The organism is Luteimonas sp. A611, from assembly GCF_054072715.1.
Genome location: NZ_JBSVRP010000003.1, coordinates 1 through 57671 on the forward strand (window position 1 = coordinate 1; position 57671 = coordinate 57671).

The 57671-nt window shown below is 67.8% G+C and carries 42 protein-coding genes and 1 riboswitch (1 of these 43 running past the window's edge); of the genes, 17 read left to right on the forward strand and 25 right to left on the reverse strand.

The features are described 5' to 3' along the window. The coding region (locus tag ACW5EG_RS13305) for an IS30 family transposase (RefSeq protein ID WP_457021832.1) at positions 1 to 293 on the forward strand (293 nt) is incomplete at its 5' end. 1 nt (position 294) lies between these two features. Here the strand turns inward: ACW5EG_RS13305 and ACW5EG_RS13310 are convergent. From ACW5EG_RS13310 to ACW5EG_RS13330, 5 genes are all read right to left on the reverse strand, one after another. Further along, on the reverse strand, positions 295 to 807 hold the full coding sequence (locus ACW5EG_RS13310; protein WP_457021834.1) for a hypothetical protein: 513 nt from the start codon (positions 805 to 807) through the stop codon (positions 295 to 297). A 91-nt stretch (positions 808 to 898) separates the two neighbouring features. After that, positions 899 to 1240, reverse strand: coding sequence for a hypothetical protein (locus ACW5EG_RS13315; protein WP_457021836.1), 342 nt, complete (start codon positions 1238 to 1240; stop codon positions 899 to 901). 539 nt (positions 1241 to 1779) lie between these two features. After that, positions 1780 to 4938, reverse strand: a complete 3159-nt coding sequence (locus tag ACW5EG_RS13320) for a TonB-dependent receptor (protein WP_457021838.1) — start codon at positions 4936 to 4938, stop codon at positions 1780 to 1782. A 484-nt stretch (positions 4939 to 5422) separates the two neighbouring features. Then, positions 5423 to 8413, reverse strand: coding sequence for a TonB-dependent receptor (locus ACW5EG_RS13325; RefSeq protein WP_457021840.1), 2991 nt, complete (start codon positions 8411 to 8413; stop codon positions 5423 to 5425). Positions 8414 to 8701: 288 nt separating this feature from the next. Further along, positions 8702 to 9673 carry a LysR family transcriptional regulator gene (locus ACW5EG_RS13330; protein WP_457018875.1) on the reverse strand — a complete coding sequence of 324 codons (972 nt, stop codon included), beginning with the start codon at positions 9671 to 9673 and terminating at the stop codon, positions 8702 to 8704. A gap of 195 nt (positions 9674 to 9868) precedes the next feature. On the opposite strand from ACW5EG_RS13330, the gene ACW5EG_RS13335 reads away from it, so the two are divergent. The 5 genes from ACW5EG_RS13335 to ACW5EG_RS13355 are packed head-to-tail and all read left to right on the forward strand — an operon-like array spanning position 9869 to position 15192. Continuing rightward, positions 9869 to 10492 (forward strand): 2-dehydro-3-deoxy-6-phosphogalactonate aldolase, encoded by a 624-nt coding sequence (locus ACW5EG_RS13335; protein WP_457021842.1) that lies wholly within the window; start codon positions 9869 to 9871, stop codon positions 10490 to 10492. Further along, positions 10489 to 11640: a galactonate dehydratase gene (dgoD, locus tag ACW5EG_RS13340; protein WP_457018877.1), complete on the forward strand. Its 1152-nt coding sequence runs from the start codon at positions 10489 to 10491 to the stop codon at positions 11638 to 11640. Before ACW5EG_RS13335 ends, dgoD begins: the two co-directional genes overlap by 4 nt. A 4-nt stretch (positions 11641 to 11644) precedes the next feature. After that, complete coding sequence (locus ACW5EG_RS13345) at positions 11645 to 12562, forward strand: SMP-30/gluconolactonase/LRE family protein (RefSeq protein ID WP_457021843.1); 918 nt, start codon at positions 11645 to 11647, stop codon at positions 12560 to 12562. Beyond that, a complete protein-coding gene (locus tag ACW5EG_RS13350; protein ID WP_457021845.1) occupies positions 12559 to 13461 on the forward strand; it encodes a 2-dehydro-3-deoxygalactonokinase in 903 nt (300 codons plus the stop codon). The genes ACW5EG_RS13345 and ACW5EG_RS13350 overlap by 4 nt, the downstream gene beginning before the upstream one ends. A 27-nt stretch (positions 13462 to 13488) precedes the next feature. Next, positions 13489 to 15192 (forward strand): glycoside hydrolase family 43 protein, encoded by a 1704-nt coding sequence (locus ACW5EG_RS13355; protein WP_457021847.1) that lies wholly within the window; start codon positions 13489 to 13491, stop codon positions 15190 to 15192. A gap of 210 nt (positions 15193 to 15402) precedes the next feature. Here the strand turns inward: ACW5EG_RS13355 and ACW5EG_RS13360 are convergent, their stop codons facing one another. Beyond that, a complete protein-coding gene (locus tag ACW5EG_RS13360) occupies positions 15403 to 17085 on the reverse strand; it encodes a 4Fe-4S dicluster domain-containing protein (RefSeq protein WP_457021849.1) in 1683 nt (560 codons plus the stop codon). 162 nt (positions 17086 to 17247) lie between these two features. Between ACW5EG_RS13360 and queD the strand changes: the two genes are divergently transcribed. Together queD and ACW5EG_RS13370 are read left to right on the forward strand one after the other, a co-directional pair. Continuing rightward, positions 17248 to 17601, forward strand: a complete 354-nt coding sequence (gene queD / locus ACW5EG_RS13365; protein WP_457021851.1) for a 6-carboxytetrahydropterin synthase QueD — start codon at positions 17248 to 17250, stop codon at positions 17599 to 17601. A 144-nt stretch (positions 17602 to 17745) separates the two neighbouring features. Next, positions 17746 to 18150, forward strand: coding sequence for a phasin family protein (locus ACW5EG_RS13370; protein WP_457018883.1), 405 nt, complete (start codon positions 17746 to 17748; stop codon positions 18148 to 18150). Positions 18151 to 18727: 577 nt separating this feature from the next. Here the strand turns inward: ACW5EG_RS13370 and ACW5EG_RS13375 are convergent. Both ACW5EG_RS13375 and ACW5EG_RS13380 read right to left on the reverse strand, forming a co-directional pair. Next, positions 18728 to 21883: a multidrug efflux RND transporter permease subunit gene (locus ACW5EG_RS13375; RefSeq protein ID WP_457021853.1), complete on the reverse strand. Its 3156-nt coding sequence runs from the start codon at positions 21881 to 21883 to the stop codon at positions 18728 to 18730. A 6-nt stretch (positions 21884 to 21889) separates the two neighbouring features. Beyond that, the gene (locus tag ACW5EG_RS13380; protein WP_457021855.1) at positions 21890 to 23137 is read right to left on the reverse strand and encodes an efflux RND transporter periplasmic adaptor subunit; all 1248 of its coding nucleotides are present in this window, start codon (positions 23135 to 23137) and stop codon (positions 21890 to 21892) included. Positions 23138 to 23602: 465 nt separating this feature from the next. Here ACW5EG_RS13380 and ACW5EG_RS13385 point away from each other — a divergent pair, with 465 nt between their 5' ends. Both ACW5EG_RS13385 and ACW5EG_RS13390 read left to right on the forward strand, forming a co-directional pair. Beyond that, a complete protein-coding gene (locus ACW5EG_RS13385; protein WP_457021857.1) occupies positions 23603 to 24793 on the forward strand; it encodes an efflux RND transporter periplasmic adaptor subunit in 1191 nt (396 codons plus the stop codon). A 79-nt stretch (positions 24794 to 24872) separates the two neighbouring features. Further along, a complete protein-coding gene (locus ACW5EG_RS13390) occupies positions 24873 to 28046 on the forward strand; it encodes an efflux RND transporter permease subunit (protein WP_457021859.1) in 3174 nt (1057 codons plus the stop codon). 154 nt (positions 28047 to 28200) lie between these two features. Here ACW5EG_RS13390 and bioD read toward each other — a convergent pair whose 3' ends face one another. Continuing rightward, positions 28201 to 28872: a dethiobiotin synthase gene (gene bioD / locus ACW5EG_RS13395; RefSeq protein WP_457018888.1), complete on the reverse strand. Its 672-nt coding sequence runs from the start codon at positions 28870 to 28872 to the stop codon at positions 28201 to 28203. A gap of 126 nt (positions 28873 to 28998) precedes the next feature. On the opposite strand from bioD, the gene ACW5EG_RS13400 reads away from it, so the two are divergent. The 3 genes from ACW5EG_RS13400 to ACW5EG_RS13410 all read left to right on the forward strand — a co-directional run bounded on the left by ACW5EG_RS13400 (position 28999) and on the right by ACW5EG_RS13410 (position 32117). Continuing rightward, positions 28999 to 29481, forward strand: coding sequence for a GAF domain-containing protein (locus ACW5EG_RS13400; protein WP_457018889.1), 483 nt, complete (start codon positions 28999 to 29001; stop codon positions 29479 to 29481). After that, positions 29478 to 29858: a TfoX/Sxy family protein gene (locus tag ACW5EG_RS13405; protein ID WP_457018890.1), complete on the forward strand. Its 381-nt coding sequence runs from the start codon at positions 29478 to 29480 to the stop codon at positions 29856 to 29858. The genes ACW5EG_RS13400 and ACW5EG_RS13405 overlap by 4 nt, the downstream gene beginning before the upstream one ends. 49 nt (positions 29859 to 29907) lie before the next feature. Beyond that, positions 29908 to 30138, forward strand: a riboswitch (cobalamin riboswitch). Between the two features lie 113 nt (positions 30139 to 30251). Beyond that, positions 30252 to 32117: a TonB-dependent receptor domain-containing protein gene (locus ACW5EG_RS13410; protein WP_457021861.1), complete on the forward strand. Its 1866-nt coding sequence runs from the start codon at positions 30252 to 30254 to the stop codon at positions 32115 to 32117. Between the two features lie 52 nt (positions 32118 to 32169). Here the strand turns inward: ACW5EG_RS13410 and ACW5EG_RS13415 are convergent, their stop codons facing one another. From ACW5EG_RS13415 to polA, 4 genes are all read right to left on the reverse strand, one after another. Then, on the reverse strand, positions 32170 to 32649 hold the full coding sequence (locus ACW5EG_RS13415; RefSeq protein ID WP_457018892.1) for a hypothetical protein: 480 nt from the start codon (positions 32647 to 32649) through the stop codon (positions 32170 to 32172). Positions 32650 to 32704: 55 nt separating this feature from the next. Then, positions 32705 to 33406 carry a phosphoglycolate phosphatase gene (gene gph, locus ACW5EG_RS13420; protein WP_457021863.1) on the reverse strand — a complete coding sequence of 234 codons (702 nt, stop codon included), beginning with the start codon at positions 33404 to 33406 and terminating at the stop codon, positions 32705 to 32707. Between the two features lie 52 nt (positions 33407 to 33458). After that, positions 33459 to 34535: a DNA polymerase IV gene (gene dinB, locus ACW5EG_RS13425; RefSeq protein WP_457018894.1), complete on the reverse strand. Its 1077-nt coding sequence runs from the start codon at positions 34533 to 34535 to the stop codon at positions 33459 to 33461. A 781-nt stretch (positions 34536 to 35316) separates the two neighbouring features. Further along, entirely contained in the window at positions 35317 to 38094 is a 2778-nt protein-coding gene (polA, locus tag ACW5EG_RS13430) for a DNA polymerase I (RefSeq protein WP_457018895.1), read from the reverse strand. A gap of 141 nt (positions 38095 to 38235) precedes the next feature. Here polA and ACW5EG_RS13435 point away from each other — a divergent pair, with 141 nt between their 5' ends. Next, complete coding sequence (locus ACW5EG_RS13435; protein WP_457018896.1) at positions 38236 to 38532, forward strand: DUF2782 domain-containing protein; 297 nt, start codon at positions 38236 to 38238, stop codon at positions 38530 to 38532. A 40-nt stretch (positions 38533 to 38572) separates the two neighbouring features. Continuing rightward, positions 38573 to 39616, forward strand: a complete 1044-nt coding sequence (locus ACW5EG_RS13440) for an oxidoreductase (RefSeq protein WP_457018897.1) — start codon at positions 38573 to 38575, stop codon at positions 39614 to 39616. Between the two features lie 9 nt (positions 39617 to 39625). Here ACW5EG_RS13440 and ACW5EG_RS13445 read toward each other — a convergent pair whose 3' ends face one another. Both ACW5EG_RS13445 and gnd read right to left on the reverse strand, forming a co-directional pair. After that, on the reverse strand, positions 39626 to 40075 hold the full coding sequence (locus tag ACW5EG_RS13445) for a universal stress protein (RefSeq protein ID WP_457018898.1): 450 nt from the start codon (positions 40073 to 40075) through the stop codon (positions 39626 to 39628). Between the two features lie 93 nt (positions 40076 to 40168). Continuing rightward, positions 40169 to 41074 carry a phosphogluconate dehydrogenase (NAD(+)-dependent, decarboxylating) gene (gene gnd / locus ACW5EG_RS13450; protein WP_457018899.1) on the reverse strand — a complete coding sequence of 302 codons (906 nt, stop codon included), beginning with the start codon at positions 41072 to 41074 and terminating at the stop codon, positions 40169 to 40171. Between the two features lie 144 nt (positions 41075 to 41218). On the opposite strand from gnd, the gene ACW5EG_RS13455 reads away from it, so the two are divergent. Then, positions 41219 to 41461: a hypothetical protein gene (locus ACW5EG_RS13455; protein ID WP_457018900.1), complete on the forward strand. Its 243-nt coding sequence runs from the start codon at positions 41219 to 41221 to the stop codon at positions 41459 to 41461. Positions 41462 to 41480: 19 nt separating this feature from the next. Here ACW5EG_RS13455 and uvrD read toward each other — a convergent pair whose 3' ends face one another. The 8 genes from uvrD to ACW5EG_RS13495 all read right to left on the reverse strand — a co-directional run bounded on the left by uvrD (position 41481) and on the right by ACW5EG_RS13495 (position 53910). After that, the gene (gene uvrD, locus ACW5EG_RS13460) at positions 41481 to 43661 is read right to left on the reverse strand and encodes a DNA helicase II (protein WP_457021865.1); all 2181 of its coding nucleotides are present in this window, start codon (positions 43659 to 43661) and stop codon (positions 41481 to 41483) included. A 59-nt stretch (positions 43662 to 43720) separates the two neighbouring features. Further along, positions 43721 to 44977 carry a cation:proton antiporter gene (locus ACW5EG_RS13465; protein ID WP_457021867.1) on the reverse strand — a complete coding sequence of 419 codons (1257 nt, stop codon included), beginning with the start codon at positions 44975 to 44977 and terminating at the stop codon, positions 43721 to 43723. 70 nt (positions 44978 to 45047) lie between these two features. Further along, positions 45048 to 45758: a DUF6445 family protein gene (locus ACW5EG_RS13470; protein ID WP_457021869.1), complete on the reverse strand. Its 711-nt coding sequence runs from the start codon at positions 45756 to 45758 to the stop codon at positions 45048 to 45050. Positions 45759 to 45765: 7 nt separating this feature from the next. After that, complete coding sequence (locus ACW5EG_RS13475) at positions 45766 to 47394, reverse strand: tryptophan halogenase family protein (protein ID WP_457021871.1); 1629 nt, start codon at positions 47392 to 47394, stop codon at positions 45766 to 45768. A gap of 94 nt (positions 47395 to 47488) precedes the next feature. Continuing rightward, positions 47489 to 48511 carry a cupin-like domain-containing protein gene (locus ACW5EG_RS13480; protein WP_457018905.1) on the reverse strand — a complete coding sequence of 341 codons (1023 nt, stop codon included), beginning with the start codon at positions 48509 to 48511 and terminating at the stop codon, positions 47489 to 47491. Between the two features lie 2 nt (positions 48512 to 48513). Next, a complete protein-coding gene (locus tag ACW5EG_RS13485; RefSeq protein WP_457018906.1) occupies positions 48514 to 49260 on the reverse strand; it encodes a SapC family protein in 747 nt (248 codons plus the stop codon). Positions 49261 to 49451: 191 nt separating this feature from the next. Continuing rightward, positions 49452 to 52670, reverse strand: coding sequence for a TonB-dependent receptor (locus ACW5EG_RS13490; RefSeq protein WP_457018907.1), 3219 nt, complete (start codon positions 52668 to 52670; stop codon positions 49452 to 49454). Between the two features lie 586 nt (positions 52671 to 53256). Further along, positions 53257 to 53910 carry a TIGR00645 family protein gene (locus tag ACW5EG_RS13495; protein WP_457018908.1) on the reverse strand — a complete coding sequence of 218 codons (654 nt, stop codon included), beginning with the start codon at positions 53908 to 53910 and terminating at the stop codon, positions 53257 to 53259. 354 nt (positions 53911 to 54264) lie between these two features. On the opposite strand from ACW5EG_RS13495, the gene ACW5EG_RS13500 reads away from it, so the two are divergent. Then, positions 54265 to 55713 carry an MFS transporter gene (locus ACW5EG_RS13500; protein WP_457018909.1) on the forward strand — a complete coding sequence of 483 codons (1449 nt, stop codon included), beginning with the start codon at positions 54265 to 54267 and terminating at the stop codon, positions 55711 to 55713. Between the two features lie 60 nt (positions 55714 to 55773). Here ACW5EG_RS13500 and ACW5EG_RS13505 read toward each other — a convergent pair whose 3' ends face one another. Then, positions 55774 to 56790, reverse strand: a complete 1017-nt coding sequence (locus ACW5EG_RS13505) for a cupin-like domain-containing protein (protein WP_457018910.1) — start codon at positions 56788 to 56790, stop codon at positions 55774 to 55776. A gap of 114 nt (positions 56791 to 56904) precedes the next feature. Then, a protein-coding gene (locus ACW5EG_RS13510; RefSeq protein ID WP_457018911.1) for a TonB-dependent receptor crosses the window boundary here: on the reverse strand, positions 56905 to 57671 show its 3' end. It continues 2299 nt past the right edge of the window; the window shows 767 of its 3066 coding nt (coding positions 2300-3066); its start codon lies beyond the right edge, outside the window; it ends in the stop codon at positions 56905 to 56907.

Below are 57671 nucleotides of genomic sequence, written 5' to 3' on the forward strand. Positions count from 1 at the left end.
TCACCTGGGACAACGGCACAGAGTTCCATGGCTATCGCGCCTTGGAAAACGCCGCAGGCATCCGCTGCTACTTCGCCTACCCGCATCACCCATGGGAGCGTGGCAGCAATGAGAACTTCAACGGCCTATTGCGGCAGTACTTCCCGAAAGGAAAAAGCTTGGCCAGGATCCGCCAAGCCGACTGCAACACCGTTGTCGCTAAACTCAACCAACGACCGAGGAAACGCTATGGCTTCCAGACCCCGGAACAACGACTACAACAAACTTCAGGGGTGTTGCACTTGGAGTGTTAATTCACCCCCCGCCCGTTTCTTTGCATTTATCTGCAACGACGGGCTCCAAATATGCCTCCAATGTTCCCGCTTTGTCTTTATTGATTAGGTCATCAAAGTGAGGAACTCTTGCCTCCGGATGACTGGTAAGAATAGAAGTGTATGCCTGCAGCGAGCTCCGCGCCCCAGCCAACTGAGTGGCTAAAAGATCGTTCCTCTTGTCAGGATGAGAAATTTGATATGCAGCGTTTCCGAACATCATCTGAGTTACATAGATGCCGTTGTAAGGAATGTCATCTCGCGAAACGTTCCCCAATACGTCGCAAGCGATCACTGTAATATCTTTGCTGTCAATTGCCCATTTAAGCAACCAACCGCGAACGCTCTTATCACTATCGCTGAGCGGATCCTGCTCAATCTGATGATTCAGGCGAATGAACTTGGCCTCGCTTGTTTCCGGAGCACTCGGGACGCTTTCTGCGAACGCGATTGCTGAAAAGCACAGCACAATTGGGGCTAGGAGCATTATTTTCACAAGTTGTCCTGATATTTAAGTGGGGCCTAACGCTTGAATTAAGCCGTGCCGCGAAGCGGCATCGGCTTGAATGAATTGTTAGCACCCATTGCTAGCTAAAGTTGATTGCGAACTGGATGCCGGACACATGCGGTGATGTTGCAAGACCTGTCTTGTAGTCTGGGAGCTGTAGCGCGGAAGAACTAAAGCGGTCAAAAAACTCCTCCGTCTCCGCCCGCGGTACACCGTAGCAGTCAACACGGAGAGTGATGAGCTGTCCGCTCGACTCAGGAAACTGCTCGACAAGTTGCCCGTCAATGGCCGCATCTAGGCACGAGTAAAGTCGTTCTTGCAGCTTTGTGAGGCTTGCCGGAACGTCCTTCCAAGGACCTTCCTCGACTAGCACCATTTGCCACGGATCCTTGGCTATGAAGTCAACGGTGATCTCGCCCATGGGTGCTAACTACGGTTAGACCGACAGTATCGGCATAATCCCGATTCTCCGCTTCAGATCTCTGCCACGTCAACGGGAGCTTTCCGTTCCCAGTCAATCGCTTGGGACCCCGGATGGACATGGGCGCCGTCCGATGCGGCAATGTTTATCCGGTGTGCCCGCGGTCATATCGCATATGACGGCCATGTCACCGCATATCGGGGCGCAGGGGACGTACGGTTGCGGGAGTGCCCACCGCTTGATTCGCATGGAGGCGGGCCGTCTCTCGCCGAGCGCGGGACCGTCTATCCAGTCGTCCGTTGCCACCAGATGGGCGGGATATGCGGCGAGAATCCTTCGGAAGCTGCGTGCATTGGCTGGCCCGCTGCGGCGCAATTCTCGTAGGCGTGTGCACGCACACGCCATGCATGGCTCGCGCCAGGGCCTGAGGGGCCGCGATCCCTTAGCGCGCTTTCCGGCGTTAGCGGTACCGGGCCACATCCGGCTCTAACGCAATGCCACCGCGCGGCTGGGCCGCGCGGTGGCATTTGCTCGTCGACTTACCAGCTTGCGCGCAGCACCGCCGAGTAGCGGCGGTCATTCTCGAACCAGGCGCGGTTGTAGAGCGTCTCGTCGACGAAGCCGTCGCGGCGGTAGCCACGCGGGCCCATCAGCAGCTTGGTGGTGCTGTTGGTGATGTTGTTCACCTGCAGGCCCAGCTGGATGTTGTCGGTGAGGTTGTAGAAGAACGAGCCGTCGAGCTGGCCGTAATCGTCATTCCACACCGGCTGGCGCATCGCCGGCATCACGTCGCTGCTGGTCAGCAGGTATTGCGAACGCCAGTTGTACGCCAGGCGGAACGACACCGGACCGCGTTCGAAGATGCCGATCACGTTGTAGCTGCGGCGGGACAGTCCTTCCAGCGGCAACTCGAGGGCGACCTCAGGGACCACGGGCGCGCCGGTGGGAATGCCCACGTCGACGTTGGTGCCGCCGGAGCTGTCCACGAAGGTGTAGTTCGCCTGCACACCCAGGCCGGGCAGGAAATCGAAGAACTGCGAATAGCCGAGCTCGAAGCCCTTGATCTTGCCTTCGTCCAGATTACGCGTGCGGTTCATCTGGTAACTGCGCCCATCGATGATGTCGGTGCCCAGGGACGTGGCGAAGTAATCCTTCACGTCCTTCTTGAACACCGTGATGTACGCGCTGTTGGCAGGACCGAAGTACCACTCGAGTGCGGTGTCGAACTGGTTGGCGCGCATCGGCTTCAGCTCGGGATTGCCGCCGCTGCCGCTGTAGGCCAGGTCATCGGGCCCGCACAACTCGGTGCGCAGTCCATCGCGCCGGGCCTGGGAACAGCCTGCCGCATTGGCCGACAGGGTGATCCAGTTTTGCATCAACCGAAATTCCGGCCGGGCAATGGCCTTGGACGCCGCAAAACGCCACTGCAACCCATGGTCGAAGCGCACGCGCAGGTTCAGGCTGGGCAGGACGTCGGTGTAGGAGGTGCTCACCTGGCTGGTGAACGCCTGTCCATAGAACATATCTGCCAGTTCCGGCACCACGTCTTCCACGTAGGAGCCGACCATGTTCGGCATCAGGCCACCACCCAGGCTCTTGACGCTGGTCTTGACCACGCGCACGCCGACGTTGCCGTCGACCGGATTGGCCAGCTCGTCGTTGCCGAAGTACAGGATGCCGTAGCCGGCCTGGGTGCGCTCGCGCTGCTGGTTGATGGCGTCAGGCGTGAAGCTGATCGGGCTCCACTGGGCACCCGTGATCGTCCCCAGGGTCCCGTCGACCCTGTCAATGTCCACGAAGCCGTCCTGCGCCGCCCAGAACTGGGTCGGGACATTGGCGTCGCCGCCGAAGAAATCGTTCATCGTGTACAGCGACGACTCGGTGGGGTAGAACTGGTCCAACCACGCCACCGGCGGCCGGGTCGGATCCGGGTTCTCGATCCTGTTCCAGTCGTCGCTGATGGGCTGCCAGTTGTAGCCGGTGGACTGGCTGGTGTACTCGCGATCGGCGACGCGCACACCGAATCGCGCCATTTGCAACCAGCTGCTGTCGACGAAGTTGTACTCGAAGTCCATGCGACCGGCACGCTCGTGGCCTTCGTTGTCGGCCAGGTGGTCCATTGCCGAGCGCCAGAAGTAGCTGTCCTGCTGCAGGACCCTGCTCGAATCATCGAGCGTCACCGACGGGTACTTGCCGGTCAGGTCCAGATGGATGCCTTCCAGCAAGGTCGACGTATGGACGGAGAAGTCGACCTGGTCACTGGTGGCCTTCACGTACTGGAAGTCACCCCGCACGAGGAAGTTGTCGGTAATGAAGTGCCTGAAGCCGGCCGACCAGTCAGTGGTCTTGGAGGACTGCACGTTGTAGCGATTGCCGGCCGCGAACTGGATGCCGGGACCCTGGTACATGCCGTTGGAATCGTCCCCCGGCTGCCCGCGCCAGCCACCCAGGCGAATGTTGCCCCGGAGGAACCGGCCGTTGTCGTCATACTCGAACTGCGTACCAGGCATCGGGATGATCCTGTTGGTGCGGTCCGCCAGGCCATCGCCACCATCGTAGGCGTTGCCGAAATAGTTGGGGTCACCGGTCCAGTTGTCGGTGTTGTTGGCCTCGCCCGCTCCGGCGTACTCCATGTAGTGCTCGCGCCACGTCATGTCGTACTTGGACGTGATGAACTGGGTGTAGATCTCGGTGTCGTCATTGGGACGCCACTGGAACGCAAAGGCGCCGCCCTGGCGCTTGCGATCGAAATCGGTGCGCCGCCAGTTCACACCGCCCGGCACGAACACGTGGTCGAAGTCGGTGCCTTCCAGCAGGAGATCGCGCTGGCTGTCGGACGACACCCATCCGTCCTCCTCCCAGTCGTACACATAACCTTCCCCGTTTGGCAGGCCTTCCGGCTGCTCGGCCGGCGTGCGGCCGCGACGCGAATAGGGCTGGATCTGGATGCCGTCGGACTGCGTGGCCAGTTCGGAGTAAGAGACGTTGGCCAGGAAGCCCATCTCACCCACGCCGGTCTGCCAGCGGTCGCTGAACAGGAACGAGGCGGACGGCCGCGCGTCCTTGGCCTTGTCGCCGTAGTTGTAGTCGACGCTGCCGGCGATCTTGCGCCCCTGCTCGTCAAACGGCATGCGGGTACGCAGGTTGATGGTGCCGCCCAGCCCGCCTTCGATGATCTCGGCCGACGGGTTCTTGTACACGTCCACGCCGGCCATGAGCTCGGCCGACACTTCCTCGAAGCTGATGCCACGGCCACCGTTGGCGGTGAACACGTCGCGGCCGTTGAGCTCGCCGCGCACGAAGGTCAAGCCGCGGATCATCACGCCGCTGCCCTCGGCCGAAAAATGGTCGGTATCGTCGCGCGCAGCGAAGCCGGTGACGGTCAGGCCACTGATGCGCTTGAGGGTCTCGGTGACGCTGCGGTCGGGCAGCGCGCCGATGTCCTCGGCGGTCACCGAGTCGACGATCTGCGTGGCTTCCTGCTTGATCTCCTGGGCGCGCATGACGCTGCCGCGGATGCCGGTGACCACGACCGTATCGAGGTCGACGGCCGCGTCATCGGCGACCGGCGCGGCCTCCTGGGCGAGAGCCGGGCCGGCGAGCAGGGCCGAGACCGCAAGGGCGATGGCGCTGCGCCGCAGCGTGCGTGAAGTGGCCTGGCGGCCGCCTGGATGACGGTTGTTTCGAAGTGTTTGCATGTTCCCCTCCCAAGGAAATACGAGCAGACATGTACGGCAGCACGGACCCGCGTCCCGGCAGTCTGCCGAGCCGCTACGCCTGCAGTGGTATCGCGTTTATTGCCCCCTTGCTGCAATCGCGGCGCCGCCCTCGGGCACGACACGTGCAGCAACCTGAAACGACGGGAATCCGATTCCCGTTATTCTCGTGGCGGTCTGTGCCGCAGGGCGAAGTTACCGCTAACACCGCGAAGCCGTCAATGCATTCGGTGCGCCCGAAACCATCACGCGACGGGCGGGGGCTGCATCGGGTTGCCGGGTGATGCCGCCGCAAGCGCCGGCAACGGTGTGCGCAGCCGCGGAGGGGTGCGGCCGGCCCGATGGAACCAGGCCGCCCTCCCGACCTGGTCCGCTGGTGGAGAGGTCCCAGCGGATCCGCGGAATGGCCGCGGCCAGGTCGGGATTGCGGTCGTCGACGCCCGCCCGGGCGGGCGGGCGCTGGCGATCAGAACGACAGGCGCACGGTCGCGGCGTAGCGACGGTCGTTGACGTACCAGGAGGTGATGCGGCTGCCGGCGCCGTTCTGGTCCATGATCGTGCGCTGCTCGGCGTTGTTGAGGTTGTTCATCTCCAGCCCGACCTGCACGTGGTCGGAGAACCGGTAGAAGATCGAGCCGTCGAGCTGGCCGAAGCTGTCGCTGTAGACCGGCAGCTTCCAGGCGATGGTCTGCTGGGTGTCAGCCGTCGTGTACTCACCGTTGTATCCATTCGGCCCCACCGCCAGCAGATACTTGCTGCGCCAGTTGTAGGCCAGCCGCACCTGCCACGGACCCTTCTCGTAGAAGACCGCCGCGTTGTAGGAGTTCTTCGAAAGACCGTCGGCCGGCAGGTTGTCGAATGTGCTGCCGTCGGTATCGACCGGCACCGCGTTCGATCCGCTCGGGATCCGCGTCGAACTGTCGATATAGGTGTAGTTGGCCGACATGCCCAGGCCATCGAACGGCGCGGGCAGGAAGTCGAAGAACTGGTTCCAGCCGAGTTCCGCGCCCTGGATCTTCGCGGTACCGATGTTGACCAGCCGCGAAACCAGGTAGTTGTACTCGTTGCCGTCCGTGCCCGGGTACGGCACCAGCTCGGTCTGCTGGCGGAAGTAGTCTTCGACATCCTTGTAGAAGAAGTTCACCCAGGCCATGCCGCCGTGGTCGGGCGCGAAGTACCACTCCAGCGACAGGTCGAACTGGTTGGCCTTCATCGGCTCCAGGTAGGGGTTGTCGTTGGAACTGCCGGTGAGCTCGAGGTCGCTGACGGGCGGCAGGCTGCCATCGGTCGGCGGATCGATGCCGGACCGCATGCTCGCATTCAACAGCTGATAGGCCTGCATGTCGCTGAAGTTGGGACGGGCGATGGCCTTGGACGCGGCGAAGCGCGCGATCAGGTCCGGCGCGAACTCCCATCGCAGATTCAGGCTCGGCAATACGTCGGTGTAGGAGTTCTCCGCGGTGATCGGCGTTGATTCGCCGGCACCCAGATATGGCGCGTAGACCAGGTTCGGGTAGACGGTGAATCCATTCGCTGAATTTCGGGTACGGACCACGCGCACGCCTACGTTGCCGTCGAATGCAGCGTCGACGGGACCGAAGCTGAGCATCAGGTAGGCGCCATCGGTCGACTCTTCCTGCTCGTTCAGGTGTTGCGGGCCCGGGAGCATCGGGACATAGGGCGCAATTGTGGGCGAGCCGTCTGCGTTCCTCAGGTAATAGGGGTCGGCGGCATCGTGAATCGCCTGGTAGCTGTTCGGGTATCCCAGCGCGGTCGAGAGAATGGGTGCGTAGAGTCCACCGGGAGCGCCGACATCACCGCGATAGAAGTTCTGGAACTGGTTGAGATGGACCAGGCTGGAGTTGACCTCGCCGTTCAGATCGAGGCCGGGCAATGGCTGGTCGCCCGGCAGTGCCCACCACTGCATCCATGGCTGGATGACCGCCACCCAGTTGTAGCCAGTGTCGATGCTGGTGGCATCGCGCCGGGTCATGCGCACGCCACCTTCGATCGACCTGAAGAACCCCGCATCGAAGCTGTGCTTGAGGTCCGCACGCCAACTCACCTGCTCGGCTTCATTGTCGTCCTGGTGGTCCATGGTGAACCCCCAGTAGTAATTCGCCGGGTTTGTCGTGAACTGGCCATCGACGTTGATGGTGGGCAAGCCTCCACCCAGAGACACGTCGATGTATGGCACCCGCAAACCCAGGGCCACGGTGGAGTCCAGACTCTTCGTGGTCGACTTGATGTACTGGATGTCGGTGGACAGTTCGTTCCTGTCGCCGATCAACCATTTCAGGCCCGCCGAGAAGTCGTTGGTCTTGGATGCGCGGTGTGATGCACGGATGTCAGTCCCCATTGGCACGCCGCCAGGCTGGGTGATCCGCCCGGAACGGAACACGCTTCCGTCCAGTTCGTACGGTTGGCTGGCGTCGAGCGCGACCTGCGTCGGATCGTTGTCGACGAAGATCGCATCTTCATACCAGAGTTCGTCGTACTTGCTCTGGAAAGCCGTCGCGAAGACTTCGACACGATCGTTCGGTCGCCACTGCAGGGCGACGTAGGCACCTTGCCGTTCGCGTTCGTACTCGAGCGTGCGCCAGTCGGCGCCACGCGGCAGCCAGAGGTCATCGGCGATGCCGTCGCCACCAAGATCGGTATTGCCGTTGTTGAAGAACGGCCGCACGAACATGCCGTCGGTGCGGGTGGCCAGTTCGGAGTGGGCGAGGTCGACCAGGATGCCGAACTCGCCGGCGTCGGTTTCCCAGCGGTTGCTGTAGAGGATCGACCCGGAGGGTTTGACGTGTTCGGCAAAATCACCGCGGTTGACGCTGAAGGACGCGCTCAACCTGCTGCCGTCAAAGTCGAGCGGCATGAAGGTACGCAGGTCGACGCTGCCACCAAGGCCGCCCTCGATCATCTCGGCGGTCTGGTTCTTGTACACGTCCACGCCGGCCATCAGTTCGGACGGGACGTCCTGAAAGCTCAGCGCGCGACCGCCAGAGGCGGAGAAGCTGTCGCGCCCGTTGAGCTCCGACCGGACCTGGGTCAGGCCGCGCACCTGCACGCCGCCACCCTCGGCGGAGAAGTGTTCGGGATCGCCGACGGAGAGGAAGCGGTCGATGGTCACGCCCGGAATGCGCGAGAGCGTTTCGGTGACGCTGCGGTCGGGCAGCGCGCCGATGTCGAGCGCGGTGACCGAATCGACGAAGGTGGCGGCCTCGCGCTTGATGTCCTGCGCGCGATAGACCGAGCCGCGGATGCCCGACACCACCACTGCATCGAGCGTCTTGGCTTCTTCCTGCGCGGCGGCGGGCGGATCGGCCTGCTGCGCATGCAGCGGGGCGGCGAATACGGCAGCCACGCCCAGGGCGATGGCGCTGCGGCGGAGACTGCGGACGGCGTGGTGTCCCGCGGACCGGCTTGCAGCCGGGCGGCGCTGGTCGAGCGTTGACATGATGTTCCCCTCCCAAGGGCACATGACAAGCGGTTTGGATGTCTTTGCTGGCCTGGTGGCGGCCTCTTCGCGGTACGCGGCAATCCGGCATGACAACGCCAGACACTGCGCTCAGGGCGAGCATAGGAGCGCCGATCCATGCGCTACCAATGAATTTTCAGGCTCGAGCTAGTCCGGTCCGGAATATCTCGTTCACCGGCGCGCCAAGTGGGAGGCCCGCGCGAGGCCAAGGATGACACCGCTGGACAGCCAAGGCAGCGCATGAGATGGCGCTGCCGCAACGGCGGCTCAGGCAGCCGGTCCCAGCTCCGGCAGCGGCGGATAGATCCGCCGCGCGGTCGCGCGCAGCGTTTCGAGCATGTGCGCCACGCCGGGGGCCGGCGCCTTGTCGCGTCGGCGGATGATGCCGAAGTACTCCATGCGCACGTCCAGCTCGATCGGCAGCACCTGCATCTGCGCCGTCTGCAGATAGGGGGCGACGCATTCCGGCGGCAGTGCCGCCAGCAGGTCGCTGTGGCGCAACAGGTGGATGATTACCGGCAGCGAAGCGGTCTCGACCAGGTTCTGCGGCGAGCGCAGGCCGTGCTGGTGGAATACCGCGTCCAGCCGCGTACGCAGCACGCTTGCCGCCGGCGGCATGATCCAGCCGTAGTCCTGCAGGTCGGCGTGCCGCACCTGATCGCGCATCGCCAGCGGATGCCCTGCCCGCACGATCACAGAATGCGGCTCGTCGGCCAGCGGTTCGAATTCAAGTTCGGCCGCGCCTTCTGGCCCCATGATGCGGCCGATCACGACGTCGAGGTGTCCGTCGAGCAGGCGCGCGACCAGCGGCCGGCTGTAATCCATCTCCACTTCGACCAGGATGCCCGGGTAGTCGCGCTTCATCGCCGCCACCGCCTGCGGCACCAGGGTGGTGCCGGGGTTGACCACGGTGCCGATCGCGACCTTGCCCAGTCGGCCTTCGCGCAGGGCGGCGATCTCCTCGCCGCCGCGCTCGATCTCCGACAGCGCCGAACGCGCGCGCCGCACCATCGCCAGGCCGTACGCAGTCGGCTCCACCCCGCGCGCATGGCGGTCGAACAGCTGCACGCCCAGCAACGACTCCATTTCGGCCAGCAGCTTGGACGCCGCCGGCTGGGTCATGTTGGCCGCCTCGGCTGCACGCAGCACCGAGCGCTGGTCGTGCAGGTGCAGCAGCAGCGCCAGGTGGCGCGTCTTCAGACGGCTTGCGCTGGTCCAGCCACCGGCGGCTTGCGCCATGCCCTGTCTCCCTGCACGCTATTCGGTCGTGGAATAGCGTACGCCGAATATTTCATTTGTCGTACATACCCCACCACGCCAGCCTAGTCCCGCCGCGACGGGCAGGCAGCCCCTCAGGCGACCTGTCGCACTACCAACCTCTGCCTCATCCCCAACGGATGCGCCGCAGATCCACCGGAGCCCCATCGCAACGCCATGGACGAGCCGCACCCGCCCTTCGCTCCTCCGCTGATCGCGATCCTGCGCGGCATCACGCCGACCGAGGTGGCCGCACACGTCGAGGTGCTTCTGGAAGCAGGCTTCGGCGCGATCGAGATCCCGACCAATTCGCCGGAATGGGCACGCAGCGTGGCGATCGCGGTCGCGGCCTGCGGTGACCGGGCAGCGGCTGGCGCCGGCACCGTGCTCGAGCCGTCCCATCTGGACGCACTGCAGGCGTCCGGGGGGCGCCTGGTGGTGACGCCCAACGTGCGTCCGGCGCTGATCCGGCGGGCGCGCGAGCGCGGATTCACCATCGCCGCCGGCTGCGCCACCGCCAGCGAGGCCTTCGACGCGCTCGAGGCCGGCGCACACATGCTCAAGCTGTTCCCGGCATCGGTGTATGGCCCGGCGCTGGCGCGGGCGCTGCGCAGCGTGTTGCCGCCGGTGCCGCTGCTGGCCGTGGGCGGCATCACCCCGGACAACCTCGGCGAGTACCTGTCGGCCGGGTGCAGCGGCGCGGCCATCGGCGGCGAGCTGTATCGCCCGGGCCAGGCGCCGGCGCAGACGGGGGCAAACGCGCGCCGCTTCCTCGATGCGTGGCGGGAGCACGCCGCATGAAGATCACCCGCCTGACCACCTGGCACGCGCCGCCGCGCTGGCTGTTCTTGAAGATCGAGACCGACGAGGGCATCAGCGGCTGGGGCGAGCCGGTGATCGAGGGCCGTGCGGCCACGGTCGAGACGGCCGTGCACGAGCTGGGCGAACTGCTGGTCGGCCGCGACCCGGCGAACATCAACGACCTGTGGCAGCTGATGTACCGCGGCGGCTTCTATCGCGGTGGCGCGATCCTGATGAGCGCGATCGCCGGCATCGACCAGGCGCTGTGGGACATCAAGGGCAAGGCGCTGGGTGTTCCGGTGTACCAGCTGCTGGGTGGCCTGGTGCGCGAGCGCATGAAGACCTATCGCTGGGTCGGCGGCGACCGCCCGGCCGACATCGTCGCGCAGATGCAGGCGCACCGTGCGCTCGGCTTCGACACCTTCAAGTTCAACGGCACCGAGGAGCTCAAGCTGATCGACAGCCCGCGCGCGATCGACGCGGCGGTGGCGAAGGTGGCGGCGGTGCGCGAGGCGGTGGGCGACACGATCGATTTCGGCATCGATTTCCACGGCCGCGTCAGCGCGCCGATGGCGCGGGTGCTGCTGCGCGAGCTGGTGCCGTTCAAACCGCTGTTCGTCGAGGAGCCGGTGCTGCCCGAGCAGTGGGAGTACTACCGGCCGCTGTCGGACGCGACGTCGATCCCGCTGGCCGCGGGCGAGCGCATGTACTCGCGCGCCGAGTTCAAGCCGGTGCTGGCCGCAGGCGGGCTGGCGCTGCTGCAGCCGGACCTCTCGCACGCCGGCGGCATCACCGAATGCATCAAGATCGCGGCCATGGCCGAGGCCCACGACGTCGGCCTGGCGCCGCATTGCCCGCTCGGCCCGATCGCGCTGGCCGCCTGCCTGCAGGTGGATTTCGTGTGCTGGAATGCGATGCTGCAGGAGCAGAGCATCGGCATCCACTACAACCAGGGGGCGGATCTGCTCGACTACGTGCTCAACAAGGACGATTTCCGCTGCGACGCAGACGGCTGCATCGCCGCACTGCCAGGTCCCGGCCTGGGCGTGGAGATCGACGAGGAACTGCTGGCGCGCGTGAGCCGCGAGCCGCCGCAGTGGCGCAATCCGCTGTGGCGCCACGCCGACGGCAGCATGGCCGAGTGGTGAGGCGATGAACCGCGTGCACGCTGCCGATGCGGTCGCGACGCTGGCGGTCGACAGCCGCTGCCAGCTGGGCGAAGGCATCGTCTGGGACCAGCGCACGCAGCGCCTGTACTGGACCGACATTCTTTCATCGCGGCTGTGGATGCACGCACCCGCAACCGGCGAGACGCATCGCTGGGACTTGCCCGAGCCCCTGGGCTGCCTGGCGCTGTGCGAAGACGGACGCTTGCTGCTGGCCTTGGCCAAGTCGATCCGCATTGCCGATGCGCCGATGGCGGGCGCCCCGCTCGCGCTCGACACCCTGTGCGCGCTGGAGCCGGAGCTGGGCGCGTCCACGCGCAGCAACGACGGCCGCTGCGACCGCCACGGCAACTTCGTGTTCGGCACCAAGGACGAAACCGGCGCCGATCCGCCGCTGGGCCGCTACTACCAGTTCTCCATCGCGCACGGCCTGCGCCCGCTTCCATTGCCGAGTGCCGCGATCCCCAACTCGATCTGCTTCTCGCCCGACGGCGCGACAATGTACTTCTGCGATTCGGTGGTCCCGCGGATCCTGCGCTGCAGCTACGACCCGGCGGCGGCCACGGTGTCCACGCCGGAACTGTTCGCACAGGTCGAAGGCGGCGGCGCACCCGATGGGTCGACCGTCGATGCCGAAGGCCACCTGTGGAACGCGCAGTGGGGCGCGGGCCGCGCGGTGCGCTACGCGCCCGATGGCCGCATCGAGCGCATCGTCGCCGTTCCCGCAGGCATGCCGTCTTGCTGCGCCATCGGCGGCGAGCGCCTGGACACGCTGTACGTCACCACCGCGCGCGAGGACATGGACGCGGCCGCACTGGCGATCGCGCCCACCGCCGGCAGCGTGTTCGCACTGGCGCTCGGCGCGCAGCTGGGCCTGCCCGAAGCGCGGCTGCGCGGCGCATGATCGCGGTCGACTGGGGCAGCACCCACCTGCGCATGTACCGGCGCGGCGGCGACGGCACGCTGCACAAGCGCGTGCGCAGCGGGCAGGGCACGCTGGCCAGCAACGGCCGCTACGGCGAGGTGCTCAGGCACGAACTCGCTGGCTGGGACGAAGGCCCGGTGCTGCTGTGCGGGATGGTCGGCGCCCGCGGCGCCTGGCATGAGATGCCCTACCTGGACTGCCCCGCCGGCATCGACGCGCTGGCAGCCGGCATGCAGCGCGTGCAGCTGCCGGATTTCGCCGATCGCGAGCTGTGGTTCGTGCCCGGCCTGCGCGACGCCGGCGTGGACGCGGTGCCTGACGTGATGCGCGGCGAGGAAACCCAGGTCGCCGCCCTGCTCGATACGCTGCCCGACGGCGTGCACCACGTCTGCCTGCCCGGCACGCACAGCAAATGGGTGGGCATCCGCGATCGCCGCGTGCAGCGCATCCGCACCTTCATGACCGGCGAGCTGTACTCGGTGCTGCGCGGCCACAGCATCCTCGGCGCGCTGATGGACGGCGACGACAGCCGCTTCGACGCCGAGGCGTTCGATGCCGGGCTGCGCCGCAGCGGTGAGCCCGGCGGCCTGACCCACCATCTGTTTGGCGTGCGCACGACCGGCCTGTCGGGCCAGTTCCGCGGCGAGGCCCTGTCCTCGTATCTGTCGGGGCTGCTGATTGGCCATGAATTGCGCGGCGGACTGGCCGAAAACGGGGCGCGGCCGGGGCTGGTGCATCTGGTCGGCAGTGAGCGCCTGCTCAACGTGTATGCCCGCGCGCTGGCCGCATTCGGCATCGGCGTCCAGCGCCACCCCGAAGACCTGGCCGCGCATGGCCTGCATGTGCTGTGGCAGCGGCGCATGGCGGCCGCGGCCTGAGCCTTGCTCCACACGAGGAGAACGCCGATGCGCGCGTACCTGATGCACGGATTGACCGGGCTGCTCGCCAGCCTGCTGGCCGCCGGCGCCTGCGCCGGCGAGGCGCGCTTCACCGCGATCGACTACCGCGGTGACGATGGCGGTCCCTCGCCCCTGGCGTCGCAGTTCCGCAATCCGGTGGTCGCGGGTTTCTATCCCGATCCCTCGGCGATCCGGGTCGGGGACGATTTCTACCTGGTCACCTCGAGCTTCGGCTACTACCCGGGGCTGCCGCTGTTCCACAGCACCGACCTGGTGTCGTGGCGGCAGATCGGCAACGCGATCGATCGTCCGCAGCAGATGCCCTATGGCGATGGCGAGGAGCTGACCCGCGGCCTGTTCGCAGCGACGCTCAGCCATGACGGGCGCCGCTTCTACATCGCCAACACCTGCTTCTACTGCCCGGGCCGCGGCATGGGCAATTTCATCATCACCGCCGACGATCCAGCCGGGCCCTGGTCGGATCCGGCATGGCTGGACATCGACGGCATCGATCCTTCGCTGTTCTTCGACCGCGACGGCCGCGCCTGGCTGGTCAACAACGGTGTGCCCGAAGGGCCGATGCGCTACGACGGACATCGTGCGATCTGGATCCAGCAGTTCGACCCAGGCACCCTGTCGCTGACCGGACCGCGCATCCAGCTGGTGGACGCGGGCGTGGATCCGGCCAGCAATCCCGAACACGTCGAAGGCCCGCACGTGTTCCGCCGCGGCGACTGGTACTACCTCACCGCGGCCGAGGGCGGCACCGGCGAGCAACACGCGCAGATGATCTGGCGCAGCCGCAGCGTCACCGGCCCTTACGAGGCATGGGAACGCAACCCGACGCTCACCCAGCGCGACCTGGATCCAGCGCGCGAAGTACCGGTCACTTCCACCGGCCATGCGCAGTTCGTCGAGCTCGCCGATGGCTCGTGGTGGTCGGTGTTCCTCGCCACGCGCCCGTACCGCGGCAACCAGTACAACCTCGGGCGCGAGACCTTCCTGCTGCCGGTGGAATGGCGCGACGACTGGCCGCAGATCCTGCCGCGCGGCGCGCGCGTGCCGATGGCGCTGGAACGCCCGGCGCTGCCGCGCAGCGAGCAGCCACTTCCCACCAGCGGGCCGATGGCGTGGACGGAAACCTTCAGCGGCGATGCGCTGCCGCATGCATGGGTGATGCTCGATCCGCCGGCGAGTTCGTGGTTCTCCACGGGCGCCGATGGGCTGCGCATGACGCCCTCGGCGACGCCGCTGGGCAGCCACGGCACGGGACACGGCCAGGCCTCGTACCTCGGCCACAGGCTGCAGCACCATCGCGCGAGCATTACCACCACCATCGACGCGTCCGCGCTCGATGCCGGCGAACTCGCCGGCCTGGCGCTGCTGCAGGACGAGCGTCATCACTACGTCGCGGCGATCGAGCGGGACGGAGATGGTGCCTCGCTCGTGCTGCTGCGACGTGCCGGCGAGGCTGATCCCCTGCACGGACACGAACTCGCACGCGTCGCCCTGCCTTCACTGCCTGCGCAGGCCTGGCTGCGGATGCGCCTGGATGCGCCACGCCTGGACGTCGACTACGCGCTCGCGCCCGGCGACTGGCAGCCGCTGGCCGAGGACCTCGACGCCAGCGTGCTCAGCGTCGACACCGCTGGTGGCTTCATCGGCAACACCTTCGGGCCATATGCGGTGAAGCGCGATGGCCAGCCGTAGGGATCTGTCGAGGCGGCTTCGATTGACGCCGACGTTTCGACCGACGTTGTCATTTCGGCCGACGTTGTCATTTCGAACCGAAGGGAGAGGCGCTCTTCAACGGCGAAGCCGGTAGATCTTCGTTCCAATGCGACAGAAACGGATTTCTCCCTCCGGTCGAAATGACAGGCGCAGTGGAATGCCGATGTCCACCACCACCGGCGCCAGTCGCTACATTCCTGCGTAGTTCGGTCCGCCGCCGCCCTGCGGCGCCACCCACACGATGTTCTGGGTCGGGTCCTTGATATCGCAGGTCTTGCAGTGCACGCAGTTGGCGAAGTTGATCTGCAGCCGTTCGTTGCCAGGCTCCCCCACGAACTCGTACACCGCCGCCGGGCAGTAGCGCGCCTCGGGGCCGGCGTATTCCTTCAGGTTCACCTCCACCGGCACCGACGCGTCCTTCAGCGTCAGGTGGCTGGGCTGGTTCTCGTCATGGATCGTGCTTGACAGGAACACCGAGCTGAGCCGATCGAAGGTCAACACGCCGTCGGGCTTTGGATACTGGATGCGCGCGTGCTGCGCCGCCGGCTCCATGCAGGCGTGATCGGGCCTGTCGCGATGGATCGTCCACGGCGGGTTGCGGATGCCGAGCTTCGGCAGCAGCCACTGTTCGATGCCGGTCATCAGGGTGGCGAACGTGCGCCCCTTCTTGAACCACTGCTTGAAATTCTTCGATTGCAGCAGCTCGGCGTGCAGCCAGCTGCCCTCGAACGCCTGCGGATACGCAGTAAGTTCGTCATGCGCGCGGCCTTCGCCCAGTGCCGCGAACGCGGCCTCGGCGGCGAGCATGCCGGTCTTGATCGCGGCATGGCTGCCCTTGATCCGGCTGGCGTTGAGGAAGCCCGCCTCGCAGCCCACCATCGCCCCGCCCGGGAACACGAGCTTCGGCAGCGACAGCAGGCCGCCCGCGGTGATCGTGCGCGCGCCGTAGCCGATGCGCTTGCCGCCCTCCAGATGCTTGCGGATCGCAGGATGCGTCTTCCAGCGCTGGAATTCCTCGAACGGGCTCAGCCACGGATTCGCATAGTCCAGACCAAGCACGAAGCCGACCGCGATCTTGCCGTCCTCGGCGTGGTACAGGAACGAGCCGCCGTAGGTATCGTCGGCCAGCGGCCAGCCGGCGGTGTGCACCACCAGGCCCGGCTGATGTGTCGCCGGATCGGCCTGCCACAGCTCCTTGATGCCGATGCCGTAGCTCTGGGGGTCGCGTCCCTCGTCGAGCCGGAACTTCGCGATCAGCTGGCGGCCGAGATGGCCGCGCGAGCCTTCGGCGAAGATCGTGTACTTCGCGTGCAGCTCCATGCCCAGCTGGAATTCAGCGGTCGGTTCGCCGTCCTTGCCGAGGCCGAGGTTGCCGGTGGCCACGCCGTGCACCGCGCCGGCCTCATCAAAGAGCACCTCGTCGGCGGCGAAGCCGGGGAAGATCTCCACGCCCAGTGCTTCTGCCTGTGCGCTGAGCCAGCGCGTGACCGCGCCCAGCGAGACGATGTAGTTGCCGTGGTTGTTGAAGCAGTCGGGCAGGAAGAATGCCGGGGTGGACTTCGCGCCGGATTCGTCCAGGAACAGGAACTCGTCGCGCGCGACCGCCTGCTTCAACGGCGCGCCGCGCGCTTCCCAGTCGGGGAACAGCTCGGCCAGTGCGCGCGGATCGATGATCGCGCCCGAGAGGATGTGCGCGCCCGGCTCCGAACCCTTTTCCAGCACGCAGACCGAAACTTCGCGTCCGCCCTCGGCGGCCAGCTGCCTGAGCCGGATTGCGGTCGCCAGCCCGGCTGGGCCGGCGCCCACCACGACCACGTCGTATTCCATGGTCTCGCGCGGGCCGTAGGTGGACAGAAGTTGTTCGGGCGTCATCGGCTTTGCTCCTTGCGGGGCATGGCGGGGGTGGGGACTGCACGCGGCGGTCGTCGGCACAAACCGCGGGCGGCGCTACCGGAGGTGCCGTACGCTACCGCATCGCCCCCGCAAACCCCAAGCGCGATTGCCGCCCAGCGGCCGCGCGCGGACAATGCGGCCATGGAAATCTTCAAGAGCTTCACCCTCGAGGCCGCGCACCGCCTGCCCAACGTGCCGCCGGGCCACAAGTGTGCACGCCTGCACGGGCATTCGTTCGGGGTGGAACTGCACGTGGCAGGCGAGCCCGGTCCCGATACCGGCTGGGTGATGGACTTCGCCGACATCAAGGCCGCCTTCAAGCCGCTGTACGAGCAGCTCGACCATCACTACCTCAACGACATCCCCGGCCTGGAGAACCCGACCAGCGAGCGCCTCGCGGCCTGGATCTGGGAGCGGCTCAAGCCCGCGCTGCCGCAGCTGAGCGCAGTCGTGATCCGGGAAACCTGCACGTCGGGCTGTCGCCACAGCGGCTGACACACGCAAGCCATTGATTCTCTTGGTAGATGAATCCTTGCTGTGCCGTTCGTCGGGAAATGTTGCATCGCAACAATAGGGCGGATATGCTGCATCGCACAAACCGGCAATCCGTGCCGGCACCTGTCCGCCAAGGAGATTCCCATGAACTACCAGTACAACGAGCAGTTCGCCGCCGCGTCGCGTCAGTTCGCCGACACCGCCGCGCGCATCAACCAGCTCACCCTCGAGAACGCGCAGAAGGCGTTCGGCCTGCAGCTGGCCACGCTGGAAGAGAACGCGCAGGCCGCCTTCTCGTTCTTCGGCGAGGCTGCCGAGGTGCGTGACTTCGACGGCTTCAAGACCCTGCTGCCCAAGGGTGTGCAGATCGCCCGCGAGAACGTCGAGCGCAGCATCGGCGCCGGCCAGGAAGTCTTCGGCAGCACCGTGAAGACCAACGAAGCCATCGCCCAGATCGCCAAGTCGCAGCTCGAGACCGCCACGGCGAAGGCCCAGGCTGCCGCCGAGACCGCGACCGCCCAGGTCACCAAGTCGGCCAAGCGTCGCTGATCCAAGCGGGTCCCCAAGCCGACGCGATCCCTCCCCTCTCGCGTCGACGCAACCCGGCAGCTACGGCTGCCGGGTTTTTTTATGGGCGCTCCTCCCGTTCGAGTCCTGTTCGAGGGGAGTCGGCTGCTGTGCAAGCGATTGGATCAGGCCTGCGGTCGGAGTCGTCCCGGCCCGGGGGTTGCTCCCCGGCTCGGTCAGCCATCCATGGCTGACTCGCCGCCGCAGCGCATCCATGCGCTGCTTTCCGCAACCCCCGGCCCGGGACGACCATCGGCGAGTCGCTGTCGCGGCTTCGAAAAAAGCTCCCACCGAAGCATCGCAGCACCAGTCGCAGTGAGCCGCGTCCTGGCGACCGGGGATCGCGGAAAGCAAAACATGGATGTTTTGCGCGCGAGTCAGGACAGGATGTCCTGACCGAGCGAGAAGCGATCCCCGGTCGACAGGGCGCGGCGTCCATTCGAAGCCCGCGCCGGACTTCCGGCAACCGGGGCCGCTCTCTCCCTTGGCTGGGAAAGAACCATGAAAAAAGCCCGCCCCTGCAACAGGGGCGGGCTTGATCAATCGCGTCGCCGACCGGTCAGTCCTGCGGCTGCGCCGGCTGCTTCTGCGGCAATGGCTCGTCCATCTTGTCGCCGAGCATCCTGCGCACCGCGACGAAGAACACCGGGATCAGCAGCAGGCCCAGGAAGGTGGCGAACAGCATGCCGCCGATCACGCCGGTGCCAATCGCGTGGCGCGCATTGGCGCCAGCGCCGGTCGAGATCGCCATCGGCACCACGCCCATGATGAAGGCCAGCGAGGTCATCAGGATCGGGCGGAAGCGCAGGCGCGCGGCCTCGATGGTCGCATCGCGCAGGGTTTTGCCCGCAGCACGTTCGAGCACCGCGAACTCCACGATCAGGATCGCGTTCTTCGCCGCCAGGCCGATCACCGTCACCAGGCCGATCATGAAGAAGATGTCGTTCGACAACCCGCGCAGCATCGTGAACACCACCGCGCCGAGGATGCCCAGCGGCACCACCAGCAGCACCGACACCGGGATCGACCAGCTCTCGTACAGCGCCGCCAGGCACAGGAACACCACCAGCACCGACAACACCAGCAGCAGGGTCGCGGTATTGCCGGCGATGATTTCCTGGTAGGACATGCCGGTCCAGTCGGAGCCGATGCCTGCCGGCAACTGCTCGGCAACGATGGTTTCCATCGCGGCCATCGCCTCGCCCGAGCTGCGGCCCGGCGCCGGCGAGCCGTTGATGTTGACCGCCGAGTAGCCGTTGTAGCGCGTCAGCGAGGGCGTGTTCATGCCCCACTCCGAACGCACCACGTTGCTCAGCGGGATCATCGCCGGCGTGCCGTCTGCAGTCAGCTGGCTCGAGGGCGAATAAAAGCGCGAGAACGAATCCTGGCCGGTGCGGAAGGGCGCATCGGCGCGCATCACCACGCGCTTGATGCGGCCGTTGGAGAAGTAGTCGTTGACGTACACGGGCGCCAGCATCAGCTGGATCGCGTTGTACACATCGCCGGTCGACAGGCCCATGGCCTCGGCCTGCGCGCGGTCGACATCGAGCTGCAGCTGCGGCGCGTCGGCCAGCGTGTTGGGACGCACGCCGGCCAGCAGCTCCGGCTGCTGCGCCGCCGCCCCGAGCAGGGTGCCCTGCGCCTGGGCCAAGGCCTGCCGGCCGAGGCCCGCGCGGTCCTGCAGGTACATGTCGAAGCCGCCGAACTGGCCCAGGCCCTGGATCGTGGGCAGGTTGACCACGAAGATCGACGCATCGCGGATGCCGTACAGCGCGCCATTGGCCTGCTGGATGAACTCGGGCACGGAGACGTCGCGGTCGTCCCAGTCCTTGAGCTTGATGAAGGCCATGCCGACGTTCTCGCCCTGGCCGACGAAGCTGAAGCCGGCGATCTGCATCATGCCCTCGTAGCCGTCCAACCCCTCCAGCGTGCCGCGCACCTGCTCGAACACCTTCTGCGTGCGCTGCAGGGTCGCGCCCGGCGGCAGCTGCACGATCGCCATCGCGTAGCCCTGGTCCTCTTCCGGCACGAAGCTGCCCGGCAGGCGCGTGAGCAGCACGCCGCAGGCCACCGCCAGCACCACGAACACCACCATCCAGCGCGGCGTGTGCCGCACGGCGCTGGCGATGTGGCCGACATAGGTGTTGGCCACCCGGTCATAGACGCGGTTGAAGCCGCGCACGAAGCGATTTTCCTTCTTCTCGCCCGGCGCCGCATGCTGCTTGAGGAAGGTCGCGCACAGCGCCGGGGTGAAGCCCAGCGCGAGGAACGCGGAGAAGCCCATCGCCACGGCGATGGTGATCGCGAACTGCTTGTAGATCTCGCCCGAGGCGCCGCCCTGCAGCGCGCTGGGGATGAACACCGCCGCCAGCACCACGGTGATCGCGACCACCGCGCCGGTGATCTGGTCCATCGCCTTCTCGGTGGCCTCCAGCGGCGGCAGGTGCTCCTCGGCCATGATCCGCTCGACGTTCTCGATCACCACGATCGCATCGTCGACCACGATGCCGATCGCCAGCACCATGGCGAACATGGTGAGCTGGTTGACCGTGAAGCCGATCAGGCTCAGGACCAGGAAGGTGCCCAGCAGAGCGACCGGAATCACGAGGGTCGGAATGATGGTGGCGCGCAGGTTCTGCAGGAACAGCAGCATCACCAGGAACACCAGGATCATGGCCTCGATCAAGGTCATGATCACGTTGTTGATCGACAGCCGCACGAAGGTCGTGCTGTCGAACGGCGAGAACCACTCCACGCCGGGCGGGAACGAAGCCTGCAGCTCGTCCATGCGCGCGGTGATCGCCTCGGCCACGCCCAGCGCATTGGCGCCGGGCTGCAGCATGATCGCGACCGCGCCGGTGGGCTGGCCGTTGAACTGGGCGTCGAAGCCGTAACCCTGGGCACCGACCTCGACCCGCGCCACGTCGCGCAGGCGCACGATCGCGCCGTCCGCGTCCGAGCGCAGGATGATGTTGCGGAACTCTTCGGGCGAGCTGAACCGCCCTTCGGCCGAGACCGTGGCGGTGAAGCCCTGTCCCTCGGGCGCCGGATCGGCGCCGATCGAGCCGGCCGCGAACTGCGCGTTCTGCGCGCGCACCGCCGACAGCACCTGGGTGGCCGACATGCCGAAGCCCTGCAGCCTGGTCGGGTCCAGCCAGATGTTCATGGCGTACTCGGAGCCGAAGTGCTGGGTGTTGCCGACGCCCGGCACGCGCGCCAGCGGCTCGAGGATGCGCGAGGCGATCAGGTCGTTGAGCGCGTTGCGGTCCATGTCCGGATCGCTGGAACGCAGGCCCACCACCATCAGGAAGCCGCTGTTGGCCTTGGCCACCACCACGCCCTGCTGCACCACCTCGGTGGGCAGGCGCGGCGTGGCCAGCGAGACCTTGTTCTGCACCTGCACCTGGGCGATGTCCGGGTCGGTGCCCGTTTCGAAGGTGAGCGTGATCGAGGCCCGCCCCGACGAGCTCGAGGTCGAGTTGAAATACAGCAGGTTGTCGATGCCGGTGAGCTGCTGCTCGATGACCTGGGTGACCGCCTGCTCGGCGGTCTGCGCATCGGCGCCGGGATAGGTGGCGCCGACGGTCACCTGCGGCGGGGCGACGTTGGGATACGACTCCACGCCCATGTTGAGCACGGCGATCACGCCCGACAGCGAGATCAGGATCGCGATGACCCACGCGAAGATCGGGTGGTGGATGAAGAACCTGGACATAGCGGATCAGCCTTCGGCGGAGTCGGTGGCCGCAGGCGCATCTGCAGCAGGGGGCTGCGATGACGGAGCTTCGTCGGCAGCGGGCGCGTCGCCGTCGCCATCGCTGGCGGGTGCGGCGTCTGCCGGCGCCTGGCCAGCCGCGCCGGCCGGCGTCCATGGCACGGCCTTGGCGGGTGCGCCTTCGCTGATCTTCTGCAGGCCCGAGACGATGACCTGGTCGCCGTCCTGCAGGCCGGCGGTGACGATCCAGCTGCCGCCGTCGGCGCGGTCGAGGGTGATGTCCTGGCGCGCCACATTGCCGTCCGCGCCCACCACCATCACGTAGGCGCTTCTTGCATCACGCTGCACCGCGGCCTGCGGGATCGAGTACACACCCTGCATCTGCCCCAGGCGCGCGCGCAGGGTGACGTAGGTGCCCGGCAGCAGGCGACCGTTGGGATTGGGGATCAGCGCGCGCATGGAGATCGCACCGGTGGCCGGGTCGACGATGTCGCCGGAGAAATCGAGCATGCCGGCGTGCTCGTAGGCGCTGCCGTCGGCCAGGACCACCTCGACCGTCGATTCGGCGTCCTGCGCGGCTTCGCGCGCGCGCCGGATCTGCTCCAGTTCGCCCACGCCGATGGAGAAGTTGGCGTACAGCGGGTCGACCTGGTCGATCGTCGTCAACAGCGTCACCGTGCCCTGCCCGACCAGCGCGCCTTCGGTGACCTGCTGCTTGCCGGCACGGCCGCTGATGGGCGCGCGCACGGTGGCGTAGCCGAGGTTGATGCGCGCGGCGTCCACCGCGGCCCGGCCGGCCTGCACGGCGGCGGCGGCGCTGCGTTCGGCGGCCAGCGCGTTGTCCAGGTCGGAGCGTGAGATGAATTCGGTGGGCGCCAGCTGGCGCGCGCGGTCGGCGTTGGCCTTGGCGTTGGCGAAGTTCGCCTGCGCCTGCGCCAGCGAGGCCTGCGCGGTGCCGAGCGCGGCCTGCAGGGGGGCCGGATCGATCAGGAACAGCACGTCGCCTTCCTTCACGTCGCTGCCTTCCTCGTACACGCGCTTCTGCAGCACGCCCGGGACGCGCGCGCGCACGTCGGCGCTGCGGAAGCCGGCCAGGCGGCCGCCGATCTCGCGGGTCAGCGGCAGGTTGGTGGCGCTGGCCTCGACGACGCCCACTTCGGGCGGCGGCGGCTGGGCGGGCGCCTCTTCTCCACCGCAGGCGGCGAGCAGGCACACGGAAAGGACGAGCGGCAGGGCGGCGGCGGTACGGAGCATCGGGGAGGACCTGTCTGGGCCTGCACGCGGCAGGTGGCGGCGAGGTAATTTCTGAACCGGGCAGTATACTTGCTCGCTGGATGAACGGAACCCTGCCACAGGTCAGGTTTGCTGGCGGTGTTTGCAACGTTCCGGCGGTGCTCCGCTTCCGCCCTGCGTGATGGGTCACCGGATGTGTCAGTCAGGCCCGGTCCATGGCGGACGAGGGACTGACGATCGGCCCATGGATCCTGTGTCTGGGCATGCATACTCTGCCGCAGCAGCGGGGCCTGCTGGATCCGGCCATCGGCGAGCCCTACCGGCTGCTGTTCCAGCACCCGCACTACTGCTCAACGGCCATGGCTGGCAGCCGCTGTTTGGCCCCGGCGACGACGATGCGCTCGACCGGTCGGTCGAACGCCTGTGCCGAGACGTGTTCGACGCCCACTGTCCGTACCCGCCCACTGACGTTCACGGAAGACTCCCATGTCCACCGCCCCCACGAAGCGCAAGCCGCGGTTCGCGCTACGCCTGATCCTGATGCTGGTGCTGACGCTGCTGGTGTTCGGCGGCGTGTTCGCCGTCAAGGCGATGATCGGCGCGCAGACCAACAAGTTCTTCGACAACATGCCGCAGCCGGCGGCCGCGGTGAGCGCGGCCACCGCGACCACCGAGCGCTGGAGCGACGACGGCGAGGCGGTCGGCACCCTGGTCGCGGTCAACGGCACCGACGTCACCACCGAGGCCGGCGGCGTGGTGCGCGCAATCGAGTTCGAGGCCGGGCAGCCGGTCAAGGCGGGCGAGGTGCTGGTGCGCCTGAATACCGACAACGAGCTGGCCACGCTCAAGTCGCTGGAAACCGCGGCCAAACTGGCCGACGTCCAGGCCGAACGCTGGCAGCAGCTGGGGCGCGACCAGCTGGTCTCGCTCGACGAGATGCAGCAGCGCGTCGCCGCGGCCGCCAGTTCGCGCGCGCAGGCCGACGCGCAGCGCGCGCTGATCGCGCAGAAGACCATCCGCGCGCCCTTCAGCGGCGAGCTCGGCATCCGCCGGGCCAATCTCGGCCAGTTCCTTTCGCCGGGCGATCCGATCGTGAGCCTGCAGCAGCTCGACCCGATCTACCTGGACTTCAGCCTGCCCGAACAGCGCATGGATACGCTCGCACCCGGCACGCGCATCCGCGCCACCGTCGACGCGCTGCCGGGCAAGGTGTTCGAAGGCGAAGTGACGGCGGTCGAGCCGCGGGTCGATCCGAACACCCGCAACTTCACCGCGCAGGCCACGCTGGACAACCCCGACGGCGTGCTGCGCCCGGGTGCGTTCGCGCGCGTGGGCTTCTCGCTCGGCGGCGAGCGCGAGGTGGTGGTGATCCCGCAGACCGCGGTCAGCTTCAATCCCTACGGCAACGCGGTGTTCGTGATCGGCAAGGTGCCCCGCAGGGAAGGCGAAACCGACATGCAGGGCAATGCGCTGACCGGCGACAAGCTCGTCGTGACCCAGCGCTTCATCCGCACCGGCCCGACCCGCGGCGATCTGGTCGCGGTGACCGAAGGCCTCAAGCCCGGCGAGCAGGTCGCCACCAGCGGCCTGCTCAAGCTGCGCAACGAGGCCGAGGTGACGATCAACAACAAGGTGCAACCAACGGCTGAGGCGGCGCCGGAGGCGCAGAACCGCTGAGCGATCGCCTTGCTCCCGCGCTGCGCGCGGGCCCCCACCCCGTCCCTCCCCCGCAAGCGGGGGAGGGGGAGTTGCCGCCATGAAGTTCACCGACATCTTCATCAACAAGCCGGTGCTGGCGCTGGTCGTCAGCCTGTTCATCCTGATCTTCGGGCTGCGCGCGTTCACCGAGCTCAACGTGCGCCAGTACCCGGAGCTGCGCAACGCGGTGGTGAACGTCAGCACGGTGTACTACGGCGCCGATGCCGACCTGATCCAGGGCTTCATCACCACGCCGCTGGAGCGCGAGATCGCCAGCGCCGAAGGCATCGACTACCTCAGCTCCACCAGCTCGGCCGGGGTGAGCACGATCCAGGCCTACATCCGCCTGGACCACGATCCCAACGAGGCGCTCACCCAGATCGCGGCCAAGGTCAACAAGATGCGCGGCCAACTGCCGCCCGAGTCCGAGGACCCGGTGATCGACCTGCAGCAGGGCCAGCAGATCGCGGCGATGTACGTGTCCTTCGCCAGCGAGACGCTCGACAACAACCAGATCACCGACTACCTCACCCGCGTGGTCCAGCCCAAGCTGGTCACCGTGGACGGCGTGCAGCGCGCCGACATCCTCGGCGCCGGCACCTTCGCCATGCGCGTGTGGCTCAAGCCCGACCGCATGGCCGCGCTGCAGGTGACCGCGAGCGACGTGTCCAACGCGCTGCAGTCCAACAACGTGCTCTCGGCGGTGGGTTCGACCAAGGGCCAGATGGTCGCGATCGACATGACCGCGCGCACCGACCTGCGCAACGCCGATGAGTTCCGCCAGCTGGTGATCCGCGAGGAAGGCGGCGCGATCGTGCGCCTGGGCGACGTGGCCGACGTGGCGCTGGGCTCGGAGAACTACGGCACCTCGGTGCGCATCAACGGCGAAGCGGCCACCTTCATGGGCATCTTCGTCTCGCCCGACGCCAACTCGCTGGACGTGATCGGCGAGGTCCGCGAGCTGTGGCACGGCGAGATCGTGCCGCAGCTGCCCGAGGGCGTCGTCGCCACGATTCCCTACGACAGCACCGAGGCGATCCAGGACGCGATCAACGAGGTGGTGAGCACGATCATCGAGGCGGTGATCATCGTGATCGTGGTGATCTACCTGTTCCTGGGGTCGCTGCGCAGCGTGCTGATCCCGGCGGTGACCGTGCCGCTGTCGCTGGTGGGCGCGTTGTTCCTGATGCTGCTGATGGGCTTCACCATCAACCTGCTGACGTTGTTGGCGATGGTGCTTGCGATCGGGATAGTGGTAGACGACGCGATCATCGTGCTGGAGAACATCCACCGCCACATCGAGGACGGCCTGTCGCCCTTTGACGCGGCGATCAAGGGCGCGCGCGAGCTGGCCTGGCCGGTGGTGGCAATGACCACCACGCTGATCGCGGTGTACCTGCCGATCGGCTTCCAGGGCGGCCTGACCGGCATCCTGTTCACCGAGTTCGCCTTCACCCTGGCCGGAAGCGTGCTGCTGTCGGGCGTGATCGCGCTGACGCTCACGCCGATGATGAGTTCGAGGATCCTCAAGCCGCACGGCGAGGGCAGCAAGGGCCGGCTGGAGGCGTGGCTGGACGCGCGCTTCGACAAGATCCAGCGCGGCTACCAGCGACGCCTGCACGGCGCGCTGGAGACCAAGGCGATCATCGCCCTGTTCGGCGGGATCGTGCTGGTGTCGTGCGTGTTCCTGTACATGACCGCGCCCAAGGAGCCCGCGCCGCTGGAGGACGAGGGCTTCGTGTTCGCGATCTCGCAGGCCGACCCGACCGCGACGCTCGACTACGTGGAGAGCTACACCGAAGAGATGTCCGCGATCGCGCAGGGCATACCGGAGGTGCAGGACTACTTCCTGTTCAACGGCGGCTTCGGCGGCAGCGGCGGCGGCGCCAGCCCGATGGCGATGGCCGGCTTCGTGCTCAAGCCCTGGAGCGAACGCAGCCGCTCGACCAAGCAGGTGCTCGAGCAGGATCTGCAGCCGAAGTTCAGCGACGTCACCGGCCTCAACACCTTCGCCCTGGTGCCACCCTCGCTGCCCAGCGCCGGCGGCGACGGCGGCGGCGAGTTCATCATCGGCGGCGTGGGCGAGCTGGCCCAGCTCGCCGAACTGGCCGACGCGATCCTGGCGCGGGCGATGGAGAGCAAGCGCTTCATCTTCCTCGACAAGGACCTGAAGATCGACAAGCCACGCATCGAGGTGCACATCGACCGCGACAAGGCGGCCTCGCTGGGCATCGACATGCGCACGCTCGCGGCCGACATGGCGGCGATGCTCTCGGGCGGCTACACCAACCGCTTCGCGATGCAGAACCGCTCCTACCTGGTGATCCCGCAGGTGCAGCGCAGCGACCGCCTCAACGCCTCCGACCTGCAGAACTACTACACCCGCACCCGCAACGGCGACCTGATCCCGCTGTCGACCCTGGTCACGCTGCAGGAAAGCGCGCAGCCGCAGTCGCTAAAGCGCTTCCAGCAGCTCAATGCGGTGTCGATCACCTTCGCCCCGCGCCCCGGCGTGAGCAAGGGCGAAGCGCTGGCGATCCTGGACGAAGCCGCGCGCGACGTGCTGCCGCAGGGCTACACCGTCGACTACGCCGGCGAGTCGCGACAGTTCAAGCAGGAGGGCTCGGCGATGCTGATGACCCTCGGACTGGCGCTGATCGTCATCTTCCTGGTGCTGTCGGCGCAGTTCGAGAGCTTCCGCGATGCCACGATCATGCTGCTGACCGTGCCGATGGCGATCTGCGGCGCGCTGCTGACGCTCAACGTGCTGGCGATCGCCAGCGGCGTCCTTGGTTTCGCCGGGATCGAGGCGTTCCCGGGGATGAGCATCAACATCTACACCCAGGTCGGCCTGGTGACCCTGGTGGGCGTGATCTCCAAGCACGGCATCCTGATCGTGGAGTTCGCCAACAAGCTGCAGGAGCAGGGCCTGTCCAAGCGCGAGGCGATCGAGCAGGCCACCGCGATCCGCCTGCGCCCGGTGCTGATGACCACCGCCGCACTGGTGTTCGCGATGATTCCGCTGCTGATCGCCAAGGGGCCGGGCGCGGCTTCGCGCTTCTCGATGGGCACCGTGATCGCCTCGGGCATGACCATCGGCACGATGTTCACCCTGTTCGTGCTGCCGGCGTACTACCTGTACCTGGCGCGCGACCATGCGCGCGACCGGGGCCGTGAGAACGCGGCCGAAGCGGATGACGCACCGGAGGCGCCGCAGCCGCAGCACGGTTGAGGGACGCGCTCGCCGGTTGCCCCCACCCCAGCCCTCCCCCGCGGGCGGGGGAGGGAGTTAAAACAGGCCTTCGCGCCTGAACCGACCTGCCGACTGCCCTGCTCCCTCCCCCGCGTGCGGGGGAGGGTTGGGGTGGGGGGCAGGCCGCAGCCGCTCACTCCGGCAGCACCAGCTCCTTCGCCGCAACAGCACCATCGCCACCCACCGCATGCCGCAGCACGCCCATGCACGGCGCGGGCAGCGCCTCGCGCAACAGCGCCAGGTAATCGTCGACGCGATCGAATGCCGGATCGACGCGGTTGCCGATCCACCCCGCCAGCCGGCAACCGTCTGCTTCGATCGCCTTCGCAGTCAGACGTGCATGGCTGAGGCAGCCCAGCCGCAGCCCCACCACCAGCATCACCTGCCCGCCCACCGCGCGCGCCATCGCCGATTGCTCCAGGCCATCGCCCATCGGCGCCAGCCAGCCGCCGGCACCCTCGACCACCACTGCATCGGCGCTGGCCGACAAGCGCGCGAACGCATCCAGCAGCGGCGGCAGCGTCACCACGATGCCCGCATCGCGCGCGGCAAGCTGCGGCGCGGTGGCAACCGGCAGTGCGAACGGATTCACGTCGGCGTAGTCCGGCACTGGATCACTCGCGGCCCGCAGCGCGAGCGCATCTTCGTTCTGCCAGCCATCGGCGCCATGTTCGCAGCCGCTGGCCACCGGCTTCATCCCGACCGCACGCAGCCCGCGCGCGCGCAACGCATGCAGCAGCGCCACCGACGCGAAGGTCTTGCCCACGCCGGTGTCGGTGCCGGTGACGAACCAGGCCTGGCTCACCGCGCGCCCCCGTCCTTCCGTTTCGACGTCCGCAGCGCGCGTATGCACAGGCAGGCCGCGGCGCGTTCTGGACCGTGTTTCATCCGTCCTCCGGAGGGGTCGTGCACGCGCTGCTACACTGCCCGCATGTTCACTGCAGCAAGTCTAAGCGGCGACAAGCCGCAGCAGTACGCCCAGCTCGCACAACAGGCACGCGCGCTGCTGCATGGCGAACACGACCGCATCGCCAACGCCGCCAACCTGTCCGCGCTGGTCTACCACGCGCTGCCCGGGCTGAACTGGGTCGGCTTCTATTTCCATGACGGCACCGAGCTGGTGGTCGGCCCGTTCCAGGGCTTGCCCGCCTGCGTGCGCATCCCGCTCGACAAGGGCGTGTGCGGCGCGGCCGCAAGCAGCCGCCAGACCCAGCGGATCGACGACGTGCACGCCTTCCCCGGCCACATCGCCTGCGACTCCGCGTCGCGATCGGAGCTGGTGGTGCCGCTGCTGCACGGAGACACGCTGGTTGGCGTGTTCGACATCGACAGTCCGGAGCCGGCCCGTTTCGACGTTGAAGATCAGGAAGGGCTGGAAGCCATCGCCCGCATCTGGGTCGAATCCCTGTCATGAATGCACCGCTGAAGATGCGCAACATCGGTCCGAAATCCGCCGCCTGGCTGCGCCAGGTGGGGCTGCGTACCGAGCAGGACCTGGTCGGCGCCGGTCCGGTGGACGCCTTCATGCGCGTGCGCCGCGCCGGCTTCAAGCCCAGCCTCAACCTGCTCTATGCACTCGAAGGCGCGCTGCGCGATTGCCACTGGCAGGAAGTGCCGGAGCAACGCCGCGTGGAGCTGGTGGCCGCAGTCGAGGCCGCAACGGCCGAGCTGCCGCTGCCGCGCGGGCGTCCTGCCGCCGCGCCGGTGACCACCACCCACCATCAGGAAGAAACCCCGTCCGCCTCGTTCGGCTTCCTCGACGAGCCCGACCGCGGCGGCGACCGCGACTGAGCCACCTGCGCGCGTCGCAGCACGCGCCGCCGCACGCACCCTTCCCGTACAATGCCGCCAGCTCCAGGGTGGCCCGCGGATCTTCGTCCAAGGGCTGAAACGGGAAGCCGGTGACGCCGTCGTCGCAACGCGACGCGGTCATCCCGGCACTGCCCCCGCAACGGTAAGCGAGTACGGCCGCCGCATCCGCCACTGTGCACACGCATGGGAAGGCGCGGCGACCGGGGCACACCTGCCCCAACCCGCGAGTCCGGAGACCGGCCCTGGAGTCCACTGGTTGCGATGCGGAGGGCGTCGCGGCGTGCCGTGCGCCGTCGTGTGCCCGTCCGCCATCTCTCCGCGCGCAACTCCATGCCATGCAAGGCGCGCGGGGCGCGCGATGGAGCCGATGCGATGTTGAACCGTTGTTCCCTTTCCCTGATCTCCGCGGCGGTGGCCGCGGCCCTGCCCATCGTGGCACTGGCCCAGTCGGCCACCGACCTCGACGAAGTGGTGGTCACCGGCACCCGCACCGAGGTGGCCCTGGCCGAAAGCCTGGTGCCCGCCCAGGTGATCGACCGCGCGCAGATCGAGCGCAGCCAGGCGCGCGACCTGATCGGCCTGTTGCGCGGGCGCGCCGGCATCGACGTCGGCAACACCGGCGGCCGCGGCAAGCTCAGCAGCCTGTACCTGCGCGGCGCCGAGTCCGACCACGTGCTGGTGCTGGTCGACGGCATCAAGATGAACTCGGCCACCGCCGGCATGCCCGCGATCCAGGACCTGCCGCTGGCGCAGATCGAGCGCATCGAGATCATTCGCGGCCCGCGCTCGAGCCTGTACGGCTCCGAGGCGATCGGCGGCGTGATCCAGATCTTCACCCGGCGCGCGCAAACGCAGGGTTTGGCGCCAAGCCTCACCCTCGGAATGGGCAGCCACGGCAGCCGCGAGCTGGGCGGCGGCTTCGACCTGCGCGGCGCGCGCGGCTGGCTCGGCGTGCACGGCGCCTACGATTCCACCGACGGCTTCAACGCCTGCCGCGGCTCGGGCGCGCTGTTCCAGGGCTGCTTCGCCGACGAACCCGACGACGACGGCTATCGCAACGTCTCGCTGGGCCTGCGCGGTGGAGTGCAGATGGGCGAGGCGTTCGAGCTGGAGGGCAGCTTCCTGCAGGCCGATGGCGACACCGAGTTCGACGGCTCCTGGACCAACCGCTCCGAGGTGCGCCAGCAGGTCAGTGCGCTGCAGCTGCGGCATGCGCCGCAGGGCGGGCGACTGGAACTCACTGCGGCCCTGGGACGCAGCCAGGATCGCTCCGACGACTACCAGGCCGAGGAGCTCCGCAGCGCCTTCGTCACCCGCCGCGACAGCGCTTCGCTCCAGGGCGACCTGCAGCTCCGCCCCGGCCATCTGCTGACCGCGGGCGTCGACCATCTGGACGACCAGGTCGACAGCCTGGTCCCCTATACCGTCGATGCCCGTGACAACACCGGCGTGTTCCTCGCCTACGACGGTCGCGTCGGCAGGCAGCGGCTGCAGGCCAGCGTACGCAACGACGACAACGCGCAGTTCGGCAACCATCTCACCGGCAGCCTCGGCTGGGGCACGGCGCTGGGCAACGGCCTGCGGTTGTCTGCCAATGCGGCCACTGGCTTCAAGGCGCCGACCTTCAACGACCTCTACTACCCCGGCTCCGAAAGCCCTTGGCTGCAGCCGGAAACCTCGCGCAGCCTCAACCTCGGCCTGTCGCGCACCGCGGCCGGCCACCGCTGGTCGCTGGACGTGTACGAGAGCCGCATCGACGACCTGATCGTGTTCGTGTACCCGCCGCCGGACTTCCTCGGCGTGGGCAGCAACATCGACCAGGCGCGCATCCGCGGCGCCGAATTCACCGTCGACACCGCGTGGGCAGGCTTCGACCTGTCGGCCCAGCTCAGCCACACCGATCCGCGCGACCGCAGCGGCAGCGCCAACCACGACCGGCTGCTTGCGCGGCGCGCGCGCACCACCGGCCGCATCGACATCGACCGCGACTTCGGCCCCCTGCGCGCGGGCCTGAGCGTGCAGGGCGCCGGCGCGCGCTACGACGATGCTGCCAACCGCGTGCGCCTGGGCGGCCACGCGACCACCGACCTGCGCCTGGAGTACGACCTCGGTCGCGACTGGAGCCTCGCCGCGCGCGCCAGCAACCTGTTCGACCGCCAGTACGAGTCGGTGGCCTGGTACTACCAGCCCGGGCGCGAGTACCAGCTCACCCTGCGCTGGCGGCCCGCGCCGCGCTGAGCCCTTGCACTGGCCCCGCCCATCGCGCGCCTGGTGCCCGCGGTGGGCGCGGTCAGTGCAGCACGGTCCCGCCGGGGGCGGAGAGCATGCGCGGGTCGCGCAGCGCGCGTACGCCCTGCAGCACCGCGACCAGCTCGCGGTAGCTGGCGGCCAGGCGCGCGAACAGCTCGGCATAGGCGTCGCGCCCTGCTTCGGCCACGCCCTGGTAGGCGCCGCGCCCCAGGTCGACGAAATAGTCCACGCTCACCCGGCGCCGCTTCGCCAGCGCCGGGAACAGCCCGGCCACCAGCAGGCAGCGGTCGCCCACGTCGCGCAGCGCATCCGCGCGCGCGCTGCCCGTCTGCTGCTGGGCGTCCAGCCATTCCAGCGCCTGGATCCGCGCCAGCAGCCGCTCGTCTCGCTGGTGGCGCAGCAGCACGAACACCAGATAGCTTTCCTGCGACTCGTCGAGTGCGCGACCGCCGCCCTCGCAGGCCTCACGGATCGCCGATTGCCACAGTTCGGCCGCGGCCCCCTGTCGGATATCGCCCACGCCAGTCCTCCGGTTGCACGCGCCGAGACTAGCGCCGGCGCGCGCGGAGGTGTTGTCAGCAGTCGGGTCGCGCTGCTGCCAGCACGAACGCCTCGCCGGGCTGCAGCAGCGCGCGCAGGTCGCCGACCACGCGCCAGGCGCCGGCGCCATCGAGGTCGAAGTCGCGCCGGTAGCCATAGTCGACCAGGGCCAGCGGCATCGCCGCGGCCGCGGCAGCGTCTGCGTCGGTGCGCGAATCGCCGACCATCAGGCACTGCTCCGCTGCCAGGCCAAAGCCCTCGGCGATGTGCAGCAGCGGGCGCGCATCGGGCTTGCGCTCGGGCAGGGTGTCGCCGCCGACGATGGCCTGGAAACAGTCTTCCCAGCCGAGCGCCTCGAGCAATGGCGCGATGAAGCGCGCCGGCTTGTTGGTGCAAAGGGCGATGGGCACGCCCCGTGCCTGCAGCGCCTGCAGCGCTTCGGCGGCGCCCGGATAGGCCACGGCCTGGCGCGGCAGCGATTCCCCGTAATGCCGCATCAGCAGCGCATACGCCGCCTCGAAGCCGTCGCCGTCCGGCAGCGTCGCACCGGCGTGGTCGAGCGCGCGGCGCAGCAGCAGGCGCGCGCCATCGCCGATCCAGCTGCGCTCGGTGGACTCGTCCTGCGCGGCGTGGCCCAGCGCCAGCAGCGTGCGGTTGACCGCCTCGGCAATGCCGACGGCGCTGTCGATCAGGGTGCCGTCCAGGTCGAACAGCACGGCGCGGAACGGAAATGTCATCGGTCGACCATCGGCAGGGGGCCGGCCAGTGTATCGGCCTCGCGCAACCGGCTCAGGCGCAGGTCGCGGCCTCGAACAACTGCGCCTGCACCGCGCGCTCTTCCGGATCGTGGAAATTCGACAGGCCCACGCCCACCAGCCGGTAGCGGGTGGCCTGCGGCAGCGCCACCCGCGCCAGCAGCGACAGCGCGATCGCGCTGAACGCATCCAGCGTCGCCGGTGGCGTGTCGGGCGTCAGGCTGCGGGTGAGGATGCGGAACTGCGCGGTCTTGAGCTTGAGCACCACGGTGCGGCCGACGCGCGGCGTCTTGCGGGTGGAATGCCAGGCCTTCTCCGCGATGCGCCGCACGTGCGGCGCCAGCTCGTCCAGCGGCAGGTCCTGGGCGAAGGTGTCCTCGGCCGAGATCGACTGCACCGGCTGGTCGGGTTCGACCGGCCGCTCGTCGATGCCGCGCGCGCGCCGGTACAGCGACGCGCCGTAGCTGCCAAAGCGTGCCTGCAGCGCCTCCAGCGGCAGCCCGCGCAGCTCTCCCACCGTGCGCACGCCCAGTTCCTCCAGCTTGCCCTGCATCACCTTGCCCACTCCCGGAATGCGTCCCACCGGCAGCGGGGTGAGGAAGGCATCGACCTGTGTTGGCCGGACCACGAACACGCCGTCGGGCTTGTTCCAGTCCGAGGCGATCTTGGCGATGAACTTGTTGGGCGCGACGCCCGCGGATGCCGTGAGCCGCGTTTCCTCGCGGATGCGCGCGCGAATCGCCTGCGCGGTGGCGGTGGCGCTGGGCGATGCGATCTTGGGCGCGGTGACGTCGAGGTAGGCCTCGTCCAGCGACAGCGGTTCGACCAGGTCGGTGTGCTCCAGGAAGATCTCGCGGATCTGCCGCGACGCCGCCTTGTAGCGCGGGAAGTCCGGCGGCACGAACACCGCGTCCGGGCACAGCCGCTCGGCGCGCATGGCCGGCATCGCCGAGCGCACGCCGTAGCGCCGCGCTTCGTAGGAAGCCGCGCACACCACCGAACGCGCGCCGCGCCAGGCCACGACCACGGGGCGGCCGCGCAGCGACGGATCGTCGCGCTGTTCCACGGATGCGTAGAACGCGTCCATGTCGATGTGGATGATCTTGCGCACGGCTGCGCCATTCTAGTGCGCCGCCGCGAGGCGGCCGCTGCCCTGCATCCGGGTCCGGCCTTCGGACGGACGCCACGCCCTGTCGGCCGGGGATCGCTTTTCGCTCGGTCAGGGCCGCTGCGCGGTCCGGCCCGGCAAAGCATACCGGGCGCTCGCGTGGATGCGCGGCATGCCGCGCAAGCCATCCACGCTTTCCCTGCCCTGACTCGCGCGCAAAACATCCATGTTTTGCTTTCCGCGACCCCCGGCCGCCAGGACGCGGCTCGCTGCTGCTCCTGCTGTGATGCTTCGGCGGGAGCTTCTTTCGAAGCCGCGACAGCAACTGGGCGATGGTCGTTCCGGGCTGGGGGTTGCGCAAAGCAGCGCATGGATGCGCTGCGGCGGCGAGTCAGCCATGGATGGCTGACCGAGCCGAAGAGCAACCCCCAGCTCGGAACGACCCCAACCGGAGGCCCGGATCCACCGTCGTCAATCCTTTCGCAATGCGGAGAACACCCACAAAAAAGCCCCGCAGGCAGGGGGGGCCGGCGGGGCTCGGGGAACGGGACTCGGGGAGAAGTCTTACGTTCCGGATCTTCCCCAGGGGAATGGGAGGAGATCAGCGACAGACCTTGCATCTGTCGCGACCTATATGACCACTTCCAACATTGAGACTTCGTGAAGAAGACGCTATGCCGTCCGAATAATTCAGCCACCGTTTACCCGGTGGATTCCCGGACAATATCCGTGCCGAAAGTCATGACTTATGCCGAGATACGCGCAAAGCGTGATCGGGTCCGCATCAATGGGCCTGATCCCAGTTGGTGCCCACGCCAGAGTCCACCACCAGCGGAACACGCAGTTCCGCTGCTGCCGCCATTCGCGCCGAAGCCTCGCCCACGAGCACGTCGACAAAGGCCTCGTCGACCTCGAATACCAGTTCGTCGTGCACCTGCAGGATCATCTGTGCCGCGCCGCCCTGGGCCGCCAGCCAGCCGTCGATGTCGATCATCGCGCGCTTGATGATGTCGGCCGCCGTTCCCTGCATCGGCGCGTTGATCGCGGCGCGCTCGGCGCCGGCGCGCTGGGCCTGGTTGCCGCGCTGGATGTATTCCAGGTAAAGACGCCGGCCGAACACGGTTTCGACGTAGCCCTGCTCGCGCGCCTGCTGGCGGGTGCGCTCCATGAAATCGCGCACGCCCGGATAACGCGAGAAATAGGTGGCGATGTATTCCTGCGCCTCGCCGCGGCCGATGCCCAGGTTGCGCGCCAGCCCGAACGCGCCCATGCCGTACATCAGGCCGAAGTTGATGGCCTTGGCCGCGCGCCGCTCGCTGGTCGTCACCTCCTCCAGCCGGCGGCCGAAGACCTCGGCGGCCGTGGCGCGGTGGATGTCGGCGCCGGCCGCGAAGGCCTCGAGCAGGCCGGCGTCCTCCGACAGGTGGGCCATGATCCGCAGTTCGATCTGCGAATAGTCGCAGGCGACCAGGCGCCGTCCCGGCGGGGCGATGAAGGCCTTGCGGATGCGGCGGCCGTCCTCGGTGCGGATCGGGATGTTCTGCAGGTTGGGATCGCTGGAGGCCAGGCGGCCGGTGGCCGCGCCTGCCTGGTGGTAGCTGGTGTGCAGGCGGCCGGTCCCGGGATTGATCATCTCCGGCAGCTTTTCGGTGTAGGTGCTGCGCAGTTTCGCCAGGCCGCGGTATTCGAGGATCACGCGCGGCAGCTCGTGCTGGTCGGCGATCGCCTCCAGCGCCTCCTCGTTGGTGCTGGGCTGGCCCTTGGGCGTCTTCACCAGCGCCGGCAGTCCGAGTTCGTCGAACAGCAATGCCTGCAGCTGCTTGGGCGAGTCGAGGTTGAAGCTGCGCCCGGCCATCTGGGTGGCAGCCTGCTGGGCGGTGAGCATCCGCCGCGAGAGGTCGGCGGTCTGCCGGCGCAGCTCATCCGCGTCGATCATCACGCCATTGGCCTCGATGCGCGCCAGCACCTGCACCAGCGGCATCTCGATGTCGCGGTAGACCGACTGCAACGAAGGCACCTGCGCCAGGCGCGAGGACAGCTCACCGTGCAGGCGCAGGGTGATGTCGGCGTCCTCGGCGGCATAGCCGGTGGCGTCGTCGATCGCGACCGCATTGAACGGGATCTGTTTCGCGCCCTTGCCGGCCACCGCTTCGTAGGGGACGGTCTCGTAGCCGAGCAGGCGTCGCGCCAGCGAATCCATGTCGTGGCGCTGGCTGGAGTTGAGCACGAAGCTCTGCAGCATCGTGTCCTCGGCGTAGCCGTGCACCTCGATGCCGTGGCGCCGGAACACGTGCAGGTCGTACTTGCCGTGCTGCCCGATCTTGCGCACCTGCGCGTCCTCGAGCAGCGGGCGCAGCGCCTCGAGCGCGGCCCCGCGATCAAGCTGCGCCGGCACGCCGGGATAGTCGTGTCCCAGCGGCAGGTAGGCCGCGCGCCCGGACTCGGCAGCGAAGCTGATGCCGATCAGGTTGGCCCGCAACGGATCGAGCGAATCGGTTTCGGTGTCGAGCGCGAAACAGCCGGCCTGGCGCAGTTCGTCGATCCAGGTCGCCAGCTGCCCGGCATCGAAGATCGTCTCGTAGCTGCCCGGTGCCGCCAGCGCCGGATCGGGCAGCGGCTCGTCCGGCGAGGCCGGCGCGGCATAGCGGCCGCTGCCGCGCGCCCGTCCCGGCTCCTTCTCGGCGGCGTCGGCGACGCTGCCGCCGTCGAGTTCCCTGAGCGCCTGGTTGAAGCCGTAGCGCGCGTACAGCTCGCGCAGCGCCTCGACGTCGCGCTCGCGCAGGGCCAGCGTCTGCGGCGTGGCATCCAGCGCGACGTCGAGCTTGATCGTGGCCAGCTGCCGGCTCAGCGGCAGCTGCCCCAGCGCCTCGCGCAGGCTCTCGCCGATCTTGCCCTTGACGCCATCGGCGCCGGCGATCACCGCGTCGAGGGTGCCGTGCTCGGCCAGCCACTTGGCGGCGGTCTTGGGCCCGCACTTGGGCACGCCGGGAATGTTGTCGACGCTGTCGCCCATCAGCGCGAGCATGTCGACGATCTGGTCCGGGCGCACGCCGAACTTCGCCATCACCGCCTCGACGCTGTCCAGGCGACTGCCGGTCATGGTGTTGACCAGTTCGACCAGGCCCTGGCCGGGCGCCGGCTCGCGCACCAGCTGCGCGAAATCCTTGTCGCTGGTGGAGATGGTGACGTCGATGCCGTCCGCCGCGCCCTGCACGGCCAGGGTGCCGATCACGTCGTCGGCTTCCACGCCCGGCTCGCGCAGGATCGGGAATCCCAGCGCCTCGACGATCCTGCACATCGGCTCGACCTGGGTGCGCAGGTCGTCGGGCATCGGCGGACGGTTGGCCTTGTAAAGCGGGTACAGCGCCTCGCGGAAGGTCGGACCGCTGGCGTCGACCACGAAGGCGACGTAGTCCGGCTTCTCCTTGAGCGTGGCGCGCAGCATGTTGACCACGCCGAACAGCGCGCCGGTCGGCTCACCGTCGCCATTGGTCAGCGGCGGCAGCGCGTGGAAGGCGCGGAACAGATAGGAGGAACCGTCGATCAGTACGAGTCTGGGCATGGACTGATTCTACGCGCGGCATGGGCCGGGCCCGGTCGACCGGATCCCACGCGGCGCGCCCGGGCCGGCGCTGTCTTCACGCTCGCCCCGCCTTGATCGGGCATGCGCATAATGAACGTCCAGCCACGCCGGATGATCTCCATGCACGCCAGTCGCCTGCTCCTGCCCCTCGCCCTGTCTGCGCTGCTGACCCTGGGCGCCTGCGCCACGACTGCGCCTGCGACGGTCGAGATCCCGCCGGGCGCCGAAGAGAACGTGCGCACCGAGGCCAACGGCGACGTGATCACCGAATACCGCGTCAACGGCGATCTGCGCGTGGTCCAGGTGCAGCCTTCGCGCGGGCCCACCTACCTGCTGTACGTCCGCGACGGACGCGTGCTGTCCACGCGCGAAGGCGACGATTCGCCGCAGACCTATTTCAAGCTGTTCGGCTGGTGAGCTGGGCGCGCCTGGGCAGTCGGCCACCAGGCCTGCACGCATGAACCCGCCGTTGAACGTCGCATTGGTCGGCTACGGCTACGCCGGGCGGGTGTTCCACGCACCGCTGGTCGCGCATACGCCAGGGCTGCGGCTGCACACCGTGGTGTCGAGCGATGCTGCGCGCGTACAGGCGGATTTCCCGCAGGCCGACGTGGTCGCGGATCCGGCAGCAGCGTTCGCGCGGCCCGACATCGATCTGGTGGTCATCGCCGCGCCCAATGCGGTGCATGCGCCGCTGGCGATCGCGGCGCTGCAGGCCGGTCGCCACGTGCTGGTCGACAAGCCCTTCGCCACGACCCTGGAGGAAGCGCGACAGATTGCTGCCGCGGCGCGGGCCGCCGGGCGCATCGCCAGCGTGTTCCAGAACCGGCGCTGGGACGCGGATTTCCTCGCCCTGCGCGGACTGCTGGACTCCGGCGCGCTGGGCGAAGTGGCCGAGCTGCATTCGCACTTCGACCGGTTCCGGCCGCAGGTGCCCGACCGCTGGCGTGAGCGCGCCGGTCCCGGCGCCGGACTGTGGTTCGACCTGGGGCCGCACCTGGTCGACCAGGTGCTGCAGCTGTTTGGCCCGCCGCTGTCGGTGCAGGCGGATATCGCCGTGCAGCGCGAGGGCGCGGTGGTCGACGATTTCTTCCATGTTGTGTTGCGCTACCCGCGCTTGCGCGCGGTCCTGCATGCGGGCGTGCTGGTGCCGGCAAGCGGCCTGCGCCTGGCTGTGCACGGCACGCGCGGCAGTTTCATCAAGCACGGGCTCGACCCGCAGGAAGCCGCGCTGCGCGATGGCATCGCACCCGACGGCCCGGACTGGGGCCTCGATGAACAGCCCGGCCTGCTGACCACGATCGACGGGGATGGTCGCGCGCTGGAGCGCGTGTTTCACGGACCGCCCGGCGACTATCGCGCCTGCTACGCCGCTATGCGCGATGCCGTGCTCGGGCGTGGCCCGCCGCCGGTGGCGATCGAACAGGCGCTGGCGGTGATGCGCGTGCTCGAGGCCGGATGCGAAAGCGCTGCCGGTGGCCGCGCGATCGCATTCAATTGAGCGACGCGCTCAGCGCACCACGAGCACCGGCAGGTGCCCGCGGCTGACGACCGACTGGGTCTGGCTGCCCAGCAGCAGTTTGCGCAGCCCACGGTGGCCGTGCGAAGCCATCACGATCAGGTCCGCGCCACAGCTGGCGGCGGTTTCCAGGATGGCCTCGTCGGCCAGGCGTTCGGGCACGTAGACGGTGTCCAGGGCCACGCCGCTGTGCGTCGCCCGCGCCCGTGCGTCATCGATGACCGACTGCGCCTGCGCCTGCTTTTCCCGGCGCCGTTCCTCGCGCAGCTCGGCGCCCAGCGCCATTCCCGATGGCTCGGCTGCCATCATCGCCTGCCAGGGATCGGACACCGTCACCAGGGTCGCCCGGGCCTGCAGCGCCGCGGCCAGCGCGAGGCCGGCGTCGAGGCCCTTGCCGGCCAGCTCAGAGCCATCGCTCGCGATCAGGATATGCCTGTACATCGAAGAACACCTCCGCTGTCGTGGACGCTGCATGGAACCACGCCCGGCCCCTGCATGCATTGATCCGGAGCAAGCCCGGCTTGCCGGCCGCACTCAGCCCGGCTTTACGCCATGTCCGCCAAAGCCCGCGCGCATCGCCGCCAGCATCCGGTCGGCGTAGGCATTGTCCTGGCGCGAGCGCAGGCGTTCGATCAGCGACTGGGTGATGACCGGAGCGGCCACATCCAGTTCGATCGCCTCGGCGACCGTCCAGCGTCCCTCGCCCGAATCGGGCACCCAGGGCGCGATGCCTTCCAGCGTCGGATTGTCCGCCAGCGCCGCCGCGGTGATGTCGAGCAGCCACGAGCGCACCACGCTGCCGTGCCGCCACAATTCGGCCAGGCCGGCGATGTCGGGGATCAGATCGGGCCGACGCTCCAGGATCGCGAAGCCCTCGGCATAGGCCTGCATCATTCCGTACTCGATGCCGTTGTGGATCATCTTCGCGTAGTGGCCGGCGCCGTCCGGGCCGACGTGGGCCCAGCCGCGCTCGGGCGCGGGCGCCAGCGAGCGGAACAAGGGCGTGAGCGCGGCGGCGGCATCGGCGTCGCCGCCGACCATCAGGCTGTAGCCCTCGTCTAGCCCCCACACGCCGCCGCTGGTGCCGACGTCGACATAGGCGATGCCCGCCTCGCGCAGGGCCTGCGCGCGGCGCTGGCTGTCGCGGTAGAAGGAATTGCCGCCGTCGACCAGCACATCGCCCGGCGACAGCAGCGGACGCAGCGCCTCGATCGTGGCGTCGACCACCGCGCCGGCGGGCACCATCATCCACAGCGCGCGCGGGGTGCCGCTGCGCTCGGCCAGTCCGTCGAGCGTCGTTTCGGTGGCGATGCCATCCGCCGCCAGCGCTGCGCGCGCGTCCGCCGATGGATCGAATCCAGCGACCTCATGCCCATCGCGCTGCAGGCGCCGCGCCATGTTCGCGCCCATCCGGCCCAGTCCGATCATGCCCAGCTGCATCGAATGCTCCTTGCCTCGTGGTCAGGCCATGATGATGCATCACGCCGCGTAAGCGCTGCATGCCCGCGCCGCGACAGCTGCCCAACCAGCCCGGGATGCAGGTTTTCACATGTCGTGCAGGGCTGCGCCGCAACACTTGTCGACATGTACGGACGTGAGCGACGCCAGCGGCAGGAAGATGCGCGCGCGCTGCGCGAGGGCCTGACGGCTGCACAGCTGCAGGCGCTGGAGACCCTCGAGCACTTTCACTGGACGCTGGAGTTCGTGCGTCGGCCGATGTTCGAGGACCCGATCCCGGTGGTCATCGACCGTTACGGCGAGCGTTACGCGGTGCTGCGCGCGGACGGCAGCCTGGATGAATCGCCGGGCTTCCCGATCCGCAAGTAAGGGCATCGCCGCTGCGCCGCTACCCCGGCGTCAGGTTGGCGTACGCCAGCACCAGCCACTTCGATCCGGCGTCATCGAAGTTCACCTGCACGCGCGCATGCGCGCCGCCTCCTTCGAGGTCGGTGACCACGCCACTGCCGAATTTGGCGTGCACCACGTTCTGGCCAAGTCGCAGTCCCGGTGACTGGTCGAGCGAGGCATGGCCCCAGTCGCGGCGCGGCTGCGGCGTGAACGCCGGGCGCGAGACCTGCACGCGCGGACGCACCTCGTGCAGCAGCGTTGCGGGAATCTCGCGCAGGAAGCGCGAAGGCATGCCGTACATGTCCTGGCCGTGCAGGCGTCGCGACTCGGCGTAGCTGAGCACCAGCTTCTGGCGCGCGCGGGTGATGCCCACGTAGGCCAGCCGGCGCTCCTCCTCCAGGCGCCCGCTCTCCTCGATCGAGCGCGCGTTCGGAAACAGGCCTTCCTCCATTCCGGCCAGGAACACCAGCGGGAACTCCAGACCCTTGGCGCTGTGCAGGGTCATCAGCTGCACCCCGTCCTCGCCCGCCTGGGCCTGGCCTTCGCCGGCCTCGAGCGAGGCGTAGGCGAGGAAGGCCACCAGTTCGCTGAGCTGCGCCGCATCGTCCTCGTCGCCCCTGACAAAGCGCGAGGCCACCGACACCAGCTCGTCGAGGTTGTCCACGCGCGAATCGGCCGCGCCCTTGGATTCGTTGGTGTAGTGCACGCGCAGGCCCGAGCGCAGCAGCACGTGGTCGATCTTGTCCTTGAGCGGCAGTTCCGCCGCTTCGCCCTCAAGCGCGTCGACCAGCGTGTGGAAGCCGGCCAGCGCGTTGCGCGCGCGCGCCTGCAGCGCGGCGCCCTGCTGCACGCGCAGCGATGCCTCCCACAGCGTGATGCCGCCGGCGCGCGCCTGCCGCCGCACTTCGTCCAGGGTGCGCTCGCCGATGCCACGCGTGGGCGTGTTCACCGCGCGCTCGAACGCCGCGTCATCGGCGCGATTGGCGACCAGCCGCAGGTAGGCCAGCGTGTCCTTGACCTCGGCGCGCTCGAAGAAGCGCACGCCGCCGTACACGCGGTAGGGCACCTGTTCGGCGAGCAGCGTTTCCTCGAACGCGCGCGACTGCGCGTTGCTGCGGTAGAGGATCGCGCAGTCGCCGTGGCTGCCGCCGCCCTGCACCCACTGGCCGATGCGCTCGACCACGAAGCGCGCCTCGTCGATCTCGTTGTAGGCCGAGTACAGGTCGATCGGCTCGCCTTCGCCGCTGTCGGTCCACAGCTGCTTGCCCAACCGCTCGGGGTTGTGCGCGATCACCGCGTTGGCCGCGCCCAGGATGTTGGCGCTGGAGCGATAGTTCTGCTCAAGGCGGATGGTCTGCGCGCCGGGATAATCGCGCAGGAAGCGCTGCATGTTCTCGACCTTGGCGCCGCGCCAGCCGTAGATCGACTGGTCGTCGTCGCCGACCACGAACACCTGTCCCTGCTCGCCGGCCAGCAGCCGCACGAAGCCGTACTGGATGGCGTTGGTGTCCTGGAACTCGTCCACCAGCAGTTGCCCGAAGCGCTGCCGGTAGTGCGCCAGCAGCGCCGGCGTATCGCGCAGCAGCTCGTGCGCGCGCAGCAGGATCTCGGCGAAATCCAGCAGCCCGGCGCGGTCGCAGCGCTCCTGGTAGAGCGCGTAGCTCTTGAGCATCACCTCCGACCACTCGTCGCCGCCCGACTGGATGTTCTGCGGCCGGCGGCCCTCGTCCTTCTGCGCGTTGATCCACCACGCGATCTGCCGCGGCGGGAAGCGCGCCTCGTCGAACTCCAGCTGCTGCACAACCCGCTTGACCAGGCGCAGCTGGTCGTCCGAATCCAGGATCTGGAAGCCTTCGGGCAGCCTGGCGTCCTGCCAGTGCAGCCGCAGCAGGCGATGGGCGAGGCCGTGGAAGGTGCCGATCCACAGGCCGCGCGCGCCGTTGCGCAGCTGCGCGTCGATGCGGTGGCGCATTTCGGCCGCGGCCTTGTTGGTGAAGGTGACCGAGAAGATGCCGTGCAGCGGCACCCCGACCACCTCGTGCAGCCAGGCGATGCGGTGGGTCAGCACACGGGTCTTGCCGCTGCCGGCGCCGGCCAGGACCAGGTAATGGCCGGGCGGTGCGGACACGGCTTCGCGCTGGGCCGGGTTCAGCCCATCAAGCAGGTGGGAAACATCCATGCGCCCATTCTAGGCGACCGCTGTCGCAGCCCCGGGAACCCCGGCCGGCCGTGCGTATCTCAGGAGGCCCGTTCGGCCCCAGCATCGGCCGCGTCCGCGTGCTGGCCGCGGTAGAGCAGGCGCACCAGCGGCGAGGCCATCACCGTGGTCACCAGGGTGACGGCGAACAGCATGGTAAACAGCGCCGGCCCGATCAGGCCGGCGTCGTAGCCGATCTTGATCACGATCAGCTCCATCAGGCCGCGCGCGTTCATCAGCGACCCGACCGCCAGGCTGTCGCGCCAGCCGTAACCGTTCAGTCGCGCGCCCGCCGCGCAGCCCACCACCTTGCCGGCGATGGCCACCAGCAGGATCAGGCCGAACGCGCCGATGCCGGCGCTGCCAAACGCATCGGGCGTCGCGCCCTGCCCGGCCACCACGAACATCACCGGCATCAGCAACCCGATCGCCAGCGGCTCGATGCGCCTGGCGAACCAGTGCAGCAGGCGGTCGTCGCGCGGCAGGCAGGTGCCGAACAGGAAGGCGCCGAAGATGGCGTGCAGGCCGATCCATTCGGCGAACGCGGCGCAGGCCAGCAGCCCCAGCAGCACCGGCGTGAGCGCGGATGCGCGCGGCTCGCCGTCGAGCGTGGCCGGGCGCAGGAGGCGGGCATACACCGGCTTGAGCAGCCCGAAGGTCACCACTACCAGGGCGACCGCGCCTGCGACCGTCAACGCGACCCCGCCTGCCGAGCCGCCGCCGGCCAGGGCCAGCACCGCGGCCAGGAAGATCCACACGACGCCGTCGTTGACCAGTCCAGCGGCCAGCGCGAGCCGGCCCGGCGTGGAGCGGGTCAGGCCGCGGTCCTTGAGGATGCGCGCCAGCACCGGGAATGCGGTGACCGAGATCGCTGCAGCGATGAACATCGCGAACGGCCAGTAGCCGACGCCATCGGGTGCGAACGCGCGATACAGCGACGGCGCGATCGCCAGCCCAAGCGCGAACGGGAGCACGATGCCGAACCCGCCGATCGAGATCGCGGCACGCACCTGCCTGGCGCTGCCCTCGGGCGCGCGCAGCTCGGCGCCGATGATGAACATGAACAGGCTCACGCCCAGCGTGCCCAGGCCCGCGAGCATCGGCAGAGACGCGGCCGGGAATACGGCCGCATGCACCTGCGGTGCCCACGCCCCGAACACCAGCGGCCCCAGCACCAGGCCCGCGGCCATCTCGCCGATCACCGGCGGCTGGCCGAAATGGCGCAGCACGGCGCCGCAGAGCTTGGCTGCGGCGAGCACCAGCACCAGTTGCAGCAGGAGCAGCAGCATCGGGCTCACGCCGACACCTGCGCGCGGCAGGCGACGATTCGGCAGGACCGGCCCGGACCCACGTCGGCAGCAGCCCGGCTCACTGCGACGGCTCCAGGACGTCGATGAAGCTGTTGATCGACAGGCGTCCGGCATGGACGTCCGCCGGCGGAACGCGGGTGCTGTCGATGTTGCCCGAATGCAGCACGTTGCGCCGGTAGACCACGATGCGGTTGTAGACGCCCTCGACGCTGCCGATCTGTTCGAACAAGGTGGAATCCCCGTTGATATACCCCATGCCGGTCGCGTCTTCGCGCCGGCTCTCTTCCTGCAGGGTCTGGTAGTAGGCCTGATGCCGCGAGGCGTCCACGGACTCGAAGCCGGTGGCACGGTGACGGTAGAAGGCGGTGCCTCCCCAGTCGCCGCGGAACAGATAGTGGACCGTGGCCAGGCCATTGGCCTGCACCGAATCGATGTGCGGGATCTGCTGCAGGAAGCTCAGCCGCTGCGGCGGCAGCGTCACCAGCGAATAATGGCAGGTCGGAAACGCGAACCGTCCCTGCGCCGGCAGCCCGAAGTGTTCGGCCAACAGCGGCCGGACCAACTGCTCCAGGAACACTTCATAGGAAATCGGCGCGCGGATCCGCACGCCGGGAAACATCGCCCCGTGCGGCGCGAAATGCCCGCGCGCCGCCTTGCGCACCAGGCGATCGGGGTCGGCCACCGCCTGGTCGATGACCAGCAGCGGCGCCTCTTCCGCGCCGATCCGCCGCACCTGAAGGCGCAGTCCGGGGTGCGCCTGGATCAGCACCTGCGCGTCACCTGGTCAGGTCTCCGCCGACGCCCGCGACCTTGCCGGTCACCCGCTCATGCTGCCGGGCGCGTGCGTACATCTGTTCCCAGGCCGAGGCCGGCGCCTTGCAGTAGCTGTCGAGAAACTGCTGGTGGCTGGGCATGGCTGCTACCGCACCATCGATCGGCTTGCGCACGCCCTCGAGCAGGCGCTTGAGATCGGCATCCGACAGCGCGCGGGTCAGCGGGTGGTGGTTCTGGGGCACCACGCCCTGGCCCAGCATGCAGTGGGTCCAGGAATCGAGGCGGAACAGCTCGTCCTCCCCCTGCCACGCGTAGCCGGTCTCGCGGAACACCTGGATGCGCTCGGCCAGGCCCGGCGGCAGCTCCATTTCGCGGCACTGCTTCCACAGGGGCTCGTCGCGCTGGTTGAGGTGGTAATGCAGCACGACGAAGTCGCGAACGTGTTCCAGCTCCTGTCGGCTGACCTGGTTGTAGCGGTCCACCGCCGCCTCGCTGATGCCCTCGAAGGGGAAGAACTGCACCAGCCGGGTCACCGCGCTCAGGGTCAGGTGGATGCTGGTGGACTCCAGCGGCTCGATGAAGCCGCTCGCCAGGCCCAAAGCGATCACGTTCTTGTTCCAGGCCTTGCGCCGGCGCCCGGTGCGGAAGGGAATGATCCACGGGTCGCGCAGCGGCTTGGCCGGGTTCTCGGCAAGCAGCTTGGCGGTCGCCTCGTCGTCGGACATGTGCGCGTCGGAAAACACGATGCCACACCCGATCCGGTGCTGGAGCGAGATCTTCCAGTGCCAGCCGGCCTCGTGCGCGATCGCGCGCGTGTACGGCACCGCCGGTCCATCGGCTTCGGTCTGCAGCGCCACCGCGCGGTTGCTTGGCAGCCAGTGGTTCCAGTCCTCGTAGCCGGTGTGCAGCGCCTGCTCGCTCAGCACCGCGCGCGCGCCGGTGCAGTCGATGAACAGGTCGCCCTCGATGACCTGCCCGTCCTCCAGCACCAGCGCCTGCACGAAGCCGCTGTCCGGGTCCTGGCGTACCTGGGCGATCTTGCCCTCGACCCGCTTGAGCCCGCTGCCCTCGCACTTGATGCGCATGAACGCGGCATACAGCCCGGCGTCGAAGTGGTAGGCATAGCTCACATCTTTACGCTCCATCGCGGCCGCCTGGGTCCAGCGCATCGACCACTGCTGGGTGTTCTGGCCGGTATTGAACAGGGCGAAGCGGTCCTGGCGTGCGGCGACGGTTTCCAGGCAGTAGTCGCCCAGATCGCTCTGCATGCCGCGGCGGCGGCTTTCCAGCCAGAACTGGTGGAAGTCGCAAGACCAGGTGTTCACACCGGTGGTGCCGAACGGATGGAAGTAGTGCGAACCCGGACGGATCCAGTTCTCGAACGAGATCGCCAGCTTGAAGCTGCCGGCCACGGCGGTGAGGAATTCGCGCTCGTCGATCTGCAGCAGCTTGTGGAAGGTGCGGATGGTCGGGATCGTGGACTCGCCCACGCCGACGGTGCCGATCTCCTCGGACTCGACCAGGGTGACGTCAAGCAGGTCGCGGAACTGGTGGGTCAGTGCGCACGCCGTCACCCAGCCCGCGGTGCCGCCACCGGCGATGACCACCTTGCGGATCCGGTTCTTTTCCAAGGTATCCCCTCCATTCAAGGGCCCGCCGCGAAGGCGGCTGGCGAAGTAACGACGTCGCACCAGCGCGGCGCCGGAATCCGCTGCCCGCAGGCGGTCAGCGGTTGAGTCTGGACAGCAACGCCGCGCGCATGCGCCGGGCGGCGGTTTCGTCGAACGGGCCCAGCTCGCCGCGGCCCTGCTCGGGCAGGTGCGCGCCGGCCAGCCCGGCCGGGCCGAACACGTAGTACTCGAACAGTTCCCGCCAAGCGCGCTTTTCGTGCTCGGGGCGGTCGCGGATCGACCACAGCGCCATGTTGAGCGCATGCATCGGCGTGGGGATCCACTCCGGCATGCTGCTCCACCAGTAGTTGACCAGCACGGTGAACGGATCCAGCCCCTTCACGTGGTGCCACCACAGGCTGGGAATGAAGATCGCGTCACCAGGCTGCAGCACGACGGTCTGGCCGGCCTCCATCGCCGCGGCGAAGCGCGGGAAGCGCTCCAGGTCCGGGGCATCGAAATCCACCACGCTCACTGCCTGGCCGCCGGGCGTGGGCTGCAGCGGGCCCGGGTACAGGTTGTGCACCTGCTCGGGAGGGAACACGGTGAAGCGGCGACGGCCGACAGCACAACAGGCGATGTTGTTCGGCGCGTCGTAATGGCAGGACGCGGTCACCCGGTTGCCGATCCAGATGCTGGGCGGCGCCTGAACCCCCTGCTGCTCCAGACCCAGGTCGTTGTGCTGGCGCAGGGTCGGCAAGGAGGAGTCGACCAGCAGCGAGGCCACGTAGTAGGTGGGCGGCGCCGGGTCGTCCAGATGCGAGGCCAGCTCGTCCAGCACCTGGTCCAGGGTGCCACGACGCACCTGGCAGTTCAGTGCGGTGAAATCATCGTTGTAGAACGGTCGGCCGCTGGTGGCCGGCTCGCCCCAGCTGTACTGCACCGGGCACCCGTTGTAGCTGGCACGCAGCTGTTCCATCGCCGTGCGCGGCGACTCCAGCCCGGCCTGCACCAGGCTCCACTGGCGAGCCACGCCCGGAAGCACGGTGGGCAGATTCTCGGCAATGAGGCGATCGACCGGCAAGGTCCCGGCGCTGAAACCCTCCAGGACACGCACCTTTGGCAGCCGGTCAAACATGCTCAGGCCGCCCGGCCCGCTGCCTGTGCGTGCAGCCTGCTCTGCTTCTCGGCGACCAGCCGTTGCATGTTGTGCAGCGAGGACACCAGCAGGTAGACGCCTTCCAGCCAGCCGGCGCTGTGCAGCTGGTGCAGCTGGGTGGCGTCCAGCGCGGCCAGGCGCTCGCGGTCGATGCCGTACAGGCCTTCGAGGTTGATCTGGCTGTCGTCGTCGAAACGCACGTCCAGCTGCACCGGCTGGATCAGCTCCAGGCGCTCCAGCTCTGCGTACATGGTCTTGGCCGCGCCGGCGCCGGCATGCAGCCCGCGCAGCACCCGCATCACCTTCTCAAGGTACGGGCTATGGCCGCCTTGCGGCGCGAACACCGGGTGGCCGTGGCCATCGCGCACGCGCGGATGTTCCAGGTCGACGTGCAGCACCGGCTCGTTGCGCAGTTCGCCGTCGACCATCTGCTCCTGGAAGCCGATCAGGAACGGACCACGCGCGATCACCGCCGGCAGGTAGTTGGCCTGCCATGCGTCATCACGTAGGTACAGGTTCTCGTTCGGCCCGAAGCCGAGCAGTGCAACGGCATGGAACGAACCGTCGGAATCCTTGCGGAAGAAAATCGGGTATTCGCGCTGAATCTCGGCGAACTCGGTCGGGAATGCCTCGACCATGCCGACGTCATCGCCGTAATCGGCGCTGAAACGCGCTGACACGCGCAGGTGGCTGTGCGCGACGTTGTTGAGCAGTTCGTAACGGGCCATTTAGGCTCCAACTTGTCCTTCGGACCGCAGGGGTCCCTTCCCGGAAGCAGTGCTTCCCCCCGAGGACCATATCGGCAACCGGGTATCGCCCGCAAGCGGCGCGCGGCCTGCAGCAGGGCAGAGAAAAAAGGGACCGTCGCCGAAGCGACGGTCCCTGCCTTTCCATGGAACTTGCTACATCACTGTTGCGGTCAGAACACGTAACGCAGACCCACCATGTAACGCGGGGACTGGTCGACCACGCGCACGAACTGGTTATGCGAACGCGCGCTCCAGCGGGTGTCTTCGCCGGTAACGTTGATCGCTTCAGCCGCAACCGTCAGTTGGTCGGTCAGCTGGTAGCTCACGCTCAGGTCGATCTGCTCGTACTCCTCGACGAAGTACGGGTTGCGGTTGTTGCCGTTCTGGTTGGCAGCCAGCAGGTACTCGTCACGCCAGTTCCAGGCCACACGCGCCGACCAGCCGTACTTCTCGTACATCAGCACGGCGTTGGCGGTGTCGCTCAGACCGGTCAGGGCAAACACGTCCGTACCCGGATCAGCGGCACGGTCCACGCCCACGTCACCCTTCACAACGGTGTAGTTGGCCTGCATGCCGAAGCCAGTGTCACCGAAGAAGTACTGGCCGCCAATTTCCCAGCCGCGCAGCTTGGCCGCACGCTGGTTGACAGGGCGATTGACGTCGAACATGTACAGCGGGTCGCCAAGGGCGGCATCGCCGATGATGTCGTACTGGGCCTCAAGCGCGAGCGACTGCGGGCCGGAACCGTCGTACGCCGCCAGGCCGCCGGTCTCGCCGGCGTAACGGAGCAGCGCGGTGGCAGCGAACAGGGTGGTGTAATTCTGGTTGCAGCCCTCGGCAGGGTCGCCACCCGCCGCAGTCACCTGCGCAGCACATGCCGGGCTGGCCAGGAACGCATTGGCCGCCTGCGCGTCCGCGCCGGTGGTCGGGTCGAGCAGGTCGTACAGGTTCTCGCGTACCACGGTGTTGCCGATGAAGTTGGTGACGCGCTTGTTCCAGTACGTCACGCCGATGAAGCTGGACGGAGCGAAGTACCACTCCACGCCGAGGTCGAGGTTGTCGGACTCGAGCGGCAGCAGCGACGGGTTCTGGGCGTTGCCCGTGGCACGGAACTGCTCGCCGAAGAGGGTCGAACCGCTCGGGCCACCTGCGGTCGGGCCGGCATACAGGTTGCCGTACGGGGCGCGGGCGATCGTCTTGCTGAACGACGCACGGCCCTTGAGGTCGGAAGTGAAGTCGATGCTGAAGTCGAGGTTCGGCAACAGGTAGCTGTAGCTGTTGGTCTCGCTGAACGGCTGGGATTCAGGCGAGGTCCGCACCTGGAAGTCGTTGTTCGACAGCCACGCCATGCTCCCCGGCACCTGGATGACCGAAGTCGATGTCAGGTCGGTCTTCTCGTAACGCAGGCCGGCAACCGTGTAGGTCGGGAAGTCGCCAAGCATGCCGTCCTGCTCCCACTGGACGTACACCGACTGAGTCTTCTCCCGGACCTGGTTGTCAGCGTCATACCTGTCACGGACCTGGGATGAGATGTTGTCGCAACGGTTGTTCGCCGCCCACGCCGCGGGCGCGGTACCGGCGGCGCAAAGGCCTTCGGCCCACTGGGCCATCTCGCTGGCGTTGCCGATCCACACGTTCGAGTCAGCTTGGCCGACGTTGAAGTCGTTGAACTGGTCGGTGATGCTGAACGGGTTCAGCAGCGAAGCGATGTCGGCGATCTGGCCGCGGTCGGTCGAGCCCCAGTCACCCAGGGTCATCAGGTGCGTATGGCCGTCGACGTTCAGGCGCCGCATCTTGGTATCGCTGGTGTCGACGCCGAACAGGAAGCGACCGTTGTCGAACGCGAACTCACCGTCGACGCGGCCCTGCATGACCTCGCTGTCCTGCCGGGTCGACCAGATGCGCATGATCTGGCTGCCGAACTGCTCCGGGGGGAAGTCCGGGTTGACCACGCCATTGGTGTCGGCCAGCGCGTCCGCGGTGGTCGGATACAGCGTGTTCCACGCGATCGGCAGGCCGCTGCCGAACTCGTATTCCTGGGTCCAGTTGTTGGTGCTCGGATCCGGGGCGAAGCCGCCGAAGCTGAACGCCGTGGAGCTGCCCCCGGTGATCGGGTCGTTCGGACGGCTGCTGTTCTTGGTGTTGTGGGCGTCGACGCTCAGCGTGAAGCTATCGGTGAGGGCCCACTTCATGTTCAGGCCGATCGAGTCGAGCTCGGACTTCTGCTCGTCGCGCTGCTGCTCGAAGCCGAAGTCCTTGCCGCCGCCCGCCAGGTCGCGGATGTAGGACGGGGTGGCCACATCCGGGTTGCCGTCGAAGGTCACGTGGGTCAGGTTGTTCTGCAGCCACAGGGTCTGCTCGCCACGATTCTGGGCGATCTCGTTGCTCGAGTGGGTGTAGTCCAGGGTGAAGACCACCGCGTCGGTCGGGGCGAACTGCAGCACCGCCTGCGCGTTGAGGCGCTCGCGCTCGAAGTCCTGGTACGCGTAACGCACGTCGTTCGGCATGGAGTACAGCTGGCCGATCGCCGGCGCGTTCTCGACCACCGCGTCCGGGCGGAAGCGGCTGTCCGAACCGGTCCAGCGGGCCACGTTCCAAGTGTTCTGGGTGGCCTGGACCGAGCCGCCGTGACGCTTCTGGTGGCTGGCATTCACGCTCACGCCCCAGGTCTTGTCCGGGTTGGCGTAGCTGAAGATACCCGAGACTTCCGGGGTGATGTCGCTGTCGAGGATCTGCGACTCGTCGGACATCGCCTTGATTCCGCCGCTGGCGATGATTTCGCCACCGGGGTGGTTGAACGGACGCGAGGTCAGGATGTCGATCGTGGCGCCGATGCCGCCGCTGGGCTGTGAAGCACGGCCGGTCTTGTACACGGTCACGCCGCTGACGGCCTCGGAGGCCAGCTGGGCGAAGTTGAAGCCACGGGAACCAGAACCGACGCCGCCGATCTCAAGGCCGCCGCTGCCGAAACCGTCGGCACCCGGGATCTGGCGGCCGTTGAGGGTGACCAGGTTGTAACCCGGACCGAAGCCACGCGCGGTGACCTGGGCGCCTTCGCCGTCGCGGCGCTCGATCGAGATGCCGGTGATGCGCTGCAGCGACTCGGCGAGGTTGGTGTCGGGGAACTTGCCGATGTCCTCGGCGCTGATCGCGTCGACGATACCGCTGTTGTCGCGCTTGATGTTCATCGAGTTTTCGAGGCTGTTGCGCAGCCCCGTGACCACGACTGTATCGAGCGTCGACGCGTCCTGGGCCGCGGCCTGGGTCTGCTGCGCGACGGGTTCGGGCTGTGCCGGATCCTGCGCGAATACCGGGTTGATGATCAGCACGCCACCGACGAAGGTGAACATTGCCTTTGACTTCAACCCTTTCAACTTCTTGTTGCTCATGGAATATGTCCTCAGCACTGGATTAGAGCGAAGAAAAGCGCGTCGCTGCACACGGCGGCCTGTTGGCCGCGCCAGTGCGGAACTTCCAGGATCCTGTTCACCCTCATTCGACTGCCCTCCCCGTAGATTCATGACTTCAGTAGGTGTTTCGGCGTTGCGCCCTTCCTCCGGGCTGCACGGGACCTGGGGCCCACGCGCTTTTCAACAGACCTCGATCGACTCCTATCCCGCCCGCCGTCCCCCTGTCGGACTACCGGCCGTGTTGCGCGGGAGGTGGCGCTTCCCTGCATGTTTTCCCGTTCTTATTCTTGTTAGCGCTAACACACGCGCGCCGACTTGATAACATATCGTTACGCGGGGTGTCACCGTGCGGTGCAGCAAGCCGCCACGGGCCGCATGACAGCGCAGTCGTTGCCCGCGCAACCACCGCCGGCAGTGCCGGGATGCGCGGAGATCATGCGGTTTTTCGCCGCATCGCGGTTGGCTGCAGGCCGGGGTGCGGTGGTGCGGCGTGGGACGTGACACCGGGTCGGTCCCTGCCTATCGCGGCTGAAGCCGCTCCTACAAGAAGCGGGGTGTATCGGGATCAGTGTCCGGTCGCGTGTTCGCGCTTGGCGGTGCTGCCGGTCATCAGCTTGTCGGTGTAGGCGATGCCGATGGCCGACAGGATGAAGGCGCCGTGGATGATCGACTGCCACATCACCCCGGCCGTGGTGACCTTGGTGCATGCGGGCGCCGCCAGGACAAGGCCGTTGGCGACCGCCTGCGCATGCGCACCGAGTGCGGTGATGTACTCGAGCGATCCGCACAGCGGCGCGCCCACTTCGCCGGCGGCAATGAAGGTCTTGAGCAGGTGGATCGAGGAGATGCCGATGATCGCCATCGCCAGCTTCACCTTGAGTACGCTGGCGTTGACGTGGCTCAACCACTCCGGCTGGTCGGGATGGTTGTGCAGGCCCAGGCGCGACACGAAGGTCTCGTAGCCGCCGACGATCACCATCACCAGCAGGTTGGAGATCATCACCACGTCGATCAGCCCCAGCACCAGCAGCATGATGCCCTGCTCGGTCAGGGCATTGGCGTCCTGCACCAGATGCAGCAGTTCCTTGACGAACAGGAACACGTACACGCACTGCGCCACGATCAGGCCGAGATACAGCGGCAGCTGCAGCCAGCGCGATCCGAAGATCACCCAGGCGAGCGGGGACAGGCGTGGGGTGGGGCTGGCGGTGGACGACATCGGCGCTCTGGCGGGGGAGGGAGCGCGGAGATTAAAGGTGTGTCGCGAGGCTGCCAAGCGCGCTGCGCCATCGACCTCAGGCAGTCACTGTAGCCGCGACACGGTGTCATGCTGCAGCGCATCCAAACGTTCGCGGAATCAAAACGTTGCGATGGATCCCTGGTCGATTCGGCGGAAACATTTGACAACGTTGTCACGAGTCCGTACAAGCGTTGCGGTCACCTGTGTCAGGCGCGGCGGTGCGAGGAGAGGCGCACCGCGGCGACGGCATTTGGGGACATGGCGGCGGCCGGATGGGGAAATTCGGCCGCCGCCCTTTTACTTTCCCGACCTCAACTCGCAACGGCAGGACCCATGGCCACCCAACAGACCCGCTGGTCGCAGTTCGGCGTGCTCGTCACCGTGTTCTTCTTCTGGGGCTTCGTTGCCGCCAGCAACGACATCCTGATCCCGGTCTTCAAGAACGCGTTTCATCTCACGCAGCTGCAGAGCATGTACGTGGCGTTCGCGTTCTATGTCGCGTATACGGTCGGCTCGATCATCTACTTCGCCACATCGTGGGCCACCGGCGGCGATCTGCTCAACCGGATCGGCTACAAGAACGGAATCTGCCTGGGCCTGCTGATCTCGGCCGCAGGCTCGCTGCTGTTCTATCCGGCGGCCAATGCAGCCTCGTTCGGGCTGATGCTGTCGGGCCTGTTCATCGTGGGGCTGGGCTTCTCGCTGCAGCAGATCGCCGCCAACCCCTTGGCGATCGTGATGGGCAACCCGGCCACCGGCGCGCAGCGACTGACCCTGGCCGGCGGCGTCAACAACTTCGGCACCACGATCGGGCCGCTGCTGGTGAGTTTCGCGATCTTCGGCGGCGTGCTCAGCGGCGGCACCGAGGCCAGCATCGAGAGCGTCAAGATTCCCTATCTGGTGCTGGGCGCCGCCTTCGTGCTGGTCGCGGTCTTCCTCAAGTTCTCATCCGTGCCCAACCGCATCGACCTGGATGAGGTCGCGCGCGACGAGGCCGAAGACCCGAGCCATCTGGTGCACAAGAAGTCCGCCTTCGCCTACCCGCAGCTGGTGCTGGGCATGATCGCGATCTTCGTCTACGTCGGCGTCGAGGTCTCGACCATCGCCAACCTGCCCGCCTACCTGGAAGAGGATCTCGGCATCCCGACCTCACAGCTTGCGCCCTACGTGTCGCTGTACTGGGCCAGCCTGATGATCGGGCGCTGGGCCGGCGCCGCTGGCGCGTTCGAGGTTGGCCTGACCGCACGCCGCATGCTGACCGTGTTGCTGCCATACCTGGCCTTTGTCGTCTTCCTCGCGGTCAACGCCATCGCCCGCCACGAGGTCACGCAGTTCTTCGGCTATGCGGTGGTGATCGTGCTGATGATCGCGGCCACCTTCGCCAGCCGCGGCAATCCGGCGCGCATGCTGCTGATCTTCTCGCTGTGCGGCATCGCCGCGCTGCTGCTGGGCATGGCCACCACGGGCAGGGCCAGCATCGTTGCCTTCGTCAGCGTCGGCCTGTTCTGCAGCACGATGTGGCCGTGCATCTTCGCCCTGGCCATCACCGGCCTGGGCCGCAACACCAACCAGGGCAGCAGCCTGCTGATCATGATGATCATGGGCGGCGGCGTGGTGAGCTTGTTCCAGGGCTGGCTGGCCGATGTCACCAGCATCCACATGAGCTTCATCGTGGGCGTCGCCTGCTTCGCCTACCTGGCGTTCTATGCAGCGCGCGCACCGGCAATCCTCAGGAAGCAGGGGATCGACCTGGACAAGCTGGCCGCTGGCGGCGGGCACTGATTCCCGACGGCTTGCGCTGACGGCACGGCGCGAGCCCAGCCGCCGCGAGGCGACAGCCGTTCAGCGCTGCAGGCGTTGCACCAGGTGCGCCCTGAGATTGGTCGCCCTGGCTTCATCCAGCGGCGCCAGCACGCCACGCGCCGGTTCCGGGATATGCCCCGCCACGGCTGCCTCGTCGAACTCGAATACGTGGTGGCGGAACACGTCCTGCCAGATCGCGCGTTCGTGCGCGGGCAGCTGGCGGATGCACAGGATCGCCGCCATCAGGGCGGTGATCGGCGCGTCCATGTACGCCGGCACCCGACGCCACCAGTAGTTGACCAGCACGTTGAACGGATCCAGCGCCTCGATGTGGTGCCACCACATGCCGGGGATGAAGATCGCATCGCCCGGCCCGAGATCGGCCACCACGGCATGGTCCCAGGCCTCGGCAAACTTCGGATAGCGGGCCAGGTCTGGCGCCAATGGATCGACCAGGCTCACCGGCTGGCCTGCGGGGGTCACGTCCAGCGGCCCGATGTACAGGTTGGCCAGCTGGCTCGGCGGAAACAACAGGAAGCGACGGTGCCCGGCGGCGACGCAGGCCAGGTTGTCGGGCAGGTCCTGGTGGACCGGTACGCGCGAGCGGTTGCCGATCCAGATGCTGGCCAGCGCCTCGCGTGCGCCCAGGTCCACGCCGTTGGCCGCGTCCAGGTCGGGCAGGTAGGTCTCGAGCGTGGTCGCGCCAAGGTAGATCAGCGGCGGATCAGGCTCGTCGCGGTACTTGAGCAGCGTGTCCAGCGCCACGCCGAGCGGAATCTTTTCGCGGCGGAAGTCGAAGCCGCGCATCGTCGCGTCGTAGAAGATGCGTCCGCCCGCCTGCGGCGGGGCGATGGTGGCGATCGCTGGCAACGCCGGATTGGCGAACTGCCTGAGGTATGACACCGCATCGGCGTCCGAGCGTCCGGCGGCCTGCACCAGCGGCCAGCGCTCGACAAGCCCACGGATGACGCGCGGCTGCTGCGACGCCAGCACGTCGTGCAGCGCCGACACCGGCGCCTCGGGAATGCGCGGGAGCGCATCGATGGCTTGCAGCATTGGATGGCCTCCGGCATCGAACCCTGCCCTGCCCGGGAGGCGTTCCTCCGGGCAGGGTAGCGGATCGGATGCCGTCGCTGCGGCGCGATGCCGGCCGCAGCGACGGGCGCGACTTCAGAAGCGGTAGCGCAGTCCGAGCATGTAGCGCGGTCCGGTCTGGGTGGCATAGAACACCTGCCGCTCATGTCGTCCGTGCGATCGCATCGTCTCGTCGGTCAGGTTGATCGCCTCGGCGTGGAGCGAGAGGTTCTCGTTGACCCGGTAGCTCACGTTGACGTCCACCTGACCGTAGGCTTCGACGTAGACCGGGTTCGGCCGCCAGCTGTCGAAGGTGCTCGACAGGAACTCGTCGCGCCAGTTGTAGGCCGCACGCACCTGCCAGGGCCCCTGGTCATAGAACGCCACGAAGTTGGCCGAGTCGCTCAGCCCCACCAGCGCGAACTGGTCGCCGAGGTTGTAGTCGTCGTAGGTGAGGTCGGATTCGACGATGGTGTAGTTGGCCGACATGCCGAAGCCACTGCCGCCGAACATGTGCTGGACGTTGAGCTCCCAGCCGTCGAGCTGCGAGGATTCCTTGTTCACCGGCACGCTGACGCGGAACACCGCCAGCGGATCGCCGGGCAGGCCGGCAATGGTGCCCAGCGGCTGCCCGTCCTGGCCGATGCCGGTCTGGACCACGCCCGGCGCGCCTGCGTAGTTGTCGAAGATGTAGCTGCGCACGCAGCCGCGGAAGTCGATCGCGCCCTGCACGCAGCCATCGGCGATGGCCTCGTTGAAGTAGGCGCCGCCCACCGGCGTGCGCAGGTCGAATGGCGAGATCTCGACGACCGACGTGCCGATGTAGTTGTCGATGTCCTTGCGGAAGTAGCCGACGGACAGGT

Excerpts from the sequence above, each read along its gene's own strand:
- ACW5EG_RS13315 (WP_457021836.1), bottom strand. The coding sequence starts at position 1,240 with ATGGGCGAGATCACCGTTGACTTCATAGCCAAGGATCCGTGGCAAATG.
- ACW5EG_RS13320 (WP_457021838.1), bottom strand. The coding sequence starts at position 4,938 with ATGCAAACACTTCGAAACAACCGTCATCCAGGCGGCCGCCAGGCCACT.
- ACW5EG_RS13325 (WP_457021840.1), bottom strand. The coding sequence starts at position 8,413 with ATGTCAACGCTCGACCAGCGCCGCCCGGCTGCAAGCCGGTCCGCGGGA.
- ACW5EG_RS13330 (WP_457018875.1), bottom strand. The coding sequence starts at position 9,673 with ATGGCGCAAGCCGCCGGTGGCTGGACCAGCGCAAGCCGTCTGAAGACG.
- ACW5EG_RS13335 (WP_457021842.1), top strand. The coding sequence starts at position 9,869 with ATGGACGAGCCGCACCCGCCCTTCGCTCCTCCGCTGATCGCGATCCTG.
- dgoD (WP_457018877.1), top strand. The coding sequence starts at position 10,489 with ATGAAGATCACCCGCCTGACCACCTGGCACGCGCCGCCGCGCTGGCTG.
- ACW5EG_RS13345 (WP_457021843.1), top strand. The coding sequence starts at position 11,645 with ATGAACCGCGTGCACGCTGCCGATGCGGTCGCGACGCTGGCGGTCGAC.
- ACW5EG_RS13350 (WP_457021845.1), top strand. The coding sequence starts at position 12,559 with ATGATCGCGGTCGACTGGGGCAGCACCCACCTGCGCATGTACCGGCGC.
- ACW5EG_RS13355 (WP_457021847.1), top strand. The coding sequence starts at position 13,489 with ATGCGCGCGTACCTGATGCACGGATTGACCGGGCTGCTCGCCAGCCTG.
- ACW5EG_RS13360 (WP_457021849.1), bottom strand. The coding sequence starts at position 17,085 with ATGACGCCCGAACAACTTCTGTCCACCTACGGCCCGCGCGAGACCATG.
- queD (WP_457021851.1), top strand. The coding sequence starts at position 17,248 with ATGGAAATCTTCAAGAGCTTCACCCTCGAGGCCGCGCACCGCCTGCCC.
- ACW5EG_RS13370 (WP_457018883.1), top strand. The coding sequence starts at position 17,746 with ATGAACTACCAGTACAACGAGCAGTTCGCCGCCGCGTCGCGTCAGTTC.
- ACW5EG_RS13375 (WP_457021853.1), bottom strand. The coding sequence starts at position 21,883 with ATGTCCAGGTTCTTCATCCACCACCCGATCTTCGCGTGGGTCATCGCG.
- ACW5EG_RS13380 (WP_457021855.1), bottom strand. The coding sequence starts at position 23,137 with ATGCTCCGTACCGCCGCCGCCCTGCCGCTCGTCCTTTCCGTGTGCCTG.
- ACW5EG_RS13385 (WP_457021857.1), top strand. The coding sequence starts at position 23,603 with ATGTCCACCGCCCCCACGAAGCGCAAGCCGCGGTTCGCGCTACGCCTG.
- ACW5EG_RS13390 (WP_457021859.1), top strand. The coding sequence starts at position 24,873 with ATGAAGTTCACCGACATCTTCATCAACAAGCCGGTGCTGGCGCTGGTC.
- ACW5EG_RS13400 (WP_457018889.1), top strand. The coding sequence starts at position 28,999 with ATGTTCACTGCAGCAAGTCTAAGCGGCGACAAGCCGCAGCAGTACGCC.
- ACW5EG_RS13405 (WP_457018890.1), top strand. The coding sequence starts at position 29,478 with ATGAATGCACCGCTGAAGATGCGCAACATCGGTCCGAAATCCGCCGCC.
- ACW5EG_RS13410 (WP_457021861.1), top strand. The coding sequence starts at position 30,252 with ATGTTGAACCGTTGTTCCCTTTCCCTGATCTCCGCGGCGGTGGCCGCG.
- gph (WP_457021863.1), bottom strand. The coding sequence starts at position 33,406 with ATGACATTTCCGTTCCGCGCCGTGCTGTTCGACCTGGACGGCACCCTG.
- polA (WP_457018895.1), bottom strand. The coding sequence starts at position 38,094 with ATGCCCAGACTCGTACTGATCGACGGTTCCTCCTATCTGTTCCGCGCC.
- ACW5EG_RS13435 (WP_457018896.1), top strand. The coding sequence starts at position 38,236 with ATGCACGCCAGTCGCCTGCTCCTGCCCCTCGCCCTGTCTGCGCTGCTG.
- ACW5EG_RS13440 (WP_457018897.1), top strand. The coding sequence starts at position 38,573 with ATGAACCCGCCGTTGAACGTCGCATTGGTCGGCTACGGCTACGCCGGG.
- ACW5EG_RS13445 (WP_457018898.1), bottom strand. The coding sequence starts at position 40,075 with ATGTACAGGCATATCCTGATCGCGAGCGATGGCTCTGAGCTGGCCGGC.
- gnd (WP_457018899.1), bottom strand. The coding sequence starts at position 41,074 with ATGCAGCTGGGCATGATCGGACTGGGCCGGATGGGCGCGAACATGGCG.
- ACW5EG_RS13455 (WP_457018900.1), top strand. The coding sequence starts at position 41,219 with ATGTACGGACGTGAGCGACGCCAGCGGCAGGAAGATGCGCGCGCGCTG.
- uvrD (WP_457021865.1), bottom strand. The coding sequence starts at position 43,661 with ATGGATGTTTCCCACCTGCTTGATGGGCTGAACCCGGCCCAGCGCGAA.
- ACW5EG_RS13480 (WP_457018905.1), bottom strand. The coding sequence starts at position 48,511 with ATGTTTGACCGGCTGCCAAAGGTGCGTGTCCTGGAGGGTTTCAGCGCC.
- ACW5EG_RS13485 (WP_457018906.1), bottom strand. The coding sequence starts at position 49,260 with ATGGCCCGTTACGAACTGCTCAACAACGTCGCGCACAGCCACCTGCGC.
- ACW5EG_RS13490 (WP_457018907.1), bottom strand. The coding sequence starts at position 52,670 with ATGAGCAACAAGAAGTTGAAAGGGTTGAAGTCAAAGGCAATGTTCACC.
- ACW5EG_RS13495 (WP_457018908.1), bottom strand. The coding sequence starts at position 53,910 with ATGTCGTCCACCGCCAGCCCCACCCCACGCCTGTCCCCGCTCGCCTGG.
- ACW5EG_RS13500 (WP_457018909.1), top strand. The coding sequence starts at position 54,265 with ATGGCCACCCAACAGACCCGCTGGTCGCAGTTCGGCGTGCTCGTCACC.
- ACW5EG_RS13505 (WP_457018910.1), bottom strand. The coding sequence starts at position 56,790 with ATGCTGCAAGCCATCGATGCGCTCCCGCGCATTCCCGAGGCGCCGGTG.